This is a genomic window from Pseudomonas sp. SWRI154, assembly GCF_014268645.1.
GTDB classification, from domain to species: domain Bacteria; phylum Pseudomonadota; class Gammaproteobacteria; order Pseudomonadales; family Pseudomonadaceae; genus Aquipseudomonas; species Aquipseudomonas marvdashtae.
The window spans coordinates 115,343-173,013 of the sequence record NZ_JABWQW010000006.1 but is presented as its reverse complement, the minus strand read 5'-3'; the positions used below and the strand labels follow the sequence as shown (position 1 = coordinate 173,013).

Here is a 57,671-nt window from a genome sequence, read left to right as displayed (position 1 = left end):
TTGCCCGGCGTCGCGTCGCTCTGACGGTAATTCAGGAAATTGATGCCAAGGTCAGAGAAATAGGTGTCATGAGCCATCCCAGAAAACGCTGTCACTTCATCGATCAACATTGTCGGGTGCATCAACGGATAGTCCTGAATGCTTTCAAGCGTGCGTGCGACTATTGAAATACCGTTCAGCCATTCGTGTTGCACGATCGGTACGGGTAGTGGAGAGGTGAACGGGCCGATCACATCGTTGAATTCGCTCAGGCCACGTCCGCTGTTGATCGCACTGATCATAAGCTGATTGCATCCGATCACTTCGGCCATCGTCCTGGCATAAACGTACAAAATGGCATTGAACACACTGAATCCGTGTTCTGACGCCATTTTGCCCAAAAGGCGGTTTACATCAGCGGCCTTGACACTGTGGCGCGACGACCGGCACACCGCAGTGGGACTGAATCCCGGATGTCCAGATAACACGGTCGGACTTTCAAAGGCGTTGTAAAGCCCTTTGAAGAAACCTGCATCGGACCTCCACTGCCCATGCAAATAATGCTGCTGACGTCGTGCATAGTCGGCATAAGCGATAGCGTGATTGATGCGGGTCAGTGGCTGCTTATTGGCCAGTTGGTGCAGACATTCACCCAGCCGGTCGAACATCAGCGTCAGGGACTTACCGTCAAACTCCAGATGCTGCACACCTAGCAGTGCGATAAACCAAGGCTCAGCGACATCAATAAAGTGTATAGCCCAGGTCACATTCTCTTGGGGTTTGGGCAATGCCTGCGCCATCGAATTTACAAGGCTCTTTATCTTTTTTGTCTTCTGCTGCTCTGATTGTCCGGCGAGATCCGTATATAACGATGTGAAACCGTCGATCACCTGCGCTGGGGTCTTGACCACAGCTTGGCCCCCAGGGAAAAACGTGCGCAACAATGGATGTTCCTCAAGTACCTGCAACAGGGCCTTACGGCAATGCTCGGGGTCAAAAGGGCAATGAATCCGGTATGGAATGATGCGCAGGCCGTAATTCTGACCGATTAGAGATATCCACCGAGCCTGTTGCAATGACACAAGCGTATCCTGCCCATCAGGTTGCACCGCTTCCTTTCGCTTCTGATTGGCGTCGCGCCAGGCAGGCTGACTGACATGAGCAACCATGTCGGTGAACAACTCGCTCAGTGCCCGAGTAGCATGGAAACGTTTGAGGCTCCACTGTAGGCCAAGTTGCGAACCCAAGGCATTCTTCAATTGCACCAGTGCCAAGGAGTCGAATCCCAACGCTTTGAAAGCGTGTGACTTGATCGATTCGTAACGACCCTGGCTCGCCGTCTCCAACCCAACCAACGTATCGACGATCGAAACCAGCCAAACCTCCAGCACTTTGGCGATTTCGTGCTCATCGTTACAGGCGAGTAAGCGCCTCGTAACATTGTCCGTATGTCTTCTATCACGCTGGTCGGCCGGGGGTGCCAAACGTTCGAGAAACCTTGCGCTGGCTCGGGACCTATCTCCCAGCGCTCTCTCGTCGATGTTCATGTAAGCCAAGCGGCGGGATGAACCGGCCAAAAGTGTACGTACGAATTGAGAGCCTTGTTCGCTGCTGTGGCTGTTCAGGCCGCAGACCTTAAGCACCTGCTGGCGCTGATGCTCATCAAGTAGTTTCCCGGCATCGCCCCACACACCCCAATTAACCGTCAGTACTTTGGACGCCCCTGAGAATAAAACTCCGTGGGCCGCATCCAGGAAGGCACTGGCAGCGCCATAGGCCAACTGTCCGGCATTACCCAGAATTGAAGTCGCTGAAGAGAAATTGAATACGCATTCGATCTTCGTGCCTTGCTCAATCAGCAAGCGATACAAGGCCAGGACACTGTTGCATTTAGCATCAAAGGATCGCTGTAGATCCGTAATTCCGACGTCCCCCCATAGCTTATCGTTGAGATCGACAGCCAGATTAAAGATCGTAGCCCGCTGCACAGACGCCTGATGCAACCATCGTGCACACTCGTTCTGCCCCTGATCGGTTGACAAATCGAAACTGAAATAACGGACGCCAGGGTGACGCACCATCAACTCACGCAATGCGTCATTTGGCTTAGGTGAACGTCCAATGACGAGGACGGAGCGACCCGGTTCGGTACAAAGGTTTTCGATCAGTTTTCGTCCAACACCACCAGCACCACCTAGCAACAGATAGTGCTGTTCGCGCCCCTCCCCAACACTCGGATCGTCACCTGTGAACCGCTCCAATCGAGGCACATATGGCTGTCCTTTCTCTATCGTGACGACGAGTTCCTCAGTGGAAGGCAACAGCAGTATGGGCCCAGCCTCTTCGGTACTTTGAGGAAGACAGGTCCTAAGGAAGTTGAGAACAGTAACCTTACGGTCAGGTTCTTCGAGCAGCAACGAACGCAGCATACCCACGACACTATTCGCCACTGGCCCGGGAGTCTTGTCTCCGTCGCCGCGGACTTGTGCTGCAAACAGCAGGCAAACAGGAGGACAGCGATCGGTCATGCTACTCATCAGACTCAAGGTTTGCATGCAGGCCCCTACTGCTGCCCGAACATCACTTTCCGGCAAATGGCGCAAATCGAGATAAACCCTGTCGAGTCCATCGGGGTACTCCCGCCACAATTCGGCGAAGGTCTGCATGGCGGTGTCCCTCATGGCATCGCTGCACGCGCCCGCCAAACGATCTAGAGTAATTCGATGAACTTGCCTGAAGGCGCCGTCTAGATAGCGAACTTCGTCTCGCGACTGCTCTACCGAACTTAGAAACAGTACTTTGAGATCCGATGCCCGACTGGCCATCGATTTATCCGTGAACGGTTGCCAAACTGTCTGGTAGATGAAGTCGGACCGAGCAACTTCAGATTGCGAGGCATCAATCCAACAGCGAACACGTTTAAAGGGATATCCCGGCAATCCCGAAAGAATTGGTGCTCGGGCTGAAGGCGTCCTAAATCGAACATCTGCACCCGCCTGAAACAACTCACCCAGCACCGCGAGATATTGCCGATGATCCCCTTGTCTCCCTCTGGCCATAGGCAAAACGTTCAGCCGGTCCCCCCAATCACCAAGCACCAAACCCGACAGGGTAGCTTTCGGCCCGAATTCGACGAGATGAGTGCAGCCTTGGTCGAGCGCAGAGGAAACACCTGCACTGAAATTCACGGTTTCACGCAGTTGCCGACACCAGTATTGCGAGGTTGCCACTTCATCTCCCGCTAGGACACCTGTCAGCGTTGAGATGAAGGGGCCGCTCGGCGGATTCATTTCGACGGAGTCCAGGTACGCTTTAAAGCTGTCCAGCAAAGGGTCAAGCAGGCCGGAATGCCCAGGGCGTGAAATGTTCAGTCGTGTCGCATTGACTCCAGCGACTTGCGCGTTGCGCAGGAGCCGTTCGATAGCCTCATGTGTTCCGGAAACAACCGTGTTGATGCTGCCGTTAAGCGCGGCAATAGATAAACCATCTGCTATTTTTTCAATAAGCCCCGAGGCACACGCGCGATCACATCCCAAGACCGCCATAGCACCGATATGACCGAGCGAATCCAGCAATCGACCGCGCTGTACAAGTATCTTGAACCCCTGTTCAGGACTAAACACGCCTGCGATGCACGCCGCAGCGTATTCACCTAGGCTATGCCCGAACAAGGCGACGGGGGTTATGCCATGGCTCAGAAATAACTTTGCCATCGCCACTTGCAGTGCAAACGTCAGCGGCTGCGATAACGCAATATCTTGCTCAATCCGCATGTTGATCCGAGCATCAAATAGCAGATCTGCAGCGTCGGCGCCAAACGCTTCCCGACACATCGGGTTAAACGCATCAAGCTCGAACTTGAACATCGCTTCCTGAACATACAGCTCGCGCCCCATTTCTCGATGTTCTGCGCCTTGACCGCTGAACATCAGCCCCACCCGAGGAGCATGCGGGTCTGGCGAACGATTATCGAAGGACAATGCGGCCAATGCTTCGATGGCTTGCGTCCGATTACTGACACAGATGTAAGCACGATGCTGGAGCGTGGACCTGGAATATCGTAGATTGGAAACGAACCCTAGAAAACAATCATCTGAATGAGTTTCGAGAAACAGCCGGTAGGCATTGCACAGGTCACGCAGGCCGGGAACATCCCTGGCCGAAACAGGAATCAGACATGATTGGTTATCGCCGACTGAAGAGCCGAACGATGGTGTTGTTGGTGCCGTCTCAAGGATCAGGTGCGAATTGTTACCGCCCAGTCCAAAACTACTGACACCAACGATAATGTGAGGCCGGTTGATCGAAACCTGCTGCCGGTTAATTACAAAAGGCGTTTCTTCGATGTACAGCTGTGGGTTGTACTGCCGAAAATTGACAGTCGGAGGGATAACTTTATGCTGGACGATCAGAACCGCTTTGATCAATCCGGCCATCCCAGCCGACCATCCCAGATGCCCGATGTTGCCTTTGACGCTTCCCAGATAACAGGTGTGTCTACAATCGCGATCAGCAAAGGCATTGGCCAACGCTTTGATCTCGATCGGATCACCGATGGGAGTAGCGGTGCCATGTGCTTCAACATAGGTGATGTCGACAGGATCCACACCGGCAAGATCGAGCGCTTCGCAAATGACCCGAGCCTGCCCAGCAACGGAAGGTGCCGACATGCCTGCCCGATGCGCACCATCGTTATTAGTGGCTACCGAACGAATCACCGCGTGGATCTGGTTACCGTCGGCAAGTGCATCACCGAGTCTCTTCAATCCGATTACAGCTGCTCCGGAACCGAACACCGTGCCACTAGCCGAGGCATCAAAAGGACGACAATGCCCGTCGGAGCTGAAGGGCATACCAGGTTCAAAATAGTAGGGAATCGATTGTGGTACAGAGATGCTAGCTGCCCCTACGAGCGCGGCATCGCAATCACCCAGAAGTAAGGCCTGAACTGCAGCGTGCACACCGAATAGTGACGTCGCACAAGCGGCTTGAACGTTGACGGCCGGGCCACAGCAATTGAGTTTGTAGGCGATCCGGCTGGCTAAAAATTCCTTGTCCGTGGCCATGAATTGGGCCAAGGTTTCAGAGGATTGAAAGAGGCCGCAGGCATTGTCTCGGGCATTCAGGCCATGAATATTGTTGATGAAATAGGAGCTTGGACCGGCACCGCAGAACACCCCGATAGACTCGCTTTGCTCATGTAGTGAAGCATCCTCCAGCACCTCCCAAGCGCATTCGAGCAGCACTCTGTGCTGCGGATCAAGCAACTGAGCTTCTTTAAAGCTGAAGCCGAAAAATTCGTAATCGAAGTCTTCGATGCCTGGCAGCCCAGCACGGGCCCGAACCCGACCATCCGAATCCAGCTCCACTTGAATGCTCTCAACGCCGTCCAAGAGGTTTTGCCAATATTGGTTCACCGACCCCGCCCCTGGGAAACGGCAGGACATCCCGACGATTGCGATACTGTTTTCGTTCTGTGTTACCGAATACTCCTCGTGGTTATGCATGTCGGCCCCTCATTCGTCCATGAGTATTGTGGATAGCGGCCGATCTCAACTTGCGCTTAGTGTCAGAGGCGATGGAGTTCTTTGATTCTGGCGCCTCCTTCGAACGCTGAACGTTTCCACACAGCAGTCTTGGGGTCGGGAACTCAAACAAATCGGTCTGGCGAAAACTGTGACCCAGTACGTGACGCAACTCAGCCAGCATGGAGATCAATGTGAAAGAGTTCGCTCCCGCTTCCATGAAATTATCGTTGGCGCCTATCCGGTCTAGCCCAAAACACTCTGCCGCCAGTTCACATACCAGCGTTTCCAACTGCCCTTGCGGCTCTACATAGTTCGACGACAACCGTGGTCTCACGCCGCCGACCTGCGGGAGCTTCGCAGTGTCGATTTTTCCATTTTGGTTCAACGGAATGTCTGCAATTCCCCTGTAGAAGGACGGCAACATGTACTCGGGCAACGTGGCTGCAAGATGCGAGTGCAGACTCAAACTGAAATCTTGGCCGCGCTCCGGCGCCGTAAAATATAGAATTAATGAGGTAGTAAGACCCAATTGCGATGCCACGACAAGGCAATCATCGACCAGTCCGGAAGCCAAGACGGCCACCTCGACTTCCCTCAATTCCACTCGATAACCACGGACTTTATACTGCCGGTCATGCCGTCCCTTGTACTCGTATTGAGCCCGCTCATTGAGTACGCAGATATCACCCGTGTTGTACATCCGCTCCTGAGTCAGTGGGTGAGTAATGAAGCTCTTTGAGGTTAGCTCTGGCATGCCGTAATAACCCAACGCCAGAGAACGACCGGAAATGTATAACTGCCCGGAGCACCCCGTCGCCACGGGTTGCAGTCTCTCATCGAGCAGCCAGGCATCACTGCCTGCGATAAGCTGACCGATCGGGGGCAGATCAGGCCAGTCATCTGGCTCATTATCGAGCTGGCAGGTCATCACCACATGAGTTTCGGATGGCCCGTAATGGTTGATTAGCCGACAGCGGGAATGGGACTTGAACCATCGCCTGACGATCGGAGTGACTTTCAGTTGCTCACCCGCCACGATCACTTCGCTCAAATCAAACAGGGTTACCCCCTCGTAGAGACTGAACGTCACAAACGGGATCAGCATAGAGGTTGGCAGGAACAGTCGCGTCACTCGTTCTTTGGATAACTGTTCGGTCAATGCGTATAAATCTTTCTTTTGCGCATCCGTGACGATCAGCAAGCGGTCGCCGTAACACAACGTGGCATAGATCTCCTGAAATGAAACATCGAAGCCTTGGCTTGCATATAGCAGGGTGGTACCTCTAGGCTCTGTAGCTTTCGCCATCCCGTCGATCAGCGTGTTGAGCGCACGGTAGGGCATCAGAACCGGTTTTGGTTTACCGGTGGTTCCAGACGTGAATACGACATAGGCTGGTGCCTCTTCCTCGACAGAGCGTGTGGACTCAGCATTGTCGTTTGCGTCTTCCTCTCCAATGGCGTCCTCGATATATATCAAGCGGATAGACGCCTGCAGCATGTCTGTTAATTTATCCTCCTGGCAACGGCTGACAAGACACAATGATAAATCGACAGACGTGATCATTTGCTTCAGTCGACTGATTGGACAATGGCTATCCAACGGAACAACTGTACGCCCTAACAAATGAACTGCGAGTACCGAAACAACGTAGTCGGCACTCTTATTCACCGCGACACCTATCATTACCTCTGAACTGATTTTGGCAATAACTCGAGCCGCTCGCCTAGCACGAGAGCACAGTTGCTCATAGGTGATTTCTCGCAGCTGATCAGCAACCGCCGACAGATGAGGTTTTTCATCAACCTGATCTAAAAATCTCTTAATGAACAACATGGGCTAATACCTCGAGCGACTACCGATGCGGATTACAAAATTGCCTAGCAACTCGCGACTCTCGAACATAACTTGATGAGCTTCGGGAAGTTCTTCAAATTCAAATGTTCGGGTCAGACATGGCTTTACCAGGCCTTGATCAATCAAATTATTAAACTCACGACACTGAGATCTATTGGCAAAATGCGAACCTTGCAATCTTTTCTGACGCATCCACTGATAGCGGATATCGAACGTTCCCCTATAACCACTGGTTCCAGCACAGATGACAACCATCCCACCGGGGGCGCAAACAAATGACGAGGTTGGAAAGGTATCCTCGCCCGGATGCTCAATCACGATGCGGGGGCATTTTCGTGCACCGACCAAACGCCAAATTTCCTGTTGGAATCGTCGTGCCTCGCCGAGCCAACGGGCGTATTTATTTGGATCTTCAATATCGTCAAGCCCCCCCAATGGCCGTAATCCTGTCGGTTGATCGTGCCTTTCGCTCCGATTTCACGACAATATGCAGCTTTTTCTTCACTACTAACTACAGCGATAGGGATAGCTCCGGCAGCGTTAACCAACTGAATAGCCATCGACCCCATTCCACCGCTACCACCCCAGATAAGCACTACATCTCCGCGCTTAACTGTATGGGGGGCGAATCCGTGTAACATCCGGTAAGCTGTCGCCCCGCACAGCATGTAAGAGGCCGCTTCTTCCCAGCTCAATCGTGCAGGCTTAGGTAGAATTGCCTGGCACTTGACCCGGCTGTACTCCGCAAATGCACCAAAGTTGATCTCATAACCCCAAATTTTTGCCGACCTATCCATGATCTCATCGGCCACTGCATCGCAATCCCACCAACCACAATGCACGACAACTTCATCGCCTATAGCTACATTAACAACGTCTCGCCCTATAGCAACAATAACTCCCGAGGCATCGGACCCAGCGATGTGAAAGTCATGATGCTCGTTGCGCTTTTTGTGAATGCCTATGACATCGACCGGATGACCGCGTGCAGCCCAAATACCATTATGATTCACACCCGCAGCCATCACTTTGATCAAGCACTCATCGGGCCCCAGCGTAGGCACAAGTACCCTTTCCATGGCGAAAGCATTTTTCGGCTCTCCATACCTATCCGCCCTTATTGTTTGCGCCAACATGGTACGAGGCACATCATATGAAGTACCCCTTGAATCACATGCAATCGGATGCCCGCTCATTGTCAACGCCCTCTTTCTGAGAATCAGAATATTGAAGAACCCCTCCTTAATAAATACGGAAGGTACAATGCGAGCCCTGCAATGTATTACTCTATGCTCTGCTCGCTTAGGTCATTGCTGTCATTACTTATGAAGTATTAATTGAACCTAACCCTTGCGAGCTTGGCTGTCGACAATAAATACTGAGCAACTCAATAAAGCGAACAAAGCCACAAACCAAATAAAAACACCCTACAAACAAATGATTTCCGTTCTTAAAAGCTCTGTTTTGCAAATGAACATACATAACCGCTGCCTGTACGCCATTGAATGACAGGGCGACCCGTCGTGATCATGCAAGCGGCGGTGGGTTCGATGCCGGAACTGGAAGAGCTGATCAACCGCATCGCCAAGTTCGGCTTCAGCAAGACCTCGATCGTGCTGTCCAGCGCGATTGAAAAGCGCGTGCCGTTGGGGCAGTTGGAAGGCAACGGGAAATAAGGATCAAACACTGACCAGCCTGCGGCGTATCTAGAACCCGCGATGGCGCTTGAGATGTTCATTGATCTTCGCCGCCGGCACTTTCTGCAGACTGCATAGCAGATCATGGGACAACGCCTGCAACCCATGCTTGTGTCGCAATTCCAAAGCCAGGTGCGCGATGAGGTTGGCGGCCATTTCGGCGTCGGCCATGGCCCGGTGAGCCTGACCGGTGTGAGGCAGGCCGGCGAAAGCGTTGAGCGTGCCGAGCTTGTGGTTGGGTGCCGCCGGCATCAAGCGCCGGGCCAGCAACAATGAACAGGCGAAATTCTGCAGACGGGTACGTTTTATCCGCCCGAGCTCGAAGTCCCAGAACTTCTGGTCGAACGCGGCGTTATGGGCCAGCAACGGCGTGGTGCCGACGAACTCGTTGACCTCGTTCATCACCCGCTCGGCCGACGGTGCGCTACGCAACATGGCATTGCTGATGCCCGTCAATTGCTCGATAAACGCCGGGACGCGGACGCCGGCATTCATCAGGCTCTGGTAGCGGTCGACGATCCGCCCCTGCTCAAGCATCACCACGGCAATTTCCGTGGCCCGGCAGCTGCTGCTCGGGGTGATGCCGGTGGTTTCAAAGTCGATGACTGCGATGCGTTCCAAACCTGTGGGGCTCCTTGAGGATCAGTTCTTGAGCAGCAATGCGCCTTCGATGGGCACGTAGCGGCTGGCGGCGCGGATCAGCGAGTTGGCGGTCAACCCCGGCACGCCGTAGGCCACCGCCTGCACGCCGTGCTTGCTGATGATGCGCTCGAGCAGCATGTCGAAATCGCCATCGCCGGAGGCCAGCACCACTTCATCGACGTGGTCGGCGGCGTCCATGATGTCGAGGGTGATACCCACGTCCCAGTCGCCCTTGGCCGATCCGTCGCTGCGCTGGATGTAGGGCTTGAGCTTCACGATAAAACCCAGGTTGCGCAGGATCTGCTGGAATTGCTGCTGCTTGCTATCGCCGCGATCGATTGCATAGGCATAGGCTTCGACAATCTGCCCCTGCTTGCTGACATCAGCCCACAACGCCGCATAGTTGAAATGACAGCCGTAGGCTTGGCGCACGGTGTAGTAGAGGTTTTGGACATCGGCGAACACTGCGATTTTTTTCACCGCGTTTCCTCATGAATGCACACGCGCGCAGGCCACCCGGCCCGAAAAGTTGCCCAGTATGCCAGCCTCGAGGAACGTTCCGCGAATAATCGGCCCGAGGCGCCAGGGCGCCCCGGACGAATGGCGGGTCAGACGAACGAATCGTCGTCGCCGAAGAAGGACGAATCGTCGCTGTAGTCCGCGTCGCTGAAACCGCCCGGGGCGTTGTCGACGCTACCGCTGTCGGCCACCCGCTGGTCCTCGCCCCAGCCAGCGTCGCCACTATTGGCGCTGTCGTTGACGGGCTGTGCCGGTTCTTCCTTGAGAATCTCGACGATCTCCTGGGGTTGATTGCTGTGGAACAGGCTACTGATGCCTTGGGCCAGCATTACACCGCCGGCCACGCCCGCTGCGGTTTTCAGCGCGCCGCCCAGGAAACTGCCCGCCGCCGGGGCTTGCTGCTGCGGCGCGCCATAGTTGCCCGGCGCCGCCCCGAAGCCTTGCTGGGCCGGCGAATTGAAAGCAGGCCGTGCCGGCTCGCGCCAGCCACTACCGCTGGAGGCCGGCGCAGTGGCCGGACGCGAATCGCGGCTGCTGCCGCCGAAAATACTTGAGAGAAAACCACCACCGCCGCTGGGTGCAGAAGTCTGGCTACGGGCCTGCTGCAACTCAACCTGCAGTTGCTCGACCTGCTGGGCGAGCTGCTTGTTCTGCTCATCGAGGCGCTTGATCGCGGCCTCCTGCACCAGGATCGCCTGGGCCATGAAATAGCCCGCCGCAGGCTGGTTGGCCAAGTGCTCCTTGATCCGCGCCTCAGCCTGGGCGTCGCGCGGGGCTGAATCCTTTTCGGCCTGTTGCAGCCGTGAAAACAGTCCATCGATCAGGGTTTGTTCTTCGCTGTTCATGGCGACCTCATCAGATTGCCGGATAAAAAACCAGGCCGGTCCTAAACACCGGTCCTCGTCAGTAATGGGGTTCAACAGGAACCTTTCAACGGTCTTTACCTGATGTTTACGTTTGTTTATGCAGCCACCTGATGGGTAAAGTGTCGAACCGCTTTTTCTGAAGTGCGATACCGACTCATGAATCCGTTAGAAGTACTGCGTGACTCCTTGTATTTTTTCAAGCGCCATCTGGGCCGGATCGCCCAGCTTTGCCTGCCGCTGGTGATACTGGAAGCAGTGCTGCAACAAGGGGTGGACAGCGCTTTCGGGGCCGAAGGTTTTTCCGGCTACAGCGTGATCGTCGGTCTCCTTGTGTACCCGCTGTACACCGTCGCGTTGATTCTGTTTCTCGACGCCCGCAGTCGTGGCGAAGCCCCCCGCGCCCGTGACCTGCTGGCGGCCGCTCTGCTCCAGTGGCCACGCTTCGCCTTGCTGACGGCCCTCAACACGCTGCTGATCCTGATCGGCATTTCCCTGTATTTCCTGCCGGGGCTATGGCTGATGGTCGTCCTCGCCTTCGGTGAATACCTGTTGGTGTTAAGGGGCATGGCGCCGCTGGCCGCGATGAAGGAAAGCGCGCGGCTGAGTCGGGGCCATTTCTGGCGAATCCTGTTATGCATCCTGGCCGTGATGATTCCGCTGTGGCTGCTCAAGGGCGCCAGCGTCTCGGTGTACCCTGAGCCCCAGAATCCCTTGATCAGTTTGCTGATCGACAGCGTCCACAGTTTCTTGCAACTGTTCACCACGGTGGTGCTGTTCCGAATGTTCATGTTGATTGCAGAAAAGCCCGCGCCATGACCCGTCTGCTGCGATACACCGTGCTAGGCCTGTTGCTGATCGTCGGCATCGGGGTCTTCGCCATCTATGGCCTGACCTGGCGCCCCGAGGCCCGAGAGGCGTTGCCGGTCAGTTGCGCCGCGAATGCCGCGCCGCTGGTGTCTGGACAGGCATTGAAGGTGATGACCTGGAACGTCCAGTTCCTGGCCGGCAAGCGCTACGTGTTCTGGCACGACCTGGCCCAGGGCGACGATGAAAGCCCGACCCTGGAAGACATGGCCTTCAGCCTCGACGAAGTCGCACGGGTCATTCGCGACGAGCAACCGGACGTGGTGTTGTTCCAGGAACTGGACAACGGCGCCAAGGCCAGCGACTACCAGGATCAGCTCAAGCTGTTGCAGGAGCGCCTGGCCGATCTCTATCCGTGCGCCGCCAGCGCCTTCGACTGGAAGGCCGACTTTATCCCCAACCCGCGCATCTTCGGCAGCGTTGGCCGGCAATTGGCGACGCTGAGCCGCTACCGCATCGACCACGCCGAGCGAGTGCAATTGCCGGTGGCCGACGCGAACTTCATCAGCCGTCAGTTCCAGCCAAAAAATGCTTTGCTGGTGAGTTACCTGCCGGTGAGCGGCGGCGGCCAACTGGCGGTGCTCAATACGCACCTGGAACGCGCCGCACAGCCGGATGACACCGCCCAGGCTCAGGTCGGCGCCGTGTCCAAGGCCCTCGACAAGCTTGAGTCCGCCGGTACGCCGTGGCTGATCGGTGGCGACTTCAATCTGTTGCCCTTGGGCCAATACCGACGCCTGCCCACCGAACAACGCTCACCCTACTCCGCCGACAGCGAGCTGCATCAGTTGTGGGATAAATACCCGATGATCCCCACCAACAACGAAGCCAGCGGCATCGACCGCGCACACTGGCTGACCCACTACCCGAACGACCCCGGCCTCAACGGCCCCGACCGGACCGTCGACTACCTGTTCTACAGCCCGCGCCTCAAGCGGGTCGAAGCCCAGGTCCGACAGGACGACACCTTGCGTATTTCCGATCATTTGCCGGTGATCGCGCGGTTTCTGTTGCCGGCGGCACCCTGAGCAGCGCTACAGCGCTACCGGGGTGACCAGCCTTCCCGTGTCGCTATAAGCGTCCAGGTTGGCGAGCACCAAGTCCGCCATGGCTTGGCGTGTCTCGTGCGTACCGCTGCCGATATGGGGCAACAGCACGACATTCTCCATTTGCAACAACGCAGCGGGGACGTTGGGTTCGTCTTCGAATACATCCAACCCCGCGCCGCCGAGTTCCGATTCGAGCAGCGCCGAGACCAGTGCTGACTCATCGACGACGCTGCCACGGGCCACGTTGATCAGAAAGGACGTCGGCCCCAGTGCCCGCATGACCTGACGGTCAATCAGATGCCTGGTTTTCGGGCCACCGGGCACCACAACGACAAGATGGTCCGCCACCCTGGCAAGTGCCTGAAGGTCTGCAAAATGCTGGTATGGCACATCGTCGTAAGGCCCTCCCGGCCTGTAGTAAGCCACCTTCATACCCAACGCGACGGCCAGCCTGGCGAGGGTCTTGCCGATTTTCCCCAAGCCCACGATGCCGCAGGTTTTCCCATGCAGATCGTGGCCCAGCGCGAATTTCTGCGCCTGCCATCGGCCCGCACGCACGAACCGCTCAGCCTCACAGATTCGCCGCGATACACACAGCATCAGCGCCAACGCCGTCTCAGCCACGCTGTCATTGAGCACGTCCGGCGTATTGCTCAGCTTGATCGAGCGGCGCGCCAGGTATGCCGTGTCGATCGAATCGTAGCCCACGCCAAAACTGGTGATTGCCTCGAGCCGAGGCAGCAATTGCAGCGTCGCATTGTCGGTCCCATAGGCCCCGCTGGTAACCACGGCGCGAATCGCGTCGCCGTGAGACTGGGCCCAGTGATCGAAGTCGACAATCTCCCAACGCTTGTGAACGGTGTAACGGTCTTCAAGCGATTGCATCAACGAGGGCAACATAGGCCCCCACACCAAAACATCACCCTTGGATTGCACCATCGTCGTCAGTCCTCGATAAGGCCATAAAGTGGCCTCGTTAGCGATTTTGTAAACAACACGGCTTTCAGGGACGTGTCCCGACCGTCGCCTCCTGCACCGTCCACGGCTTGACCTGCTCGCTGAGCGTCAGTCCAAGACCTGGCCGAGTGGGCACGAGCATCTGCCCGTCACGGGTTTCCAGACGCTCATTGAACAACGGCTCGAGCCATTCGAAATGCTCGACCCAGGGTTCAGTCGGGTACGTCGCTGCCAGGTGGACGTGCAGCTCCATGGCGAAATGCGGCGCCAGCATCAAGCCGGCCTGCTCGGCCATCGCCGCCACCTTCAGATACGGCGTGATCCCCCCAACGCGTGGCGCGTCGGGCATCAGGAAGTCGGCACCGCGCAGCTTGATGAATTCGGCATGTTCGGCAACGCTGGTCAGCATTTCACCGGTCGCAATCGGCGTATCGAATTGTTGCGCCAATGCGGCGTGGCCCTCGGCGTCATAGCAATCGAGCGGTTCTTCGATCCAGATCAGGTTGTACGCTTCAAATTGACGACACATGCGCTGGGCTGTCGGGCGATCCCATTGTTGATTGGCGTCGACCATCAGCGGGAAGTCGTCACCCAAGTGTCTGCGCACTGTGCTCACCCGCTGGATATCGATGGCGCAGTCCGGCTGTCCGACTTTCAACTTGATGCCGCCGATACCTTTTTCACGAGACAGGTCGGTGTTCTTCATCAGTTGATCCAGCGGCGTGTGCAGGAAGCCGCCCGAGGTGTTGTAGCAGCGCACTGAGTCGCGCTGGGCGCCGAGCAGGCGCGCCAGGGACAAATTCGCCCGCTTGGCTTTCAAATCCCACAACGCCACGTCGAACGCACCGATGGCCTGTGTCGACAGGCCGCTACGCCCCACGGAGGCGCCAGCCCAGCACAACTTGGTCCAGAGCTTGGCGATGTCGCTTGGGTTTTCGCCAATCAATGCCGGTGCTATTTCCTCGGCGTGGGCGAACTGCCCAGGCCCACCGGCGCGTTTCGAATAGCTGAAGCCAAGGCCGCGATGCCCGTCGATGGTTTCAATCTCAGCGAAAAGGATGGCGATTTCGGTCATCGGTTTTTGCCGGCCGGTGAGCACCTTGGCATCGCTGATCGGATTGGCCAGCGGCAAGATCACCGAAGAGACGCGGACCCAGGCGATGCGGTCGTCGTCGGAGGATTTGCTGGTTTTTTCTGCTTCGAGCATGCGGCTACTCCTTGGTCGCTTCGATTCGATATTCGCCGTCTTCACCGTTTTTAACAGCGATGATTGCGCAATCATTGCTACACATGAAAAAGGGCTTTCGCTCCATGGAACGCAAGCCCTCTCGTGGATACTACATTGATTGCGCAATCATTCAACCACAAAACCAACCTGACGACGGTTCCCCACTCAGGTACTGGCGCGGTCGATCAGGGTGAAACCCGTGTCGATTCGCACAGCTTTTTGGCTCAAAGGATTATCGAATCGCTCAAGCAGCGCCTCAGCTACTTTCAAGCCGATTTTCTTGCCATCGACGCTGACGGTGGACAACGCGGGGTAGACCTGGGCTGCGCTGCTTAAATCGCCAAACCCCATGACGGCAAGGTCGCCGGGCACGTTCAAGCCTTGGCTTGCGGCTTCGGCCAGGACGCCTTGAGCCACCGTGTCCGAGCTGCACACAACAATGTCGGGGCGTTTCGACGAGCCCAACAACCGCCGCAATCCTTCCCGTCCAACCTCCAGCGTGGCGGGCGGTGCGAGGACTTCCATCGGCACCTGTTCGATGCCCTGACGCTTGAGTTCGGCGATAAGGCTGTGGCAACGCCGCAGGCCGCGAGGGTCGCTGATGCTCACCACAGAAAAACGCTGGTAACCCTTCTTCACCAGATGGCGAGCGGTCGCCTCCCCAACCTTTTCATGGGAAAAGCCAACCAGCATATCCAAGGGGTCTTCACTCAAGTCCCAGGCTTCAACCACTGGGATACCCGCCTGGGCGAGTCGCAGACGGCTTGATTCGGTGTGAAGCGTACCGGTCAGCACGATGCCATCCGGGCGGCGACCAAGAACAGCCTCCAGCAGTTTTTCTTCCTGCTCCGGGCTATAGCCGGTAAGCCCCACCAGGGTCTGATAGCCCGCCTGGGCCAGGCGGTCCATCAGCGATTGCACAGTGTCGGCAAAAATGGAGTTGGCGATGGTTGGCAGAAAAATCGCCACCAGGCGGCTCTTGCTGCTCGCCAAGCCACCGGCCAGCATATTCGGCACATAGCCCGATTGGCGCACCGCTTCGCGGACCTTGTCCCGAGTGTTCTCGCTCACCAGCTCAGGGCGATGCAATGCCCGGGAGACAGTCATTGGCGACACGCCCGCGATCCTGGCCACGTCGATCAAGGTCAAGCTGGGCCCTGCTGGTTTTTTTGCCATGAACTGTTCCGAAGCAATGAAGGACGCATTGGGGCAATTTCCGAGCGCGTAAATCTAACATCCGCCCCCTGCCCAGGCCCGCGCTGTTTTTATTTGCGCGGTTTGGCACGCGCGGTTGCCTCCGCCACCAGCGGATCGTCCGGCCAATAATGCTTGGGATAACGTCCCTTCAGATCCTTCTTCACCTCGGCGTAAGTGCTGCGCCAGAAGTTCGCCAGGTCCTGCGTCACCTGCACCGGACGCCGCGCGGGAGATAACAGGTGCAGCTTGACCACCTGCCGCCCTCCGGCGATGCGCGGGGTGTCGGCCAGGCCAAACAGCTCCTGCAAGCGCACCGCGAGGACCGGCGGATGCTCGCTGTAATCCAGGCGAATCGATGAGCCCGAGGGCACGCTTAAATGGTGGGGCGCCAGTTCGTCCAAACGTTGCGGCAAAGGCCAGGGCAACAAGTTGCGGACGATGCTCGACAGATCCAGGTTGGCAAAATGACTGAGGCGCGAGACCCGTCCCAGGTAGGGCATCAACCAGTGCTCGAGGCTGTCCAGCAGCGCCGTGTCACTGACGTCCGGCCATTCGCTCTGGCCCTTGGCCTCCAGGTCGAGCCGGCGCAACAGTGCCACCCGCGCTTGCCATTGCCGCAGCTCCGGCGTCCACGGCAGCAGCTCCAGGCCCTTGCGCCGTACCAGGTTAACCAGCGCCTGGTTGCGGGCCGATTCATCCAGGCCAGTCAGCGGTTCGCGGCTGAGTACCAGTTCGCCGACCTTGCGCTGGCGCTCGGCCCTCAGCACGCCTTCACGTTCGTCCCAGTCCAGTTGATCCTCGACACGCACCTGCTCGGCCAGCACTGAATCGAACAGCGCCGGATCGAAGTCCGTCGCCAGATAGATACGCTCTTCGCGCTGGCCCTGGCGACTGCCCAAATCGGCGATCACCAGCCACGCTTGTTTCATCAGGCTGTCAGCTTCGGAGAACAGCGCCGCACGGCCGTTCGCCAGCCGATACTCCGCTCCGCCGGGTCGCCGTTGTTGCGCGATGCGGTCCGGATAGGCCAACGCCAGCAATGCGCCGAGCCAGCGCGGATGATCGGGATCGGTCACGGCCTCTTCGGCCTTGCCTTGCAGGTAGCCGCGATATTGCCGGGCCAACTGCCGGGCCCGTTGCACCCCACCCTGAGCGCCGCGTGCGGCGCGCTCTTCGCCGGAAAGCAAGGCCAGGCGACTGTGCAGGTCCGCGCCGGCACCGCGCAGAATGTCGCGCTCGCCCAACAGCGCGGCGACGTTGCAGGCCATGTCTGCCAGGCCCAGCGCCTGGCCGCGCAACAGCAGATGGGCGATACGCGGGTGGGCAGGCAGTTCGGCCATGGCCTGGCCGTGGCGGGTCAGTTGTCCGCCCTCTAGTGCGCCCAGGCGTTGCAGCAGGTCTTGGGCCTGGGCATAAGCGGCGGTCGGCGGCACATCGAGCCAGACCAATTGTTGCGGCGTCACGCCCCAGCGCCCCAGCTGCAGGGCCAACCCGGCCAGATCCGCCGAAAGAATCTCCGCGCTGCCATAGGCGGCTAGCTGTTCGTGCTGGTCTTCGGACCACAACCGATAACACACACCCGGCTCCAGTCGTCCGGCCCGGCCGGCGCGCTGGGTGGCGCTGGCGCGGGAGATGCGCTGGGTGTCGAGGCGGGTCATGCCACTGCCCGGATCGAAACGCGGTACGCGGGCCAACCCCGCATCCACCACCACCCGCACGCCGTTGATGGTCAGGCTGGTCTCGGCAATGTTAGTGGCGAGGACGACTTTGCGTTGGCCGGGCGGCGCCGGGTCGATGGCGGCGCGCTGGGCGGCAAGGTCCAACTCACCATGCAACGGGCACAGCAACACGGTGCCGCCTTCGCCCAAGGCATCGGCCAGTTGCTGATGGACCCGGCGAATCTCCGCCTGCCCCGGCAAGAAGACCAGCACGCTGCCGGTTTCATCGTGCAGCGCTTCCATGACGGTCTGCACCAGTCGCGGCTCGATGAACTCGCCGGGCTGGAACGGCCGCCCCCAGCGCACCGTCACCGGGAACATGCGCCCTTCACTGCGCAGGATCGGCGCGTCATCCAGCAGTTCCGCCAGACGCTCGCCCTCCAATGTCGCGGACATCAATAGAATCTTCAGCGGCTGGTCGTCACGAAACAACTCGCGGCCGTTGAGGCTCAAGGCCAAGGCGAGGTCGGCATCAAGGCTGCGTTCGTGGAATTCATCGAAAATCAACAGCCCCACGCCTTCCAGCGCCGGATCATCCTGCAAGCGGCGCGTCAGGATGCCTTCGGTGACCACTTCGATGCGGGTCCTGGGGCCGACTTTGCTGTCGAGACGAATCCGGTAGCCGACCGTTTCCCCGACCTTTTCCCCCAGCTCACTGGCCAGCCGCTCGGCCGCCGCCCGTGCCGCCAGGCGCCGGGGTTCGAGCATCAAAATGGTTTGCCCGGCCAGCCACGGTTCGTTCAACAAGGCCAGGGGAACACGGGTGGTTTTACCGGCACCGGGGGGGGCTTCGAGCACCGCTTCGTGGCGCGAGGCCAAGGCTTGGCGCAGCGCGGGTAAAACTTCATCGATTGGCAAAGAAATCATTAAAACTCCCAGGCTGGGAATATCTGTTTCACCTAGATCAGACAGGGATGGTTTGAATGCTCAAGATTCTCGGGACGATAGAAAGCGCTCTTGAGCTTCAACTCAAGAGATGTTTGTATCAAAGAAATATTGGATTTGTTGGCCCATCACTTCGAGGCTGTGGGTTTGGCGGGGTCAATAAACAGCAGAAACAAGGAGGCCCCGCAAGCGGGGCCACAACTTAACCTAGTCTCATCACCGTTTCTGTAGCCCGGGAGTGGAGTCGCTAGGGCAGCGACGTCAATCTACGCGTGCGCAACGATCATTGTCAATCCCCAACCTGGGAACCGGAGCCTGTGATCGAATCCGAATGAGTGCCAAGTAAGCACCTCGGCCATATAACAGCTAGGAGCAACAGGTTGCTATGGTTTGGCAAACGCTGGAGGCGAAGCTCTCCACGCCGAGAATGTCTCGGTATCTGAAAAGCAACAAGGATAAGCAGGCCCGTGCAGCAGAGGCCTATGTCCACAACATGAAGATTGCAGAGTCTTTGGTCTCGGTTTTTCATGTCCTTGAAGTCGCCCTGCGCAACGGCATTCAAAAAGAAATGACTCTGGAGTACGGCCAGTCTGACTGGTATGAAAAATGGAACGGCACCGGCGACGTCGATCTTCAGAGGCTCTATGAGAAGGTTGCGGAAGCCAAGAGAGAGCTTCGTAAACGCAAGGTCACGATTACACCAGACAACATCGTAGCGGAGCTCAGCTTCGGATTCTGGACGTCACTGTTTAACAGGGCGACTATTCACAGCCTGTCAAAGCCCCTGATGAGGGTTTTCTACTCTTGCCCTAAAGGCATGCGCAAGCCCGACAACATTCGGACGCGTCTGAACAAGGGGCGGGATCTTCGAAATCGTTGTTTCCATCACGAGCCATTGTTATGGCAGCCCTTATTTGAACTACATCGAGATATTTCCGAGATCATTAAATGGATCGACCCCGGTCTCCACGCCTGGATAGCAAACCACGACCGAGTACCCGACACGTTGCGCGATTGGGTGAATTGGAAAGAGGCGGCCGAGCCTCCTCAGCCTGACAGGCTCGCAAAAGCGGATGATCAGGCTAAGGCGATGAATATTGCTGAGTCGGATCAAAATGGGGATATAGCAACCAGCCACCGAAAACCAGCCAGCAATGCAGATGGTTGAAAACAATCCGAGAAGATCAGCCAAAGATTTAGCAGTTTTGTAAGTAGCAAATGGCGCCCAAGGAACACGGGTGGTTTTACCGGCACCGGGGGGGGCTTCGAGCACCGCTTCGTGGCGCGAGGCCAAGGCTTGGCGCAGCGCGGGTAAAACTTCATCGATTGGCAAAGAAATCATGCTGGCTCCAAAACAGAGGGCCGAGTATAACGGCGAACTGTTTAGCGTGGTCTGGACTCCAACCAGCAACGCCTCTACCTGCTCAGGAGATTGCTATGCGTATTCCCTTTCGCGTGATCGGTGGCGTCCTGGTCGCCAGCCTGCTAACCCAGATCAGCGCCTGCGGCTCGATCTTCTACCCGGACCGTCGCGGCCAGATCGAGGGCAAGATCGACCCGGCTATTGCCGCGCTCGACGCCGTCGGCCTGCTGTTCTATATCATTCCCGGCCTGATCGCCTTTGCGGTGGACTTCGCCACCGGCGCGATCTACTTCGAGCCGGGCAGAAGCGTGCAGATCGAGCCAGAGAAACTCAAGCCGGCCATCAACCCCGACGGCACGATCAATAACCAAAAGCTGCAAGCCATCCTGGAAAGCGAGCTGGGCCGCAGCTTCCCGCTGGACGATCCGCGCCTGATCCAGCACAAGGGCAACGTGCAACAACTGGCCGCGCTCGGTCTCGTACCCGCCGCATAAAAGGCGCAACCCAAGGAAGACCGCGCCATGACCACCAGCACCGAACACGCTCGCCTGCTACGCCTGGCCACTCGGGCGTCGGTGGCCGTGGCGTTCATCCTGATCGTCGCCAAGGCGCTGGCCTGGTGGCTCAGCGGTTCGGTGAGCATGCTCGCCGGCCTGACCGACTCGGCGCTGGACGGCGTCACCTCGCTGCTCAATCTGCTGGCGGTGCATTACGCGCTGCGGCCCGCCGACGATGATCATCGCTACGGCCATGGCAAGGCTGAGTCCTTGGCCGGCATGGCCCAGGCGCTGTTCATTGGCGGCAGTGCGGTGTTGATCGCCTTGCAGGCCTTCGAGCGCCTGAAAGAGCCGGTGCCAGTCGAGGCGCCGTGGCTCAGCGTTGGCGTGATCGTGTTTTCCCTGGCGCTGACCTTGGCGCTGCTGGCCTTGCAGCATCGGGTCGTGCGCGCCACGGGCTCCAACGCCGTGCGCGCCGACTCGCTGCACTATCGCTCCGACCTGTTGCTCAACGGCAGCATCCTGGTGGCCCTGGTTCTTGCCGGGTTCGGCTGGTATCAACTCGACGCCTGGTTCGGCCTGGGCATCGCCGCCTACATTTTGTGGAGCGCGGTGCAGATCGCTCGGGAAAGCTTCGCGGTATTGATGGATGAAGAACTGCCGCCGGACGTGAGCCAGCACATGCTGGAACTGGCCTGCGCGGTACCTGGCGTAGTCGGTGCCCATGACCTGCGCACGCGGATCTCCGGCAACCACTGGTTCGTGCAGTTGCACCTGGAGTTGCCGGGAGAATTGACCTTGTCAGTCGCCCACGGCATCAGCGACCAGGCTGCCGACGCGATCCATCGCGCCTATCCGAAGGCCGAAGTGCTGGTGCATGCCGATCCGTTGGAGGTGGTGAAGCGCACCAGTGCTTGATGTCCGAACCCGTGGCGAGGGAGCTTGCTCCCGCTCGGTTGCGCAGCGACCGTAAAAATCCTGGGTCTGCTGCGCAGTCCAACGGGAGCAAGCTCCCTCGCCACAAGAGCGGCATCCTGCCTGCCGCCAGAACTCAGTACGTCACCCGATACCCACGACTGCTCAAGCAGCTCCCTTGCGCCTGCCGATAGGTCTGTACCACTTCCGGTGCCGGTGGGTAGGTGTAGTTGCGCGGATCGAAACCGCTCTGCTGCACCGCCCAGCGATAACAGTCGTAGCCATCCTGATTGACCTGCTCGGGCGACTGGCCGTTGGCCGGATAAGCCACCACATCAAAGCTGTTGCCCTGGGGTTGCGGCTGCGGGTTGGCGACCGGCGCCTCGACCACGACGTAATCCCGGGTGTTGGCTTCGTAGATGTAATAGGCGCCAGCGGCGAGGAAGAACAGCGAACTGCCGATCCAGACCTCACGAGCATAATCGGGCAGATAGCGGGTGCGGATGCCCCGTGGCGGCTGCACGACGATGTAACGTGGCCCTTGAGGGCGATACCAGTAGCCACCGGAATAGAAGTAATCGTGACCGCGATAAGGCACGCGGTAATGGCGATCCGGGAATCGGTCGATTACATAGCCCGGACGATACTGCGGCCCAGGCCCCCAGCCGTTGCCATGCCCGCCCGGCCGACCAGGCCAATGCTGCTCGGGACGACCGTCATGACTGGGGCGTGGGTTCGGGTAGCCATCGTTGCGACGGGGAATATCGCGGTAATAGCCCGGTTGCGGTTCCTGGGTCTGAGTCACGCTGTCGGGCCGGCCCTGGATCGGCAGGTTGTCGCCGGGTTGCTGCTGCGGCGGGCGACCGTGGGCGTTAGGGTCCTGCGGTGGCCGATCGTAGTGCTGCCCGCCTGGGTTCTGCGGCTTGACCTCGAACTGACGGCTGTTGTCGCCCCGAATGATCTCATTGCTCTGCGGACGCGGCTGGCCCGAGTAACCCTGGCCGTTGCCGCCGCGCCCGTCCTGCCCGCGACCGCCTTCCGGCCCTCCACGGTTTTGCTGATCGTCGGCCACTCCCTGCGCACTGACACTTGCCCACAACAGACCAACACCTGCCAAACGCCAGATGCGCGACTTCATGAAATTCCTCACAACGGTTCGGGGCCTGATGATGAGACTGGAAAAGCCCAGGCCGGTTCTGCGACAGATTATCAGCCACGGGGTTTATTTCGCAGGCATTAAAAAAGGGAGACCCGTCGGCCTCCCCTTGAGAATCTAGTCCGTGCGCGACGCTTTTGGCATCGGCTCACCTCACGCCGTCTTATGGACAGTGTGCAGCTCGGGGGCCTGCCAGTACCGGTGGGTACTGCGACCGCAGCCGGCCGGATTGGGCGGGCTGCACTGGACTGTTTGTCCGAGCAGTGATCTTGGTGGTAAGCATAGGCCCGAGGAACCGGCAGCGGATTGCGAAGATTGCTTGAATAAACACCACTTGCGCAATTTTTACCCCTGGATAGATAATCTTCCGCAATTAACCGATTAAAGGCCCGCTCGATGAGCAAACTCGACCGTTATGACCTGAGTATTTTGGCGGAATTGCAGCGCGACGCGCGCATCTCGAACCAGGAATTGGCCGAACGCATCGGCCTGTCGCCCTCACCTTGCTCGCGGCGGGTCAAGCAGTTGGAAGATGATGGATACATCACCCGCCAGGTCGCCCTGCTCGATCGCAAGATGCTCGGGCTGAGCCTGACCGCCTATGTATTGATCGGCATGGACCGCCACACGCCCGATCGCTTCGAGACGTTCGAAGCCGCAATCCGCAGCCTGCCGCAAGTGCTGGAATGCAGCCTGGTGACCGGCATCGACGCCGATTACCAGCTCAAGGTAGTCGTGCCGGACATGGATCATTACCAGAAACTGTTGCTGGGGCACCTGACCCGCATCGATGGCGTCACCAGCGTGCGATCGAGTTTTGTGCTGAACCAAGTGCTCAACAGCACCGAACTGCCGCTCACCCACCTGCGCAGCTGACCGCCTTGTGGATTGGCCTGCGACACACCACCGCAGGCCAATCCCCCGCGCGTGCCCATGCCTTATACTCGCCGCGTCTTTTCAACCCCGCCCACGCCGGAGTGCCCCGATGGATCCTGCTGTTTTCGAAGAGTGGATGATGACCGGCCTGGTCAGCATCCTGATCATTTTCATGGGTTTTATCGTCTGGGATCTGGCGAAGAAATCCAAGGCAGGACGTTTTGGCTCGTTCATTCTGTTTTTTGTGCTGGGCCTTGGCGTGGCAGCCTTCATCATCAAGAGCGTGGTGATCGGCCTGATCGAATCCGGCACGTTATAAGCGCGCCGGCACTTCCTTCCACTGGCCCTGATCGAGCCCTTCGATCGTCCAGTCGCCGATCCTTACCCGCACCAGGCGCAACGTCGGCAAGCCGACCGCCGCGGTCATGCGCCGCACCTGGCGGTTGCGTCCCTCACGGATGACCAGCTCCAGCCAACTCGTCGGCACGCTTTTGCGAAAGCGCACCGGCGGGTTGCGCGGCCACAATTGCGGCTCGTCCAGTTGGCGGGCCTGCGCCGGCAACGTCATGCCGTCGTTCAACTCCACGCCGTCGCGCAGGCGCTGCAACTGGTCGGCGCTGGGTTCGCCCTCCACTTGCACCCAATAGGTCTTGGCCAATTTATGCCTAGGGTCGGCAATGCGCGCCTGCAATTGTCCATCGTTGGTCAGTAGCAGCAGGCCTTCGCTGTCACGATCCAGGCGTCCGGCCGGATAGATGCCGGGCACGTCGATAAAATCCTTGAGGGTCGCCCGCCCTTCGCCGTCGCTGAATTGCGTCAGGACATCGAAGGGTTTGTTGAACAGGATCAGCTTCGGCTCGGCCGGCGGGGCCTTGGCCACACGGCGCGGCGCGGCGGCTGGAAGCTTCGCGCCAGGACGACGGGAAGCAGGGCGTGGAGGACGGGGCATGGCGGCAACAACATCTAACGGTCAGGGCCGACCATGCTAGTGGCCCGACCGTTAAATGACCACCGTTCAGAACGGCATCAGCGGAACGGCGGCTCGTCGAAGCTGCGCAGTTTGCGCGAGTGCAACGAGTTGAGCTCGGTACGCAACAGGTCCAGCGCCGCGATCCCGATCTTGAGGTGCTGGTTGACCGCCCGCTCATAGAACGCGTTGGCCGAGCCCGGCAGCTTGATCTCGCTGTGCAGCGGCTTGTCCGAGACGCACAGCAACGTGCCATAAGGCACCCGCAAACGGTAACCCTGGGCGGCGATGGTGCCGCTTTCCATGTCCACCGCCACCGCGCGGGACAGGTTGATCAACGGGCGCTCCTGAGCCCAGCGCAATTCCCAGTTGCGGTCGTCGTAGGTCAGCACAGTGCCGGTGCGCAGACGCTTCTTCAGCTCGTCGCCCTTTTCCCCGGTGACGTTGGCCGCCGCTTGTTGCAAGGCCATCTGCACTTCGGCCAAGGCCGGAATCGGAATATTCGGCGGCACCACGCGGTCGAGAATGCCGTCGCGACGCATGTAGGCGTGGGCCAGCACGTAGTCGCCGATGGTCTGGGACTGCCGCAGCCCGCCGCAGTGACCGATCATCAACCAGCAATGCGGGCGCAGCACGGCCAGGTGGTCAGTGATGTTCTTGGCGTTGGACGGGCCGACGCCGATATTCACCAGGGTCACGCCGTGACCGTCGCTGGCCTGCAGGTGATACGCCGGCATCTGGTAGCGATGCCAGACCACACCCGCGGCGATGGCGGAGGCTTCGCCGTGGTCCATGTTCTTGTCGATGATCACGTTGCCCGGCAAGACCATGCGCACGAAACGCGGGTCGCTGCGCAACTGCTCCAGACCGTGGACGATGAACTGATCCACATAGCGATGATAGTTGGTCAGCAGGATCCACGGCTGCACATGGCGCCAGTCACTGCCGGTGTAATGCACCAGTCGGCGCAGGGAGAAATCCACCCGCGCGGCGTCGAACAGCGCCAGGGGCAACGGGTCGGTGTTTTCCCAATCATACAAGCCATCGGCGATGCCATCGGTGGCGGCCGACAAGTCGGTGCTGGGGAAAACCCGCGCCAGCACGGCGGCGGTCACACCGGAACCGGCCAGCTCATCGCCCTGCTCCACCACGTACGGATAAGGAATGTTCTGCTCGCTGACGCCCACCTCGACGGTGACGGTAAAGTCATGCATCAGCGGAACCAGCTGTTCCAGCAGATATTTGCGGAACGCGGCCGGGTGAGTGACGGTGACGCTGTAGGTGCCGGGCAGCTGGACCTTGGCGTAGGCGCGCGTGGTCTGCGGGACTTCGCCATGGCAATGGTAGGTCAGGCGCAGGGCCGGGTAGCGAAACAACGCCCGTTGCTCGGCGTCCGGCTCGATGCGGTCCTTGAGGTAGCGCTTGAGCGCCTGGTTCAGCGCGCTGGTCGCACGCTCGTGCAGGGCCGCCAGCCGGTCCACGGCTTGCTCGGCGGTTTGAACGACAATAAACGCTTCGGTCACGATCAGCTTCCTGTGTTCTGACTTGCAGGCCTTCATCTTGCCTGCATCGTGGTCCGACGGGAACAGTGGCGTATTGGGCGCTATCACTTCACAGCGTCACCGTTGCTTCTAAAACGCTTGCGGCGTTGACCGGGCGACGATGGCCTCGACATTCAAGCCTCGCGGCAATGCACCGTAGACCCGGCCACCATAACCAAGGCGACTGGCAATGAACGCATCGCTGACGTCACTGTTGCCCGCCTCGAGCAGCAGCCTGGCTTGCAGGCCGACAGCGATGTCCTCGGTCAATTGTCGGGCGCGGTACTGGATGTCGTCGGTGTCCTTGAAGGCCGCGTGCAACTGGTGGATGTGCCCGGCCAGACGCTTGTCGCCGTGGCCGTCGCCCAACTCGCTAAACAGCACTTCGAGCACGCCCGGTTCCTTGGACAGGGCCCGTAGCACGTCCAGGCACTGCACGTTGCCCGAACCTTCCCACGTCGAGTTGACCGGCGCTTCGCGGTAAAGGCGCGGCAGGATGCTGTCTTCGACGTAGCCGGCGCCGCCCATGCATTCGGCGGCTTCGTTGATCATCGCGGGGGCCCGCTTGCAGATCCAATACTTGCCCACCGCCGTCACCAGCCGGGCGAACTTGGCCTCGTGCTCATCGTTCAGATGGTCCAGCGCCCGGCCCATGCGCAAGCTCAAGGCCAACGCCGCCTCGCTTTCCAGCGCCAGGTCGGCGAGCACGTTTTGCATCAGCGGCTGTTCGCTCAACAACTTGCCACCGACCTTGCGGTGCGCGCAGTGATGACTGGCCTGGGTCAACGCCTGGCGCATCAGGGCGCTGGAGCCGACCATGCAATCGAAGCGGGTCATGGCGACCATTTCGATGATGGTCGGCACGCCTCTTCCCTCTTCGCCGATCATCCAGGCCAGTGCGCCACGGAACTCCACTTCGCTGGAAGCATTGGAGCAGTTGCCGAGCTTGTTTTTCAGCCGCTGGATATAGAACTGATTGCGCGTATCGTCCGGGCGATGGCGCGGCAACAGGAAACAGGTCAGGCCCTTGTCGGTCTGGGCCAGGGTCAGGAAGGCATCGCACATCGGCGCCGAACAGAACCATTTGTGGCCCACCAGCTCGTAGGCCTGGCCCGGGCCGCTGGCGCCTACCGGATAGGCCTTGGTGGTGTTGGCTCGCACATCGGTGCCGCCCTGTTTTTCGGTCATGGCCATGCCGAGGGTGACCCCGGCTTTATGGGCCATGCCGACGTTACGCGGGTCGTATTCGGTGGCGAGCACTTTCGGCAGCCAACGCTCGGCCAGATCCGGCTGCAGGCGCAGCGCGGGCACGCTGGCGAAAGTCATGGTCAACGGGCAGCCGGTGCCGGCTTCGGCCTGGCTGTGCAAATAGGTCATCGACGCACGGGCGACATGGGCGCCGGGTTGCGGATGGGCCCAGGGCAAGCTGGGCAGACCGTGTTCGACGGCAGTACGCATCAGTTGATGGTAGGCGGGATGAAACTCCACCAGATCGATGCGATGGCCGTAACGGTCGTGACTGGAAAATACCGGTTTGTTCTGGTTGGCCAGGAAGCCTGCTTCCATCAACGGTCCGCCGGCCAAGGCACCATAGGCATCGATCCGCGCCTGCGCCCAACCGGCGCCGAAACGCTGCGACCACTCTTGCAGCGGCAGATCGATGCGGAACAGGTTGGCGCCATCCAGGGAAGGAGGCTGGTTGGTGACGTCGTGGGTTTCGGCGAACTGATGCAGGTTCATGACGGGGCTCCTCGGTCGGCCAACAGGGGTTCAGTTAAGCACCGCCCCCTGGCCGATCAAAGTGGCATATCCGCCTAAATATCGGCGCTTTCGCCCTGCCTCGGACAAAGTACCCGCCGTTGCAAGATGGCCTGCAGGACCTCGAATTTTACCGGTTTGCTCAAGTAGTCGATCAAGGCACCCGAAGGGCAACGCTCCTGATCAATATTCGGGCTGACCACCAGCACGGGCAAGTCCTCGCAACCGGACAGCGCACGGACTTGACAGCAGAGCGACACGCCGTCCAGCGGTGACCGTTGGCAATCGAGGAGCACCGCGTCAAAGCTGTCGCCCTGCAGCAGGTCCAAGGCTGCGCGACCGCTGTCAGCCGTGCGCACCCGATAGCCCAGCTTGAGCAACATGCCGCGCATGACCAACTGATCGATGTTGTTGTCGTCCGCCAGCAATACCGTGCAGTCCTGAGGCCGGCGAGAATCCTGGCGCCCATTGAACGAGAAAGGCGTCGGGACCGCCGCCGGCAGCGCCATGTCGAATTCCACGTCCAGCTGGAAACGACTGCCGCGGCCCGGTTCCGAGGTATGGGCCAGACGTCCGCCGAGCAACTCGACCAATTGCCGACAGATCGCCAGGCCCACACCGAGGCCGCCGTACTCGCGGGTCATCGAGCCGTCGAGCTGGAAGAAGCGCTGGTACAGGGTTGCCTCGCCAAGGTCGGTAAAACCGATGCCGGTGTCGATCACGGCGAAAGACAGCACCAGCCGATCGAGCTCCGACGGCCGGCCAGTGACTCGCAGCGCGACGCCGCCTGCGCGGGTGAACTTGATGGCATTGTCCAACAGGCATTCCAGGCATTGGGCCAGTTTGCCGCTGTCCCCCAGGAGGCGATCCGCCAGGCCGGGGCTCACGTCCACCCTGAAATCCAGGCCCTTGGCCGCTGCGTTGGCGCCAAACTGGACCTGCAAGGCGTCGATCACCCCACGCAGGCTGAACGGTGCCGGATAAACCTTGAGCTTGCCGGCCTGCAACTCGGTGAGGGTGAGGATGCCGTTGACCATGCGCATCATGTCCCGCGCCGAACCGGCGGCGGTCTGTTGATACTGGGTCAGTTCCTCGTCCATCTCGACGGTCTCCATTAACTCCAGGGAGCCGATTACGCCGTTCATTGGCGTGCGCAACTCATGGGTCAAGGTGGCAAGGAATTCATCCTTGAGTTTGTTGCCCTGGGCCAATTGCTGGTTGAGCACTTCGAGCTTCTGCCCGGCGTCAAACAGCGTCTGGGCCTGTTGCTCGCGCATGGCGTTGATACGGTCCGCCAGCGCCAGGGACAACAGCGCCACTTCGATGGCCGAGCCGATCTGGCTGGCGTACATGGTCAGGAAGATGTTCGGCAGGTAGCCCAGCACCATCAGCGTATTAACGACGCCGCCCAGCAGAAATGCCGACCAGGCAATGATGAAATAACGCGCCACCCGCAGGCCTCGCCACCAAGCGAACAACCCGGCGGCGAAAATCACCACGGTGAACACCAGGGCCAATGCCGTCGCCAAACGCAGCGCCAGCGCATAGCTGGTCATCAGCGACAAGCCCAGCACCACGGCACTATAGGCAATCAGCACCAGCAACAAGCGATCGAGCCAGCGGCTGTGTTCGGCGGTTTGCAGGAAGCTGCGGGCGAACTGGCTGCCAAACAAGCCCGCGCAGCCGATGAAAAACGGCGTCGCGGCGTTGGTCCACCAAGGGTTGTCCGGCCAGAAATATTCGACCGCCGCGCCATTGACCGAGAGCTGATACAGGCCGAACGAGGCGATGTAGAAGATGTAATAAAGGTAGCTGGTGTCGCGCACGCTCAGGTAAATGAACAGGTTGTAGACCAGCATTCCCAGCAGCACGCCATAAATGATCCCCAGCACGTACAAGCGCACCGGCTGCTGTTCCAGATAAGCAGTGCTCGACCACAGCGTCACCGGCGCCTGGATTGAACCCTCGCTTTGCAGGCGCAGGTAGACGGTCTGGCGTTGATCAGGCTGAAAATCCAGGCTGAACAAGTAATTGTTCTGGCGAACCTCACGACTGGCGAACGGTAGCGCGTCGCCTGTCTGGCGCACGAGGCGATACGCTCCAGCGTCATTGGGCAGGTACAGGTCGACGTGATCCAGCGGCGGATATGCCAGTTCCAGCAACCAGGTCCGCTGGGCAGCCGGGTTGCCAGGGCGATAATGCAAGTCGATTTTCAGCCAGAACGCCGACCGTGAGTAGCCTGCGTTCAGCGTGGCTTTGTCATGGGATTTGAAACGACTCGCCGCAGCCTGGGCCAGGACGTCCTCGACGGAGGCCGTGCCGCTGGAGTCTTCAAACACCTGCAGGGCGTGGCCCAAAGGCAGGCTTTGGGTAAATTCATCAAATTCGAGGGCACTTGCCAAGGGGGGCAAGCACAGCAGCAACATCAGCAAATAGCGCATTTAAGCCCCAGCGTGGCCTGTCCGGTTGAGTCAGGAAGCCCCCCATTCCCTGAGTAGACGTAAAACCGGCATTACCTGTTATTGGTTGGATCCATCTGTAGCATAGCCGTTGATGGCCAATTTGCACCACGGAAATTTATCCCACAGGAGGCTCTAGAACGGGTGTTCCAGAGCAAACCATTGAGTTAGAGCTGTTGCTTTGGTCAGGTTGCAATTGCGTAGGCGCCGAGTTCAATTGTGGCGAGGCCTTCATCATCACAGGTAGGCGCAGATCGGAGAGGTTTGGTGATAAGCTCGCGCACCATGAATATCTACAGCTCTCGTCCCGTTGTCCTCTGTCTCTCCGGCCACGACCCCAGTGGTGGCGCCGGCTTGCAGGCAGATATCGAAGCCCTGCTTGCCCAGGGATGCCATGCCGCCCCGGCCGTTACCGCATTGACCGTGCAAGACACCGTCAACGTGACCGATTTCCGCGTGCTCGATCGTGAGTGGGTGCTGGCGCAAGCCAATGCCGTGCTCAACGATTCACCCGTTGCGGCGGTCAAGCTGGGGATGCTCGGCTCACTGGAAATGGTCGACACCGTGGTCGAGCTGCTCCAGGCACACCCGCATTTGCCGATGGTCTGCGACCCGGTGCTGCGCGCGGGCGGTGGCGGACGGCTGGGCAAGGATGAAGTCGGCTACGCCATGCGCGAGCGCCTGCTGCCCTTGGCAATCATTGCCACGCCCAACCTGCCGGAAGCGCGCATCCTCGCCGAACTGCCCGAAGGCAGCGCCGATGAGTGCGCCGAAAAACTGCTGCCCTTCGTCAAGCACCTGCTGATCACTGGCGGTCACGGCGACGAGCATGAAGTCCATAATCGCCTGTACAGCCGCGACGGGCACCGCCAGACGTTTACCTGCCAGCGTTTACCCGGCAGCTATCACGGCTCCGGCTGCACCCTCGCCAGCGCCCTGGCCGGTCGGCTGGCTCAGGGTGAACAGCTTGCCAGTGCGGTAAAGACCGCGCTGGACTACACCTGGCGCACCCTGCGCGATGCCGAACAACTGGGCAAAGGCCAGTTCGTTCCGCGTCGCCTGCCGCTGGATTTCTGCTCGTAGCACAGGAGCTGTGGAATGAAACTACGTGGCCTTTATGCCGTGACCGACAGCCAGTTGCTGGCCGGCAGGTTCCTCGCTTATGTAGAAGCCGCGCTGGAAGGTGGCGTGACGCTGCTGCAATACCGCGACAAAAGCAGCGACGAAGCCCGGCGTCTGCGCGAAGCCGAAGCGCTGCGCAACTTGTGCGAGCGCTACAAGACCCAGCTGATCATCAACGACGACGCCGAACTGGCCGCGCGCCTGGGCGTCGGCGTACACCTGGGCCAGACCGATGGCCCATTGGCGCCGGTGCGGGCGTTGCTCGGGCACAAGGCGATTGTCGGCTCCACCTGCCACGCCAGCCTGGAGCTGGCTGAACAGGCCGTCCGCGAAGGCGCCAGCTACGTTGCGTTCGGGCGTTTCTTCAACTCCAACACCAAGCCCGGGGCGCCTGCCGCAAACCTTGAACTGCTCGAACAGGCCCGCATCAAATTGCATATACCGCTGTGCGCCATCGGCGGCATTACCCTGGAAAATGCCGCCCCGCTGGTGGCTCACGGGGTCGATCTGCTCGCGGTGGTCCATGGCCTGTTCGGCGCCGACAGCACTGCTGAAGTGACACGCCGCGCCCGCGCCTTCAACGCCCTGCTGCAAACCAAATAGTCATTTCCGATTTCGAGAGTCCTACCATGTCCCGTTCCGAAACCTTGTTTGCCAATGCTCAAAAACACATCCCCGGCGGCGTGAATTCCCCGGTTCGTGCATTCAAGAGCGTCGGCGGTACCCCGCTGTTCTTCAAGCACGCCGAAGGCGCGTACGTCACCGACGAAGACGACAAGCGCTACGTGGATTACGTGGGTTCGTGGGGGCCGATGATCCTGGGCCACAGCCATCCGGATGTGCTCGACGCGGTGCGCAAGCAGCTGCAACACGGCCTGTCCTACGGCGCCCCGACCGCGATGGAAACCGAGATGGCCGACCTCGTCTGTTCTATCGTGCCGTCGATGGAAATGGTGCGCATGGTCAGCTCCGGCACCGAGGCGACCATGAGTGCGATCCGCCTGGCGCGCGGCTATACCGGCCGCGACAGCATCATCAAATTCGAAGGCTGCTACCACGGCCATTCCGACAGCTTGCTGGTGAAGGCCGGTTCCGGCGCGCTGACCCAAGGCGTGCCGAGCTCTGCGGGCGTGCCGGCGGCGTTCGCCAAGCACACGCTGACGCTGCCATTCAACGACTTGGAAGAAGTCGAGAAAATGCTTGGCGAAGTCGGCCAGGAAGTGGCTTGCATTATCGTCGAACCGGTGGCCGGAAACATGAACTGCGTACCGCCGGCGCCAGGTTTCCTCGAAGGCCTGCGCAGCCTGTGCGACCAGCACGGCGTGGTGTTGATTTTCGACGAAGTGATGACCGGCTTCCGCGTTGCCCTCGGCGGCGCCCAGGCCCATTACGGCGTCACGCCGGACTTGAGCACCTTCGGCAAAATCATCGGCGGCGGCATGCCAGTGGGCTGCTTCGGCGGCAAGCGCGCGATCATGGAATGCATCGCCCCGCTGGGGCCGGTGTACCAGGCCGGCACGCTGTCGGGCAATCCGCTGGCTATGGCCGCCGGCCTGACCACCTTGCGCCTGATCAGCCGCCCGGGCTTCCACGCCGAGCTGACCGACTTCACCACTCGCCTGCTCGATGGCTTGCAAGTACGCGCCGATGCGGCAGGGATTCCGTTCGTCACCACCCAGGCCGGCGGCATGTTCGGCCTGTATTTCAGCGGCGCCGATGACATCGTCACCTTTGAAGACGTCATGGCCAGCGATGCCGACCGGTTCAAGCGCTTCTTCCACTTGATGCTCGAAGGCGGCGTCTATCTGGCGCCAAGCGCGTTCGAAGCTGGCTTCACCTCCATCGCCCATGGTGACGCGGAGTTGAAGATCACCCTTGATGCGGCCGAACGGGCCTTTGCTGTGCTGAAGTAAAGCTGTGGATAACTGACGCTGACTGACACCAGCGTCAGTGATTGCCGATAGCTCTAGCGCTTTTTCCTACGTATTTATCCGAGAAGTGGCCGCCGCCGTTCCCCCGCAGCAGAAAAACGAGTAAAGACTTTGTAAGGATGGCCCTGCTTATTTCATAATGCGCGCTTATTGGATCCCCCGGTGGGTCCACGCGCCCCTCAGAGGTAAGTCGATTCTCATGAACCGCACCGGCCGCACCCTTGCCTTGGGCTGCCTGTTGGTCCTTCAGCCCCTGCTCGCTCACTCACAGGCAGGCGGTAACTCGTTGTTGATCCCGGCAATGGGCCGTTGCACGCTCAACACCCAGCCACAAGATCTCGCACCGGCACTCGACGCCTGTCGAAAAGCGGCCGATGACGGTGATGCACAAGCGCAATACGAGTTGGGTGAGTTCTACTATGATGGCAAGGCCGCGCCGCGCGACCTCAAGCTGGCCCTCAGCTATTTCGAAAAAGCCTCCCTGCAAGGCCATCCCCAGGCGCAATACAAGCTCGGCGGCATGTTCTTTCATGGTGAAGGCGTGCCGGCCAACAACGTCCAAGCTTACATCGTCCTGAAGATGGCGGCGGTCAACGGCGCCGAAGAAGCCTTGGACACCGCCGACGAAGTTGCCGAGCAAATGCCCCGTGACGAGCTGGAGGTGGCGACCCAGGTACTGGGCCAGATCTTTCGCAAATACCTGATGGAATTGCAAAACGCCGACGGACGCACGCCGTTCTCACCGCTGCCCTGATTCCACCGCAGGCCCCTGTGGTTGGGAGCTTTATTGTGGCGAGGGAGCTTGCTCCCGCTCGGTTGCGCAGCGACCGCAAGATATTAGGGCCGCTGCGCCCGAGGCGTCGGACCGGCCCAGCGGGAGCAAGCTCCCTCGCCACAAGGGCTGTGCTCGACTTTAAATCTCTGAATAAACCTGGCTTCAACCACCAGGCTATTTCCTACTTCTCAGGCATCGGCATCGGAAACGGCATCACATTGCCGACCGCGCCGCGGGCTTCGCTGATTTTCGGCGTGCCCAGGCGCTCGACTTCGTCGATGCGCACGATCGAATGCATCGGCACGAAGCTGCGCACCACACCTTCGAACTGCGCCTTGAGCTTCTCTTCGCTCGGATCGACGACCACTTGCGTGCGCTCGCCAAAGACGAATTCCTCGACTTCCAGGAAGCCCCACAGATCACTTTGATAGATCTGCTTGGCGTACATTTCGAACACCTGGCCCTGGTTGAGGAAAATCACCTTGTAGATTGGAGCTTCACGTTTGGTCATGGCTGGCGAAACACATCGGCGGGTAAAAATGAGGGCGCGAACTATAGCATAGCCATTGCTCGCACAACGGTAGGAACCGGGGGACTTGTTGCCTATAATGCGCGGTTCTTTGAATCACGTGATGAACCCCTCCATGGCCAAGAAGCTTTACATCGAAACCCACGGTTGCCAGATGAACGAGTACGACAGCTCGCGCATGGTCGATCTGCTGGGTGAACACCAGGCCCTGGAAGTCACCGCACGCGCCGAAGACGCGGACGTGATCCTGCTCAACACCTGCTCGATCCGCGAACGCGCCCAGGACCGGGTGTATTCCCAACTGGGCCGCTGGCGCGAACTGAAACTGGCCAACCCGGAAATGGTCATTGCCGTGGGCGGTTGCGTGGCCAGCCAGGAAGGCGCAGCCATTCGTGATCGCGCCCCCTATGTAGACGTGGTTTTCGGCCCGCAGACCCTGCATCGCCTGCCGGAGATGATCGACGCCGCGCGCGCAACCAAATTGCCGCAGGTGGACGTTTCGTTTCCGGAAATCGAAAAATTCGACCACCTGCCCGAACCGCGCATCGACGGCCCGAGTGCCTATGTATCGGTGATGGAAGGCTGCAGTAAATATTGCACTTTCTGCGTCGTGCCCTATACGCGGGGCGAAGAGGTCAGCCGGCCGTTTGACGACGTGATTGCCGAGATCATCCACCTGGCCGAAAACGGCGTGCGCGAAGTGACGCTGCTGGGGCAGAACGTCAATGGTTATCGCGGCCTGACCCACGATGGCCGCCTGGCGGACCTCGCCGAACTGATCCGAGTCGTGGCAGCCGTGGATGGTATTGACCGCATCCGCTACACCACGTCGCATCCGCTGGAGTTCTCCGACAGCCTGATCCAGGCCCATGCCGAGGTTCCCGAGCTGGTCAAGCACCTGCACTTGCCGGTGCAATCGGGTTCCGACCGGATCCTCGCGGCCATGAAGCGCAACCACACGGCGCTGGAGTACAAATCCAAGCTGCGCAAGTTACGCGCGGCAGTGCCGGGCATCTGCATCAGTTCGGACTTTATCGTTGGCTTCCCGGGCGAAACCGAGAAAGATTTCCAGCAGACCATGAAGCTGATCGAAGACGTCGGCTTCGACTTCTCCTACTCCTTTGTGTACAGCCAGCGCCCCGGCACGCCGGCGGCTGACCTGGTGGACGAGACGCCGGAAGAGATCAAGAAAGAACGGCTCAACGCCTTGCAGCATCGATTGAATCAGCAGGGCTTCGAAATCAGCCGACAAATGGTCGGGTCGATCCAGAGGATCCTGGTCACCGACTACTCGAAAAAAGACCCGGGCGAATTGCAGGGCCGGACCGAGAACAACCGGATCGTCAACTTCCGCTGCGATACTCCGGCGCTGATAGGCCAGTTCGCCGACGTGCACATCGACGCCGCACAACCGCACTCCCTGCGCGGCTCGCTGGTCCAATAGCTTGAGTCCACGATGAATTGTCAGCCCCTGTTATCGGATTGCGCCGTTTAAGAGCTTTCGTACCCAGCCTACTGGCGCTATCCTTGATTTCACCTTAATTGCCCCTGGGCGGCTAAAAACGACCTTGAACGCACCCATCGAACCACATCGCTTTATTCTCGAGCCCTTTGAGGCTCGCCGCTTCGCCAATCTGTGCGGGCAATTCGACGAGCATCTGCGCTTGATCGAACAGCGCCTGGCCATCGAGATCCGCAACCGCGGAAACCAGTTCGAACTGATCGGCGAACCCAAGCACACCTCCTCCGCGGAAAACCTCCTGCGCCGTCTCTACCGGGAAACCAAGGGGAGCGAGCTGTCGCCGGACATGGTCCACCTGTTCCTGCAGGAATCGGCTGTCGAAGAACTCGACAACCACGCCCCCGCGGAACCTGCGGTGGCCCTGCGCACGAAAAAAGGCATGATTCGCCCCCGCGGCTTGAATCAGCAGCGCTACGTGAAGGAAATCCTCGGCAACGATATCAACTTCGGCATCGGCCCGGCCGGTACCGGCAAGACCTACCTGGCCGTGGCCTGCGCAGTCGATGCGCTAGAGCGTGAACAGGTGCGACGCATCCTGCTGGTGCGTCCGGCGGTCGAAGCGGGCGAAAAGCTTGGCTTCCTGCCTGGCGACCTGAGCCAGAAAATCGACCCTTACCTGCGACCTCTCTATGACGCGCTGTACGAAATGCTCGGTTTCGAATACGTCGCCAAGCTGATCGAACGCCAGGTCATCGAGGTCGCGCCACTGGCCTATATGCGCGGTCGCACGCTGAACAACAGCTTCATCATCCTCGACGAAAGCCAGAACACCACCGTCGAACAGATGAAAATGTTCCTGACCCGGATCGGCTTCGGCTCCACCGCCGTCATCACCGGGGACATCACCCAGGTCGACCTGCCGCGCGGCACCAAGTCCGGCTTGAACCACGTGATCCAGGTGCTCAAGGACGTCCCGGGCATCAGCTTCACGCATTTCCTGCCCAAGGATGTCGTGCGTCATCCGCTGGTGCAGCGCATCGTCGAAGCCTACGAGCGCTTCGAGAACCGCGAGGACGAGGCCCTGCCCGCCGACAAGGGCAAGCGCCACGATGCTTGAACTCGACTTGCAACTGGCCAGCGAGCAACCCTCTCCCAGCGAAGCCCAGTTTCGCCAATGGTGCGAACTGGCCCTGCGCCAGCGCAGCGCCGATTCGGAACTGACGATCCGCTTGGTGGACGAACCTGAAGGCCGCGAGCTGAACCATACCTGGCGGCAGAAAGACTATGCCACCAACGTGCTGTCGTTCCCCGCCGACGTGCCCGACGAGTTGCTCGATATCCCATTGCTGGGCGATCTGGTGATCTGCGTCCCGGTGGTGGAGCGCGAAGCGGCCGAACAAGGCAAGACTTGCGAAGCCCATTGGGCTCATCTGGTGATACACGGCTGCTTGCATTTGCTCGGTTACGACCACATGGAAGATGAGGAAGCCGAGGAAATGGAAGCACTGGAACGGACGTTGCTTGCAGAGCTGGGTCATCCCGACCCTTATGCCGGCGACGAACACTGATACATCAACCTGTAACGACAAAGGATTCAGAGTAATCGCTATGAGCGAAGATCGATCGACCAACGGGCAGAAGTCATGGCTGGGCAAGCTCACCCAGGCTTTTGCCCATGAGCCGAAAAACCGCCAGGAGCTGCTGGAGCTGCTGCGCGACGCACACCAGAACAAACTGTTGGACAGCGAAGCGCTGGCCATCGTCGAAGGCGCTATCCAGGTCGCTGACCTGCAGGTGCGGGACATCATGGTCCCCCGCTCGCAGATGGTCAGCATCAAGGCGACCCAGACACCCCGCGAATTCCTGCCCGCCGTGGTCGACTCCGCTCACTCGCGCTACCCGGTCGTCGGCGAGAGCCATGACGATGTCATGGGCGTGCTGCTGGCCAAGGACCTGCTGCCGCTGATCCTCCAGGAGAACGGCGACAGCTTCAACATCAAGGACCTGCTGCGCCCGGCCACCTTCGTGCCCGAGTCCAAGCGCCTGAACGTTTTGCTGCGTGAATTTCGCGCCAATCACAACCACATGGCCATCGTCATCGACGAATACGGCGGCGTGGCCGGCCTGGTCACCATCGAAGACGTACTCGAGCAGATCGTCGGCGACATCGAGGACGAACACGATGTCGAGGAAGACAGCTACATCAAGCCGCTGCCCAGCGGTGATTTCCTGATCAAGGCCCTGACGCCCATCGAGAACTTCAACGAGTTCTTCGACAGCGAGTTTTCCGACGATGAGTTCGATACCGTCGGCGGCCTGGTGATGAGTGCTTTCGGACACCTGCCCAAGCGCAACGAAACCACCGAGATCGGCTCTTGGCGCTTTCGCATCCTGAATGCCGACAGTCGTCGGATTCATCTGCTGCGCCTGTCGCCCATTGCCCGTTAAACCCCGCGAGCCCCGCTAAGGACACACATGCGTTGGATAACCCGCCCCGGCTGGCCCGGTAACCTGCTGGCCGTGGCGGCCGGCGCGATCACCACCCTGGCTTTGGCGCCCTTCGACATCTGGCCGCTGGCGTTGCTGGCGGTCGGGTTGTTCTATGCCGGCTTGAAGGAACTCTCGCCGCGCCAGGCCCTGGGCCGTGGCTGGTGCTTCGGATTTGGCTTGTTTGGCGCCGGCACCAGCTGGATCTACGTCAGCATCCATAACTTCGGTGGTGCCTCGGTGCTGCTTGCCGGGCTGTTGATGCTGCTGTTCATCGCCGCGATCGCCTGGTTCTTCGCGCTACCGGCCTGGCTTTGGGCGCGGTGGTTGCGGCGCAACGAGGCGCCGCTGGCCGACGCCCTGGCCTTCGCCGCGCTGTGGCTGGGCCAGGAAGCGTTTCGTGGCTGGTTTTTGACCGGTTTCCCCTGGCTCTACTCCGGCTACAGCCAACTCGACGGCCCCCTGGCCGGCCTCGCGCCGCTGGGCGGGATGTGGCTGATTTCCTTCACCCTGGCCTTGACCGCCGCGCTGCTGTACAACGCGCCCGGCTTGGTTCGTAGCGGCCGCAAAGGCTTTATTGCGGCAGGCGTCGCACTGCTGATCGGCCCTTGGATTGTCGGCATGGCACTCAAGGGCCACGCCTGGACCAGCCCATCGGGCGACCCGCTGAGCGTCGCGGCGATCCAGGGCAACATCGAACAGAGCATGAAGTGGGACCCCGAGCAGCTCAACGCGCAACTGGCGCTGTACCGCGACATGAGTTTTGCTTCCAAGCGCGTCGACCTGCTGATCTGGCCGGAAACCGCGGTGCCAGTGCTCAAGGATTCCGCCCAGGGCTACCTGGACATGATGGGCAACTTCGCCGCCGAGCGGAATTCGGCGCTGATCACCGGCGTGCCGATTCGCCAGTTGGTCCGCCATGAGAAGCGCTACTTCAACGGCATCACCGTGACCGGCGAAGGTGACGGCACCTACCTCAAGCAAAAACTCGTACCGTTCGGCGAATACGTGCCGTTGCAGGATCTGCTGCGGGGGCTCATCGCGTTTTTTGATTTGCCCATGTCGGATTTCGCTCGCGGGCCGGCCGACCAGCCATTGTTGCAAGCCAAGGGTTACCAGATCGCGCCCTTCATCTGCTATGAAGTGGTCTATCCAGAGTTCGCCGCCAGCCTTTCCGCACGCAGCGACTTGTTGCTGACCATCAGCAACGACACGTGGTTCGGCACCTCGATCGGCCCGTTGCAGCACCTGCAAATGGCCCAGATGCGCGCCTTGGAAGCCGGCCGCTGGATGATCCGCGCCACCAACAACGGCGTGACCGGCCTGATCGACCCTTTCGGCCAGATTACCGTCAGCATCCCGCAATTCGAACGCGGCATCCTCTACGGCGAAGTGGTGCCTATGCACGACCTGACGCCGTATCTGCAATGGCGCTCGTGGCCGTTGATCGTCTTGTGCGTGTTGCTGCTGGGCTGGGCGTTGATGGCGGGACGGATGGCCAAGACGGTTTAACTCGGTCCCCCATGTGAATGAAAAACCCTGTGGCGAGGGAGCTTGCTCCCGCTGGCCTGCGCAGCAGGCCCTTTTTTAGGGCCGCTTCGCGCTGGAGCGCCAGCCCGGCCCAGCGGGAGCAAGCTCCCTCGCCACAACAGCGATCACCTCACTCCACGCGGTGTTTCATCGGTAGAACAACCAATACCCCACCAGCCCCACCGCCTCGTTCATCAGTTGCCCGGACTGCCAGATCGCCTTGAACTCCGGCATCCAGCCACCCAGCGGCCGGGCGTTGTCCTGGCCCAGGAACCCGACAGGCGCCGGCACCACTTCAAATCCCGAGCGTTCGAAACTCCAGGCCGCCCGCGACATGTGCCAGGCCTGGGTGACCACCACGACTCGCTTGACGCCGGCGGGCAGCAGGATTTCGGCGCTCATTTGGGCGTTTTCCCAGGTCGTGCGGCTGCGCTCCTCCTGCCAGCGCACGGTCACGCCAAAATCCTCGCGCATCGAGTCGGCCATCAGCCTGGCCTCGCTGGGCGGGGTGCCGTAATGCAGGCCGCCGGTTGTCAGCACCGGCAAGCCTGAAGCCTTGGCCAACCGTGCCGCATAACGCTGGCGCTCCAGCCCTATGCCGGTGGGCTGGTCGGCGCCCCAGGCCAGATCGCCGCGCTCGCGGCCCGAGCCCAGCACCACAATGGCGTCGGCGCGCTGGGCCAAGGTCGCCCATTCGCTACGTATTAACGGCGGTTCACGCTCCAAGGCCTTGGCGCTCCATTGCACCGCAACTGGCAGGCTCATCAGCCAGAAACCACCCAGGCCCACGGCGAAACACACACGGGCCAGGCGCGGCCGGGAGTCGCGCCACCACCAGGCGAGCGCCAGCAGCAGCAAAAGAATGCCGGGCGGCAGCAAGAGTTGTTTGATGAAATAGCGAAACGGCATCGGGCATCTCCATAGATGCCCGAAGCCTAGGTGGGTTGTCGCAAAGCGACAATAGATTCCAAAAATCTCGAATCAAAAAAAGCGACACGCGTGAATCCGGCGCTACTTGAACTGCAGAGACCGGACCTTTACAGCACCCTTGTCGGGCGTCCGATCCTTGAGCCAGACAACCTTGGCCGAACGGGGCGCATCAAGACGCTTGTTTGCCTGGGCCTCGCAGGTGGAGGCCTGGTGACCGACCTGCTCAAGGTACGCCTTGACCAGTTCGAACTCTGCGGGGCTCAAGCCGCGCAGTTCCAGCTCTGCCGGGCGCTCATCACGCAAACGACCGGCGGTTCTAGCAGCGTCCAGGGCCACCCCGAGACGATCGATCAGTTTTCCATACAACTCAGGTGTAGCGACTTTTCGTTGTGATTCAACCATCCCTCACCTCATTGAAGATAAGACTCACTCCCCATTGAGAAGCTTAGCTTCGCTGGGCAAACCGGCAGGACACCGCGACCAACGGCCCTGTACGCGGGCGATTGGCCGTGGCCGTCAATGGCTGACACGCAATCAGGGTTTCCCTCGGTAGAGCGCGGTCATGTATGCTACGGCGCTTCCTGTAACTCCACTTCCAGCTTGGCTGGGCATCGAAAACGCCGCATTCGGCGTCGTCTGCGTCCAGCATGGCAACGAAGAGGATTGGGCCACCCCATTCAGTACAAAAGTAGCCATGCACGAACACTACCAGCCCCGTGAAATCGAAGCCGCCGCCCAGTCGTTCTGGGACGAGCAAAAGTCCTTTGAAGTCAGTGAACAGCCAGGCAAGGAGACTTACTACTGCCTGTCGATGTTCCCTTACCCCAGCGGCAAGCTACACATGGGGCATGTGCGCAACTACACCATCGGCGACGTGATCTCCCGCTATCAGCGCATGCAAGGCAAGAACGTCCTGCAACCCATGGGTTGGGACGCCTTCGGCATGCCGGCGGAAAACGCCGCAATGAAGAACAACGTGGCCCCCGCCAAGTGGACCTACGAAAACATCGCCTACATGAAGACCCAGCTGCGCAGCCTGGGCCTGGCGGTGGATTGGTCCCGCGAAGTGACCACCTGCAAGCCGGACTACTACCGCTGGGAACAATGGCTGTTCACCCGCCTGTTCGAAAAAGGCGTGATCTACCGCAAGAACGGTACCGTGAACTGGGACCCGGTGGACCAGACCGTACTGGCCAACGAGCAAGTGATCGACGGTCGCGGCTGGCGATCCGGCGCGCTGATCGAAAAGCGCGAGATCCCGATGTACTACTTCAAGATCACCGCCTACGCGGATGAACTCCTGGAGAGTCTCGACGAACTGACCGGCTGGCCCGAGCAGGTCAAGACCATGCAACGCAACTGGATCGGCAAGTCCCGGGGCATGGAAGTGCAGTTCCCGTACGACGTCGCGTCCATTGGCGAAGCCGGCACCCTGAAAGTCTTCACCACCCGCCCCGACACCCTGATGGGCGCCACTTATGTGGCCGTGGCCGCAGAGCATCCGCTGGCGACCCTGGCGGCCCGGAACAACCCCGAGCTGCAGGCATTCATCGCCGAGTGCAAGGGCGGCAGCGTTGCCGAAGCCGACGTTGCCACGCAGGAAAAGAAAGGCCTGCCGACTTCGCTGTTCGTCGAACACCCGCTCACTGGCGAAAAACTGCCGGTATGGGTCGCCAACTACGTACTGATGCACTACGGCGACGGCGCCGTGATGGCCGTGCCGGCTCACGACGAGCGCGATTTCGAATTCGCCCACAAGTACAACCTGCCGGTCAAACCGGTCGTGCGCACCAGCGTCGGCGACCAGACCCCGGCACCTTGGCAAGACGCCTATGGCGAACACGGCGAGCTGATCAACTCCGGCGAGTTCGACGGCCTGGATTTCGCCGGCGCGTTCGACGCCATCGAAGTCGCCCTGATCAAGAGGAACCTCGGCGCCTCGCGTACCCAGTTCCGCCTTCGCGACTGGGGCATCAGCCGCCAGCGCTACTGGGGCTGTCCGATTCCGATCGTGCATTGCGACACCTGCGGCGACGTACCGGTGCCAGAAGACCAACTGCCCGTGGTCCTGCCGGAAGACGTCGTACCCGACGGCGCCGGTTCGCCCCTGGCGCGCATGCCTGAATTCTACGAATGCAGTTGCCCGAAATGCGGTGCACCGGCCAAGCGTGAAACCGACACCATGGACACCTTCGTCGAGTCCTCCTGGTACTACGCCCGCTACGCCTCGCCGCACTATGAGGGTGGCCTGGTGGAAAAATCCGCGGCTGACCACTGGTTGCCAGTGGACCAGTACATTGGCGGCATCGAACACGCCATTCTCCACCTGCTCTATGCGCGCTTCTTCCACAAGCTGATGCGTGACGAAGGCCTGGTGAGCTCCAACGAGCCGTTCAAGAACCTGCTGACCCAAGGCATGGTGATCGCCGAGACTTACTATCGTCGCGAAGCCAACGGTGCCTACACCTGGTACAACCCAAGCGATGTCGAACTCGAACGCGACAGCAAGGCCAAGGTCATCAGCGCCAAGCTGATCGCCGACGGCTTGCCGGTGGAAATCGGCGGCACCGAGAAAATGGCCAAGTCGAAGAACAACGGCGTCGACCCACAGTCGATGATCGACCAGTTCGGCGCGGACACCTGCCGCCTGTTCATGATGTTCGCCTCGCCACCCGACATGAGCGCGGAATGGTCCGACTCGGGCGTCGAGGGCTCGCACCGCTTCCTCAAGCGCGTCTGGCGCCTGGCGCAAGCCCACGTCACCCAGGGCCTGCCGGGCAAACTGGTCGTCGCCAACCTGAACGACGAGCAAAAAAACGTTCGTCGCTCGATTCACCTGGCGATCAAGCAGGCGAGCCACGACGTTGGCCAGAACCACAAGTTCAACACCGCCATCGCCCAGGTGATGACGCTGATGAATGTGTTGGAAAAAGCTGCGCAGGGCACCGAACAGGATCGCGCGCTGGTTCACGAAGGCCTGGAAGCCGTGACGCTGCTGCTGGCGCCGATCACACCGCACATCAGCCACGAGCTGTGGAGTCAACTGGGTCACGCCGACCCGGTGATTGACGCCCGCTGGCCGGTGGTGGACGAAACCGCGTTGGTGCAGGACAGCCTGACACTGGTCATCCAGGTCAATGGCAAACTGCGCGGCCAGATTGAAATGCCGGCCGCCGCCACTCGCGAAGAAGTCGAAGCCGCCGCGCGGGCCAACGAGAACGTGCTGCGCTTTGTCGATGGCCTGACGATCCGCAAGGTGATCGTGGTGCCCGGCAAACTGGTCAATATCGTCGCAAGCTAATTGGATCGGGCGTCCGGCCACAGGCCGGACGCCGAATATGACCTGCAGGGCCGCACGCTCGGCCCATGGGTTTCAAGGGGAGCAACAAGATGATCAAACGTAATTTGCTGGTTATGGGCCTGGCGGTCCTGTTGAGCGCCTGCGGCTTCCAGCTGCGTGGCACCGGCACCACCGAACTGGCAATCACCGAGCTGGACCTGAGCGCGCGTGACGCCTATGGCGAAACCGTGAAAGCGCTGCGCGATACGCTCGAAGACAGCGGTGTGAAGGTCTACAGCGGTGCACCATACAAACTGGTATTGACCCGTGAACAGCAAAGCCAGCGTAGCCTGAGCTATGCCGGTGCCGGTCGTTCCGCCGAATATGAACTGAACAATGTGCTGAGCTACGAAATCCGTGGCCAAAACAACCTGGTGTTGCTGGACGACAAGCTGCAAGTGCAGAAGGTCTACCTGCATGACGGTAACAACATCACCGGTTCCGACCAGGAGTCCAGTGAAGTGCGCGAGGAAATGCGCCGTGACCTGGTACAGCGCATGATGCTGCGCCTGCAACAGCTGAACCCGGGCCAGTTGGACCAACTGCAACAGACCGCCAATGCCAAGGCCAAGGCCGAAGCCGAAGCACTCGAAGCGGCACGCAAGGCTGAAGCGGAAACCCCGCAGCAGTCGCCGATGCAAATCCCGGCTGAATAAGCCTTGCGGGGCGCTTCGGCGCCCCGCTTGCATGCGCCTATGAACTGTCCTTTATGAAACTGGCTCCCGCCCAACTCGGTAAACACCTGCAAGGTGCCCTGGCGCCCGTCTACATCATCAGCGGCGATGACCCGCTGTTGTGCCAGGAAGCCGCCGACGCCATCCGCTCCGCCGCCCGCCAGCAAGGTTTCGACGAACGCCAGGTGTTCGCCGCCGACGCCAGTTTCGACTGGGGTACGCTGCTGCAGGCTGGGGCGAGCATGTCGTTGTTCGCCGAGAAACGTCTGTTGGAACTGCGCTTGCCCTCCGGCAAGCCTGGTGACAAGGGCGCCGCTGCGCTGATCGAATACTGCTCGCGACCGGCCGAAGACACGGTGCTGCTCATCAGCCTGCCGAAACTCGATGGCAGCGCGCAGAAAACCAAATGGGGCAAGGCCCTGGTCGAAGGCCAGCAGACCCAGTTCGTGCAGATCTGGCCAGTGGATGCCAGCCAGTTGCCGAGCTGGATCCGCCAGCGCCTCTCCCAGGCCGGCCTGTCGGCCAGCCAGGACGCGGTGGAGCTGATAGCCGCCCGGGTCGAAGGCAACCTGCTGGCCGCCGCCCAGGAAATCGAAAAGCTCAAGCTGATGGCCGAAGGTGGGCAGATCACCGTGGAAACGGTCCAGGCCGCCGTGGCCGACAGCGCCCGCTTCGATGTCTTCGGGCTGACCGATGCGATCCTCAACGGCGAAGCAGCCCATGCCCTGCGCATGCTTGAAGGCCTGCGAGGCGAAGGCGTCGAGCCTCCCGTGATCCTCTGGGCCCTGGCTCGGGAACTGCGGCTGCTGGCCAACCTGTCGCTGCAATACAGCCAGGGCGTGCCGCTGGACAAAGCCTTCAGCCAGGCCCGCCCGCCCGTCTGGGACAAGCGCAAGCCCCTGATGAGCAAGGCCCTGCAACGTTATTCGGCGCCGCGCTGGGCGCAATTGCTGCTTGAGGCCCAGCGCATCGATGCGCAGATCAAGGGCCAGGCCGCCGGGTCGCCATGGATGAGCCTGAGTCGGTTGTCGTTGTTGATGGCGGGCCAGCGACTCCCTTTACCCGCTGAATAACACAGTACCTGTGGCGAGGGAGCTTGCTCCCGCTGGACTGCGCAGCAGTCCTAAAATCATTTGACTTGGTGTGTCAGACAAAATGCATTCAGCTCTCTTGGGGCTGCTGCGCAGCCCAGCGGGAGCAAGCTCCCTCGCCACAACAACTCTCCAGCCACAACGCCGTCGGCCATCCTTGAAATTTCCTACGCAATGCAGGGACTGGACAAAGCGCCAGCCCTGTCCCATGATTTGCCCCGCAAAACCACCCCACGAGAGATCCCCTCATGAGCAAAAAGCCATCCAAGCATGGCCCCAACAAGGCCAAATCCATCATCGCCCAGCCGCTGTTCCGCAGCCGCCAGGAACGACCCGCCAAGGGCAAAGGCAGCTACCGCCGCGAAGCCTTCCAGTCTGACAACTGGGAGGCTTCTTGCTTTCTGGCAGCTTGAAACACCAGGACAAGCCCTACGCCCCTTTCGCATGTTAAGGTCAGCACCTGATCTGAATTTCTGGACCCGTGCATGCCCTTTTGTCTTCCCCGTCGTTGGCCGTTGCGCCAACTGATCGCCGTCACAAGCGTCGTCCTGCTTGTTGCCTGCGCAGAGAAACCCACCGCCGCCGATGCCCAACCGCTCCAGACCGCTCCTGCCATGACCGCGCCGGCGATCGTGCCGCCTGTCGTGCCCTCCGGAGAAAACCTGGCCATAGCGCCCACCCAGACCTTTGCCGAATGGCAGGCCGGGTTTCGCAAGGAGGCCCTGGCCGCCGGGATCCGTGCCGATTTGTTCGACCGTGCATTCATCGGCGTCAGTCCGGACATGAGCGTGATCAAGGCTGATCGCAGCCAACCTGAATTCACCCGACCGGTGTGGGAATATCTCGACGGCGCACTGTCGCCCTTGCGCATACGCAAAGGCCAGGCCCTGATCCAGCAGCAGGCGCAGATCCTGCAAAGCATCGAGCAACGCTATGGTGTCGATCGCGAGGCGCTGGTTGCGGTGTGGGGCATGGAAAGCAACTTCGGCCAGTTCCAGGGCAACAAATCGGTGATCAACTCCCTGGCGACCCTGGCCTACGAAGGACGGCGTCCCGGCTTTGCCCATGCGCAACTGATCGCCGCGCTGCAGATCCTGCAACAGGGCGATATCTCGCCGGAAAAAATGCTCGGTTCCTGGGCCGGCGCCATGGGCCAGACCCAGTTCATTCCCACCACCTACAATACCCATGCGGTTGATTTTGACGGCGACGGCCGCCGTGACATCTGGGGCAGCGCCACCGATGCCCTGGCCTCGACCGCACATTATCTGCAGAGCTCCGGTTGGCAGCGCGGCCAGCCATGGGGGTTCGAGGTCGATCTCGCGGAGGGCTTCGACTACACCCTGGCCGATGGCACGATCCGCAAGCCTGTTTCCGAATGGATACGGCTGGGCGTCTCGGAATACGGCGGCCTACCGATAGCCCCAGAGGATAAACAACTGTCGGCGTCCCTGCTCCTGCCCGCCGGCCATCGCGGCCCGGCGTTCCTGATCTTCGATAACTTCCGCGCCATCCTCAAATACAACAACTCATCGTCCTATGCCCTGGCGGTAGGACTGTTGTCACAACGCTTCACCGGTGCGGGGTTAGTCTATGGACAATGGCCAAAAGAGGATCTGCCCCTGAGCCGCAGCGAACGCATCGAGCTGCAGACCCTACTCGGCAAGCACAACTACGACGCGGGCAATCCCGACGGCATCATTGGCGCCAACACCCGCAAGGCCATCCGCAGCGCCCAACAGTCGCTTGGCTGGCCGGCGGATGGATATCCGACGCATAAGCTGCTGGACGCGCTACGTAACCGCTGAATTGGCCTGATGCGTCCTACCGCTAAACTGCTCGCTACACCCCCGGGGTTGGCGAGCAGTTCTCGATGTTTGATGAACAGGTAACGGGGGCCTAGCCGCCGAGCACCACATCCTGCTCCAACGTCAGCCTCTTCTCCCCCGCATCCAATTCCACCAGCGCGCCCATGGGCAACGTCAGGTTCGGATCACAATGCCCGCTGCGCCAACCGGACAACACCGGAATGCGCAATGGCGCGAAGGTCTGCTTGAACAAGCGGTTCAAATCCTCGACGTCCACACCCGCGACATCTCCCAGCAGCACGCCCCGCAACTTCGCCAGGGTGCCCGCCAGCCGCAGCTGGGTCAGCAAGCGGTCGATGCGATAGAGCGGTTCATTGACGTCTTCCACCAGCAGGATCACGCCTTGCGCATCGATTTCGTAAGGCGTAGCCATGGTCGCGGCTATCATCGACAGATTGCCTCCGAGCAGCCGCCCGTGAGCGACGCCTGGCTCGACAATCGTCAATGGATAAGCCGCCGGATGGCTCAGTACGTCGCCTGCCCTCAATTGCCCACGCAGCAGGCTGAAGAACGAAGTGACAGTCGGCGGTGCCTTGCCGCCCAGCAGGTCGGCATTGAGCAATGGCCCATGGAAGGTCACGAACCCAGCATGGCGGCTGATCGCCAGGTGCAGCGCGGTGATGTCGCTGTAGCCGACAAAGGGCTTGGCGTTACGCCGCAACAGCTCGAAATCGATGCGATCCAATAGTCGCGGCGTGCCGTAGCCCCCGCGCAGACAAATAATGGCCTTCACCTGCGGGTCGGCGAAAGCTGCGTGTAGATCGTTGAGCCGCACCTCGTCACTGCCGGCCAGGTATCCGTCCTTTTCATGGACACCCGCAAATATCCGCAGCTCATGACCGTGGGCGCGCATCCATTGCACGGCTTTGTCGGTGTCCAGCGGCGCCGGACCGGCAGGCGCGATCACTCCGATCAGCCCTCCGGCCGGGAGCGCCGGTACCGGCTGATGCGGATACAGGGTGTGCTTGGGTCGAACGGTCATCCATGAATCTCCCTGCATAAAGTCGTGCATACACCCCGCCGTGAAAGGCCTGGCCGATCAGGAGGACAGGTAGGAAGAGCGCGTCAACCCAAGGCGCAGCGCATCCAGGAACTGGGTGCGCTCGGCTGCGGTGATGCGAGCGCTGGCGCACTTGTCACGGTAATGCGTCATCAATTCCTCCGGCGACAGGTGCACGTAGCGCAGCATGTCTTCGATGGTGTCATGGGTCTCGATGCCGGCGTGGTACACACTGCCGTCGGCGTTCTGGTAGATGTTCACCGAATCGGTGTCACCGAACAGGTTATGCATGTCGCCGAGAATTTCCTGATAGGCACCCACCAGGAAAATGCCCAGCAGGTAGTCTTCGCCTGGATTCAGCGAGTGGACCGGCAGGCTGGTCTCGATGCTCTGCTCGTCGACGTATTGCTTGATCTTGCCGTCGGAGTCGCAGGTCAGGTCTTGCAGCACGGCGCGGCGCAGCGGTTCTTCGTCGAGGCGATGCAACGGCAGGATTGGCAACACCTGGCCGATCGCCCAGGTGTCCGGCAGGCTCTGGAACACCGAGAAGTTGCAGATGTACTTATCGGCCAACTTGTCGTTGAGTTCGTCCAGCACCTGGCGGTGCGAGCGCTGGCGGGCCTTCAGCGAGTTGTGCAGGCGACGGCAGACGGCGAAGTAGCATTGCTCGGCCAGGGCTTTTTCCGCCAGGGTCAGCTTGCCGTCGGCGTATTGGGCGGCCACGTCGCTCATGTAGTGGGTGGCGCGCCAGTAAGTCTCGGTAACCATCTCGATATCGGTTGGGCCCAGCAGGTCCACCAGCCATTGCACGGTTTCCGGCAGGCTTTCCTTGTTCTCGATCACCGGCACATCGTCGTGGTGTTTCTCGACGTCGGTCACCTGCACCACCAGCATCGCGTGGTGAGCTGTCAGCGAGCGGCCGCTTTCGGAAAAGATGTGCGGATGCGGCAGGCTTTGGGCGTCGCAGAATTCCTTGAGCATGCCCACCACGACACCGGCGTAATCGTCCATGTCGTAGTTGATCGAACTGGCGTTGCGCGAGTGCGTACCGTCGTAGTCCACGCCCAGGCCACCGCCGACGTCGATGTGATCCACCGGCAGGCCGAGATTGCGCAGCTCGCCGTAGTAACGGATCGCTTCCTTGAAACCATGCTGGTAGTCCGCCAGGTTGGCGATTTGCGAACCCATGTGGAAGTGCAACAGACGGATGCCCTGATCCAGGCCGGCGCCGCGGAAGCGCTCGACCACGGACAACAGCTGCGCGGCCGACAGACCGAACTTGGATTTCTCGCCACCGGTGTCGGCCCACTTGCTCGACGCCAGGGACGACAGGCGCACCCGCAAGCCTACCTGAGGCTTGACCTTGAGCGACGCGGCTTCTTCGATCACCAGGCCGACTTCGGATTCTTTCTCGATCACGATGAAGACGTTGTGACCGAGCTTCTGGCCCATCAGCGCCAGGCGAATGAACTCGCGATCCTTGTAGCCGTTGCAGACAATCGTCCCGCCCTTTGGCGCCAGGGCCAGCACCGCCAGCAGCTCAGGCTTGGAACCGGCTTCCAGGCCGATGGAAACGTTCTGGGTGGCGATGATGTTTTCGATCACCGCTTCCTGCTGGTTGACCTTGATCGGATAGAGCGCGGTGTATTGGCTCTGGTACTCCAGGCGTGCGATGTTGCTGTCGAACGCACCGGTGAGCTGGCGCACACGGTCTTGCAGGATGTCGGGGAAGCGCACCAGCAGGGGCAACGAAAGGCCACTCTGGCGCAACTGGTCGACTTGCTCGTACAAATCGATGGGCGAGCTGTCGGGACCGTTCGGACGGACTTCGACGCGACCGGCGTCATTGATCGCGAAATACCCGGCCCCCCAATGGCGGATCCCGTAAACGCTGCGGCTGTCCGCAACTGTCCATTGGCTGCCATCGTCTTTGCGTGTGCGTCGTACGGACATCGAAGTCCCCTATAAAGAAGTCAAAATGCACCATCCGGTCGGAGGCTGGCGCAGTCTAGAGAATGGAAATGACGATTTGCCTGTAAGCAAGGTAGACCCTGCCCGCAGCGCTGAGTTTAAAACCCGTTCCGAACAGGTTCTGTGAAAACCCTGCGGACGATCCGGAACCCGGGGTTCGGATCAAGCCGAGGTGGCTTTGACAGAAGCTGCTAGCCGCCGGATTTTTTTGCCTTGAAACCGTGTTTGGTGAGTTCCGCCAGCAGCAGCTCGACGTGATCGCCCTGGATTTCGATGATGCCGTCCTTCAACGCGCCACCGGTGCCACAGCGTTTTTTCAACGTTGTCGCCAGCTCCTTGAGCGCGTCTTCGGCCAGCGGCACGCCGGTGATCGTGGTCACCGTCTTGCCACCGCGGCCTTTACTTTCGCGGCGCACGCGAGCGATACCGTCCCCGGCGGGAATGGCGGTCTGTTTGCAGATGCAGGCATCCACCGGCTGGCGGCAATCAGGACAATGACGACCGGCGTCGGTAGAAAATACCAGGCCACCCAGGGCGGCGAAGGATGCGGCTTTTTTGGCCACCGGCAATCCTCTTCGGAGGACAATGACTGGTCGGGGAGCGAAAGTGCCCCGACCGCGAAGCCCCACTCAGGCAGGGGCAGCGCAACTGGACCGAACGATGTCGGCCAAGCTTGAAAAGTCGCGCAGTGTAACGACAAAAAGCCGACTTGCTAAGGGCCAATCGGCGCCAATTTACAGCTTCTTTGCGACACCCTGTTCGCGGGCTTTCAAATAGCGCCCGAGCGCCGCCAGAGAGTCCGGACAATAAGGCTTGTAGCGGATTTCATCGAGCACCTGCTCGACCGGCAGGAAACGCGCTTCCAGCACTTCCTCCGGTTGCAGGATCAACGGACCGTCCCACACCGCGGAGAATGCCGCACACCACAGGCGACTGCCGGCGTCCTCGAAATAGAAATGGTCATGGGCAATCAGCTCGACGCCGCTTACTCCCAATTCTTCGGCCAGCTCGCGGGCCGCCGACTCGGCGTAGGTCTCGTGCGCCTGCACCATGCCCCCCGCCGCAACGTCCCAGAAACCCGGGTAGATCGCCTTGCTCAAGGTTCTTCGGTGGACGCACAACTCGCCGGCCGAGTTGAACAGCATGATGTAGGTGCCGCGCCCGATCAGGCCGCGCTCGCGCAGCTGCGAGCGCACCAGGCTGCCAAGCAGGTTGTCGTGTTCGTCGACCCAAGCGATCTGCTCGGCATCCGAGGCCACTCGGTGAGCAACCTCACGGGCGCTTTCGTCCATTGATCAGCCCTGGTTCAGCAACTGTCGCAAGTCGATCACCGCCGCATTGGCGCGGGAAATATAGTTGGCCATGACCAGCGAGTGGTTCGCCAATACACCGAAGCCGCTGCCGTTGAGGATCATTGGGCTCCAGACCGGTTCCTGCGAAGCTTCCAGTTCGCGAATGATCTGCCGCACGCTGACCGTGGCGTTCTTCTTCGCCAGCACATCGGCGAAGTCAACCTCGATGGCGCGCAACAGATGCGACAACGCCCAAGCCTGACCGCGGGCTTCATAGAACACGTTATCGATTTGCAGCCACGGCGTTTCCACCACTTCCTCATCCACCTGCGGCACCTGACCCGGCGCCGGGACTTCGGTTTTCAACGCAGTGTTGAGCTTGACCCGGCCGACGCTGGCGGACAGCCGCTGGGACAACGACCCCAGGCGAGTGCCGACATCACCCAGCCAGTTGTTGAGGTTGTCGGCGCGAGCGTAGAACAGTGCGCTTTTTTGCGCCGGGTCGGACAGGCGCGCCTGATAGCGGCTCAACGAATTGATGCCTTCCTGGTATTCCGACTCGCTGGAGGGCAGCACCCAGCTACGGTTGTCGAAGTTGAACCGTGGCTCAGCCTTGGCGAGATCGGCGTCTTCGGCAGATTGCGACTGGGAACGGGCGAAGTCCTTACGCAACGCGCGGCTAAGGTCGCGTACCTGTACCAGCACGCCGTATTCCCAGCTCGGCATGTTGTCCATCCACAGGCCCGGCGGGAAACGATCATTGGAAATGTAACCGCCCTGCTTGGTCAACAAAGTGCCGGCCACGGTCTTGAGGGTTTCAACGGTGGTGTAGCCGACCACCATTTGCCTGCCGTCCTTCTCGGCCGCCGCCTGGGCGTTCTGCTGCACGGGGAACAACGCTGGTTCCTGGCTCCAATACCAGCCGACCGCAATGGTCACCAGCAGATAAAGACCGATGAGCGTGGCCAGTGCCCGGCTGAAAAACACCCCGCCCAGGTAACTGCGGGTGTCCGATTTCGGCTCGGCGGCGCGTTCAGGCGCGCTGCCCGCGCGGTTCTTCCAGTCCAGCATGGCGATGTCCCTTCAATCACTTGAGTTCACGGTTCGACCACAACCTTACATCAACGTGCCTCAGCCGGCATCCGTCGTTGGGCTTATCGGAGTTTTACTGTCGCGAAGCCGAAAGGCTTATAAGGGATTCCCTTAACCGTGCAAGCCATCAATCCAAGGCAAAGAGCATCGATAGAAACCTGAGCCTGTATTGGATCGCACCACGAAGTACCGCGCAGATACTCCTTGAAGAAGCACTGAACCCCTTGTTTCCCGGGGCTTTCCCCTACCCCGTACGGCGCATTCCAGACTGTTCGGTCAGAAACTGAATGACCCCTCTTGGCAGATTATTGACGTACGACACTCATGTAAGGGAAAAGAGGTGCTAGCATAGAGCCACCAGTCGACCTCAGCATGCCCCCTAACTAGTAGTCAGGATATGACCGAGTCAGAAGACCCCAGCCGTGAGCGCCTCAAGCACCACTTTGCCCAGCGGGTAATTCATCAGGCTCGCCAGATCCTTGAGATATGGCAGCGCCTGCAACGCAGCGAGTGGTCGAGCGCCGACCTCTCTGAGCTCAGCGAAGCCAATCTGCGTCTGCTGCGTTTTGCCGAGCGCTTTGAACAACCTGAGCATTACCAGCTTGCCCAAGATATCAGCCAGTCGCTGCAAGCGGTGGACGCCAATCGTGGCCGCCTGAGCAGCCAGTTGATTACCGAAATCAATCGCTTGATGCAACGCCTGTCCCGCACTGGCCTGCGCCACGGCGACCAGCTCGAGCAAACGTTCCTGCCGCCGCTGCGCAAGCCCGTCTATGTGGCGTTGCAAGACCATGACCGCGCCGAGCGGCTGGCCAGGCAGTTGGAGTTCTTCGGCCTCAGTGCCCAGGCGCTGGACAGCGTCGCAACGTTCAAGGCCTCGATGATCGAGCGCCTGCCTGCGGCCATTGTCATGGATGTGGATTTCAACGGCCCTGGTGTTGGCCTGAAGCTCGCAGCCCAAGCCCAGGAAGGACTCGACCAAGCCATTCCGCTGTTATTTTTCAGCTTGCTCGAAACAGATACGCCAACTCGCTTGGCGGCGGTGCGCGCCGGTGGCCAGGAGTTTCTCACCGGCACGCTCGAAGCCTCGAGCCTGCTGGAGAAAATCGAGGTGCTGACCTGTGTCGCCCAATACGACCCCTATAAAGTGCTGATCATCGACGACTCCCGGGCCCAGGCCCTGCACACCGAGCGCCTGCTCAACAGCGCCGGGATCGTCACCCGGACCTTGATCGAGCCGATCCAGGCCATGGCCGAACTGGCGGATTTCCAGCCCGACCTGATCATCCTCGACATGTACATGCCCGCCTGCACCGGCACGGAGTTGGCCAAGGTAATCCGCCACAACGACCGCTACGTCAGCGTGCCGATCATTTACTTGTCCGCCGAAGACGACCTGGACAAACAGCTCGACGCCATGAGCGAAGGCGGCGACGACTTCCTGACCAAACCGATCAAACCCCGGCACCTGATCACCACCGTGCGCAACCGCGCGGCCCGGGCCCGCAATCTCAAGGCGCGAATGGTGCGCGACAGCCTCACCGGCCTCTACAACCACACCCACATCCTGCAATTGCTCGAAGACTGCAGTTTCCGCGCTCGTCGGGAAGGCAAGCCACTGAGCTTTGCGATGCTGGACATCGACCACTTCAAACGGGTCAACGACAGCCATGGCCATCCCATGGGTGACAGGGTGATCAAGAGCCTGGCGCTGTTTCTCAAGCAACGACTGCGCAAGACGGACTTCATCGGACGGTACGGCGGTGAAGAGTTCGCGATCGTCATGCCCGACACCGACATCGACGCCGCCTACAAGGTGCTGGATGAAATCCGCCAGCGTTTTGCCGAGATCCATTACCCGGCCCAACCTCAAGACCTGTGGTGCACCTTCAGCGCCGGCGTGGTCGAAATGAGCGACGAATCCGACAGCCTGGTGATGGCAAGCCAGGCGGACGAAGCGCTGTACCGCGCCAAGCACGCTGGGCGCAACAGGGTACAAAGCGCGCGGCAATCAAAGCAAAGTGCCACCTTTTCATCGGAATCAACCGATTCGGTCATAAACGTGTAACGTAAACGCAATAACTTCAGGCACTTACGATTCTGCCCCCGGTAGACCCTTGATGCGCCTGAAGCTGCTGACCAATCTCAATACCCTTCTTTTAGTTGCCGTGTGCCTTGGCCTCGGCGCCACGCTTTGGTGGTCGCAAATCGCCCTGGAGCGTCCTTATCTGCTGATGGAGCGCTACCTGGGCCTGTCGCGGCAGTTCCAGGGCGAAGTGGCGCGCAACATCGAGGATTATCTGGCCAGCGGTGACGCCCTGCGCCTCAGCGCGGCCACTCAAGCCCTGGAAACTTCGCAGAAAGAGCTGGATCAATTCCCTCCCGAGCTGGCCAATACCCTGCGCCCGAGCCTGTCGAACCTCGACGGTTTCAGCAAGACCGATCTGTTGGCTGCCGGCAAATTGGCCGGTGACCCGCAGGCCTTGTTGCTGCAGGCCGAACGTGAGCTGAGCGCCAGCCTGGATCAACTCGCACAGTACGCCAATGGTGCACCCGCTTATTTGCCACCGCTCTTCGCCGCCTCGCAGCACTTGGGCCGGCTTTCCCTCGCGCGGGATAAATTCGTCAGCAGCGGCCGCAGCGAACTGGCCGCCGATGTCGAGCGAGAATTGGCAAGCATCCGCACGCAAGCCCAGCTACTGGAGAGCCTGCCGTTGCTCGGTGTCACCGCCAGCAGCGAATCGGGCAGTGATGACTTCGCCGCACTGATGGGCCTGCAAACCCAGGAAAAAACCGCCGCCGAAGATGCCGGCATCGCGCTCAAGCGTGAGCTCAACAGCCTGCTCGGCCGCTATCCCGCAGAACTGGCGCGCACCCGCGAGCTGATCCAGAAACGCGCCGAGCTGAGCAATGCCACGCACCTGAAGACCGCAGAAGTGCAAAAAGCAATCGATGCCATGGAGCCGGCGGTGCGCGCACTGCATGGGCAGATCCAGGGCGAAGTGCGGTTGATCCAAGGGGTGATGATTGGGTTGATCCTCTTGATCGCCCTTCTGATCGATACCCTGCAACGGCACCTGGCCCGTACCCTGACCCGTCTGGCCCCAGCCCTGTCGACATGGGCCGAAGGCGACTTCAGCAATGACATCCACGTCGGCGCGAATAACCGCGAGCTGCGCGATATCGAAGCGTCCCTCAATCGCTTGCGCGCGTATCTGGTGGATCTGGTGGGCACCATTCGCCTGAACGCCGAGCAAGTAGCGAACAGCAGCCGGACCCTGGCGGAGTTGAGCGGCGAACTGCACAGCGGCGCCCAATACCAGGCCGGCGACACGGCATTGATCCGCGATTCCCTCAGCGAACTCGAGGCGACCATCCAGCAGGTGGCCGGCGATGCCAGCCAGGCCGCAGCGGCCAGCCGCAGTGCCGGAGACGCGGTGGAACATGGCCAGAAAGTCATTGGCCTGAGCCTCGCCGGCCTTCACGGGCTGGTCGGAGAAGTGCAAGGCAACGCGCAAATGATCGAACAACTGGCCGAGGAGTCGGCGACCATTGGCGGCGTACTGACCGTCATCCGCTCGATTGCCGACCAGACCAACCTGCTGGCCCTCAACGCGGCCATCGAAGCCGCCCGCGCCGGAGAAATGGGTCGAGGCTTTGCGGTGGTGGCCGAGGAAGTCCGTTCCCTGGCCCAACGCACGGCGGGCGCAACCGCCGAGATCCAGGCGCTGATCGCTCGCTTGCAACTGGCGGCGCGACAGTCGGTGGACGGCATGCGCGCCCAGGTCGAACACGCCGAAGCCACCGCCAGCCAGGCACAGGCAGCCGACGGCGCGCTGGATGAAATCGTCGGCGCCATCCAGACCATCGCCGATACGGCGGTACGCATCGCCGATGTCACGGCCCAGCAAAGCGGCGCCGTCAGCGAGATCCGCGATCATAGCGAGCGCATACATCAACTGGGCGGGGATAACCTGATGCGCATCGGCCAGGGGCGGGAACAGGGCGACCATCTCCTGGTGCTGGGCGGGCGTTTGCATACGGCAGTGCGGGCGTTTCGG

At 60.3% G+C, this 57,671-nt stretch carries 47 protein-coding genes and 2 pseudogenes (2 of these 49 running past the window's edge); 24 read left to right on the top strand and 25 right to left on the bottom strand.

Annotated elements, in window-relative coordinates:
- The 4 genes in view from HU806_RS07880 to HU806_RS26375 are tightly spaced (at most 3 nt apart) and all read right to left on the bottom strand, a layout consistent with a single transcriptional unit that may run on beyond the window.
- On the bottom strand, positions 1-5,486 hold the 5' portion of the coding sequence (locus HU806_RS07880) for a type I polyketide synthase (protein WP_186610850.1). Its footprint begins 247 nt before the window's first position; the window shows 5,486 of its 5,733 coding nt (coding positions 1-5,486); its start codon is at positions 5,484-5,486; its stop codon lies off the left edge, out of view.
- A complete protein-coding gene (locus HU806_RS07875) occupies positions 5,479-7,341 on the bottom strand; it encodes a non-ribosomal peptide synthetase (RefSeq protein ID WP_186610849.1) in 1,863 nt (620 codons plus the stop codon). The genes HU806_RS07880 and HU806_RS07875 overlap by 8 nt, the downstream gene beginning before the upstream one ends.
- Before the next feature lie 3 nt (positions 7,342-7,344).
- A complete protein-coding gene (locus tag HU806_RS26810; protein WP_202884429.1) occupies positions 7,345-7,680 on the bottom strand; it encodes a zinc-binding dehydrogenase in 336 nt (111 codons plus the stop codon).
- Positions 7,677-8,441: an alcohol dehydrogenase catalytic domain-containing protein gene (locus HU806_RS26375; RefSeq protein WP_527251137.1), complete on the bottom strand. Its 765-nt coding sequence runs from the start codon at positions 8,439-8,441 to the stop codon at positions 7,677-7,679. The genes HU806_RS26810 and HU806_RS26375 overlap by 4 nt, the downstream gene beginning before the upstream one ends.
- Positions 8,442-8,867: 426 nt before the next feature.
- Here HU806_RS26375 and HU806_RS07865 point away from each other — a divergent pair.
- Positions 8,868-9,038 (top strand): annotated as a pseudogene (locus HU806_RS07865) (Lrp/AsnC family transcriptional regulator); the annotation flags it as partial.
- 30 nt (positions 9,039-9,068) lie between these two features.
- On the opposite strand, the gene HU806_RS07860 reads toward HU806_RS07865, so the two are convergent.
- The 3 genes from HU806_RS07860 to HU806_RS07850 all read right to left on the bottom strand — a co-directional run bounded on the left by HU806_RS07860 (position 9,069) and on the right by HU806_RS07850 (position 11,065).
- Complete coding sequence (locus HU806_RS07860) at positions 9,069-9,680, bottom strand: 3'-5' exonuclease (protein WP_186610848.1); 612 nt, start codon at positions 9,678-9,680, stop codon at positions 9,069-9,071.
- Between the two features lie 21 nt (positions 9,681-9,701).
- Positions 9,702-10,181, bottom strand: coding sequence for a LabA-like NYN domain-containing protein (locus HU806_RS07855; RefSeq protein ID WP_008012653.1), 480 nt, complete (start codon positions 10,179-10,181; stop codon positions 9,702-9,704).
- Positions 10,182-10,309: 128 nt separating this feature from the next.
- Positions 10,310-11,065, bottom strand: coding sequence for a DUF2076 domain-containing protein (locus tag HU806_RS07850; RefSeq protein ID WP_186610847.1), 756 nt, complete (start codon positions 11,063-11,065; stop codon positions 10,310-10,312).
- 177 nt (positions 11,066-11,242) lie between these two features.
- Here HU806_RS07850 and HU806_RS07845 point away from each other — a divergent pair, with 177 nt between their 5' ends.
- On the top strand, positions 11,243-11,902 hold the full coding sequence (locus HU806_RS07845; protein ID WP_186610846.1) for a YciC family protein: 660 nt from the start codon (positions 11,243-11,245) through the stop codon (positions 11,900-11,902).
- Positions 11,899-12,978 carry an endonuclease/exonuclease/phosphatase family protein gene (locus HU806_RS07840; protein ID WP_186610845.1) on the top strand — a complete coding sequence of 360 codons (1,080 nt, stop codon included), beginning with the start codon at positions 11,899-11,901 and terminating at the stop codon, positions 12,976-12,978. Before HU806_RS07845 ends, HU806_RS07840 begins: the two co-directional genes overlap by 4 nt.
- A gap of 6 nt (positions 12,979-12,984) precedes the next feature.
- On the opposite strand, the gene HU806_RS07835 is transcribed toward HU806_RS07840, so the two are convergent.
- The 4 genes from HU806_RS07835 to hrpB all read right to left on the bottom strand — a co-directional run bounded on the left by HU806_RS07835 (position 12,985) and on the right by hrpB (position 18,966).
- Positions 12,985-13,899 (bottom strand): 2-hydroxyacid dehydrogenase, encoded by a 915-nt coding sequence (locus tag HU806_RS07835; protein ID WP_238350136.1) that lies wholly within the window; start codon positions 13,897-13,899, stop codon positions 12,985-12,987.
- A 103-nt stretch (positions 13,900-14,002) separates the two neighbouring features.
- Positions 14,003-15,163 carry an L-talarate/galactarate dehydratase gene (locus HU806_RS07830; RefSeq protein WP_186610843.1) on the bottom strand — a complete coding sequence of 387 codons (1,161 nt, stop codon included), beginning with the start codon at positions 15,161-15,163 and terminating at the stop codon, positions 14,003-14,005.
- A gap of 186 nt (positions 15,164-15,349) precedes the next feature.
- Entirely contained in the window at positions 15,350-16,360 is a 1,011-nt protein-coding gene (locus HU806_RS07825) for a LacI family DNA-binding transcriptional regulator (protein WP_186610842.1), read from the bottom strand.
- Positions 16,361-16,449: 89 nt separating this feature from the next.
- Positions 16,450-18,966, bottom strand: coding sequence for an ATP-dependent helicase HrpB (hrpB, locus tag HU806_RS07820; RefSeq protein WP_186610841.1), 2,517 nt, complete (start codon positions 18,964-18,966; stop codon positions 16,450-16,452).
- A gap of 403 nt (positions 18,967-19,369) precedes the next feature.
- Between hrpB and HU806_RS07815 the strand changes: the two genes are divergently transcribed.
- On the top strand, positions 19,370-20,152 hold the full coding sequence (locus HU806_RS07815; protein ID WP_186610840.1) for an Abi family protein: 783 nt from the start codon (positions 19,370-19,372) through the stop codon (positions 20,150-20,152).
- A 54-nt stretch (positions 20,153-20,206) separates the two neighbouring features.
- On the opposite strand, the pseudogene HU806_RS26805 reads toward HU806_RS07815, so the two are convergent.
- Positions 20,207-20,326 (bottom strand): annotated as a pseudogene (locus HU806_RS26805) (DEAD/DEAH box helicase); the annotation flags it as partial.
- A 95-nt stretch (positions 20,327-20,421) separates the two neighbouring features.
- Here HU806_RS26805 and pmcY point away from each other — a divergent pair.
- Together pmcY and HU806_RS07805 are read left to right on the top strand one after the other, a co-directional pair.
- The gene (gene pmcY / locus HU806_RS07810) at positions 20,422-20,841 is read left to right on the top strand and encodes a periplasmic Zn2+ metallochaperone PmcY (protein WP_186610839.1); all 420 of its coding nucleotides are present in this window, start codon (positions 20,422-20,424) and stop codon (positions 20,839-20,841) included.
- A gap of 27 nt (positions 20,842-20,868) precedes the next feature.
- Entirely contained in the window at positions 20,869-21,762 is an 894-nt protein-coding gene (locus HU806_RS07805; RefSeq protein ID WP_186610838.1) for a cation diffusion facilitator family transporter, read from the top strand.
- A 133-nt stretch (positions 21,763-21,895) separates the two neighbouring features.
- On the opposite strand, the gene HU806_RS07800 is transcribed toward HU806_RS07805, so the two are convergent.
- Positions 21,896-22,897, bottom strand: coding sequence for a DUF6515 family protein (locus HU806_RS07800; protein ID WP_186610837.1), 1,002 nt, complete (start codon positions 22,895-22,897; stop codon positions 21,896-21,898).
- A 414-nt stretch (positions 22,898-23,311) separates the two neighbouring features.
- Here HU806_RS07800 and HU806_RS07795 point away from each other — a divergent pair, with 414 nt between their 5' ends.
- Entirely contained in the window at positions 23,312-23,791 is a 480-nt protein-coding gene (locus tag HU806_RS07795) for an Lrp/AsnC family transcriptional regulator (RefSeq protein ID WP_186610836.1), read from the top strand.
- 109 nt (positions 23,792-23,900) lie between these two features.
- The gene (locus tag HU806_RS07790; RefSeq protein ID WP_039594082.1) at positions 23,901-24,110 is read left to right on the top strand and encodes a DUF2788 domain-containing protein; all 210 of its coding nucleotides are present in this window, start codon (positions 23,901-23,903) and stop codon (positions 24,108-24,110) included.
- Here HU806_RS07790 and HU806_RS07785 read toward each other — a convergent pair.
- From HU806_RS07785 to HU806_RS07770, 4 genes are all read right to left on the bottom strand, one after another.
- Positions 24,105-24,671: a pseudouridine synthase gene (locus HU806_RS07785; protein WP_186610903.1), complete on the bottom strand. Its 567-nt coding sequence runs from the start codon at positions 24,669-24,671 to the stop codon at positions 24,105-24,107. The two genes, HU806_RS07790 and HU806_RS07785, sit on opposite strands and share 6 nt — an antisense overlap.
- 146 nt (positions 24,672-24,817) lie before the next feature.
- Positions 24,818-26,317 carry an AMP nucleosidase gene (amn, locus tag HU806_RS07780; protein WP_186610902.1) on the bottom strand — a complete coding sequence of 500 codons (1,500 nt, stop codon included), beginning with the start codon at positions 26,315-26,317 and terminating at the stop codon, positions 24,818-24,820.
- Positions 26,318-26,389: 72 nt separating this feature from the next.
- The gene (locus HU806_RS07775; RefSeq protein WP_186610835.1) at positions 26,390-28,039 is read right to left on the bottom strand and encodes an acyl-CoA dehydrogenase family protein; all 1,650 of its coding nucleotides are present in this window, start codon (positions 28,037-28,039) and stop codon (positions 26,390-26,392) included.
- A 74-nt stretch (positions 28,040-28,113) separates the two neighbouring features.
- The gene (locus HU806_RS07770) at positions 28,114-30,498 is read right to left on the bottom strand and encodes a hybrid sensor histidine kinase/response regulator (protein WP_186610834.1); all 2,385 of its coding nucleotides are present in this window, start codon (positions 30,496-30,498) and stop codon (positions 28,114-28,116) included.
- A gap of 303 nt (positions 30,499-30,801) precedes the next feature.
- Between HU806_RS07770 and thiD the strand changes: the two genes are divergently transcribed.
- From thiD to HU806_RS07750, 4 genes are all read left to right on the top strand, one after another.
- Positions 30,802-31,599, top strand: a complete 798-nt coding sequence (thiD, locus tag HU806_RS07765) for a hydroxymethylpyrimidine/phosphomethylpyrimidine kinase (protein WP_186610833.1) — start codon at positions 30,802-30,804, stop codon at positions 31,597-31,599.
- 15 nt (positions 31,600-31,614) lie between these two features.
- Positions 31,615-32,241 (top strand): thiamine phosphate synthase, encoded by a 627-nt coding sequence (gene thiE, locus HU806_RS07760; protein WP_186610832.1) that lies wholly within the window; start codon positions 31,615-31,617, stop codon positions 32,239-32,241.
- Between the two features lie 26 nt (positions 32,242-32,267).
- Positions 32,268-33,551 carry a glutamate-1-semialdehyde 2,1-aminomutase gene (gene hemL, locus HU806_RS07755; RefSeq protein ID WP_186610831.1) on the top strand — a complete coding sequence of 428 codons (1,284 nt, stop codon included), beginning with the start codon at positions 32,268-32,270 and terminating at the stop codon, positions 33,549-33,551.
- A gap of 217 nt (positions 33,552-33,768) precedes the next feature.
- Positions 33,769-34,323 carry a tetratricopeptide repeat protein gene (locus tag HU806_RS07750; protein WP_186610830.1) on the top strand — a complete coding sequence of 185 codons (555 nt, stop codon included), beginning with the start codon at positions 33,769-33,771 and terminating at the stop codon, positions 34,321-34,323.
- Positions 34,324-34,525: 202 nt separating this feature from the next.
- Here HU806_RS07750 and HU806_RS07745 read toward each other — a convergent pair whose 3' ends face one another.
- On the bottom strand, positions 34,526-34,855 hold the full coding sequence (locus HU806_RS07745; RefSeq protein WP_003185742.1) for a DUF1820 family protein: 330 nt from the start codon (positions 34,853-34,855) through the stop codon (positions 34,526-34,528).
- 133 nt (positions 34,856-34,988) lie between these two features.
- On the opposite strand from HU806_RS07745, the gene miaB reads away from it, so the two are divergent.
- The 5 genes from miaB to lnt all read left to right on the top strand — a co-directional run bounded on the left by miaB (position 34,989) and on the right by lnt (position 40,334).
- The gene (miaB, locus tag HU806_RS07740; protein WP_186610829.1) at positions 34,989-36,317 is read left to right on the top strand and encodes a tRNA (N6-isopentenyl adenosine(37)-C2)-methylthiotransferase MiaB; all 1,329 of its coding nucleotides are present in this window, start codon (positions 34,989-34,991) and stop codon (positions 36,315-36,317) included.
- A 124-nt stretch (positions 36,318-36,441) separates the two neighbouring features.
- Positions 36,442-37,452 carry a PhoH family protein gene (locus HU806_RS07735; RefSeq protein ID WP_186610828.1) on the top strand — a complete coding sequence of 337 codons (1,011 nt, stop codon included), beginning with the start codon at positions 36,442-36,444 and terminating at the stop codon, positions 37,450-37,452.
- The gene (gene ybeY / locus HU806_RS07730; protein WP_186610827.1) at positions 37,445-37,903 is read left to right on the top strand and encodes an rRNA maturation RNase YbeY; all 459 of its coding nucleotides are present in this window, start codon (positions 37,445-37,447) and stop codon (positions 37,901-37,903) included. The genes HU806_RS07735 and ybeY overlap by 8 nt, the downstream gene beginning before the upstream one ends.
- A gap of 40 nt (positions 37,904-37,943) precedes the next feature.
- Positions 37,944-38,783, top strand: coding sequence for a CorC family transporter (locus HU806_RS07725; protein ID WP_186610826.1), 840 nt, complete (start codon positions 37,944-37,946; stop codon positions 38,781-38,783).
- 27 nt (positions 38,784-38,810) lie between these two features.
- Positions 38,811-40,334, top strand: coding sequence for an apolipoprotein N-acyltransferase (gene lnt, locus HU806_RS07720; RefSeq protein ID WP_186610825.1), 1,524 nt, complete (start codon positions 38,811-38,813; stop codon positions 40,332-40,334).
- 165 nt (positions 40,335-40,499) lie between these two features.
- Here the strand turns inward: lnt and HU806_RS07715 are convergent, their stop codons facing one another.
- Together HU806_RS07715 and HU806_RS07710 are read right to left on the bottom strand one after the other, a co-directional pair.
- Entirely contained in the window at positions 40,500-41,261 is a 762-nt protein-coding gene (locus HU806_RS07715; protein ID WP_186610824.1) for a YdcF family protein, read from the bottom strand.
- A 102-nt stretch (positions 41,262-41,363) separates the two neighbouring features.
- On the bottom strand, positions 41,364-41,684 hold the full coding sequence (locus HU806_RS07710) for a hypothetical protein (protein WP_186610823.1): 321 nt from the start codon (positions 41,682-41,684) through the stop codon (positions 41,364-41,366).
- A gap of 292 nt (positions 41,685-41,976) precedes the next feature.
- On the opposite strand from HU806_RS07710, the gene leuS reads away from it, so the two are divergent.
- From leuS to HU806_RS07685, 5 genes are all read left to right on the top strand, one after another.
- A complete protein-coding gene (gene leuS, locus HU806_RS07705; protein ID WP_186610822.1) occupies positions 41,977-44,583 on the top strand; it encodes a leucine--tRNA ligase in 2,607 nt (868 codons plus the stop codon).
- Positions 44,584-44,672: 89 nt separating this feature from the next.
- Entirely contained in the window at positions 44,673-45,278 is a 606-nt protein-coding gene (locus HU806_RS07700) for an LPS-assembly lipoprotein LptE (protein WP_186610821.1), read from the top strand.
- Between the two features lie 53 nt (positions 45,279-45,331).
- Complete coding sequence (gene holA / locus HU806_RS07695; RefSeq protein ID WP_186610820.1) at positions 45,332-46,369, top strand: DNA polymerase III subunit delta; 1,038 nt, start codon at positions 45,332-45,334, stop codon at positions 46,367-46,369.
- A 266-nt stretch (positions 46,370-46,635) separates the two neighbouring features.
- The gene (gene arfA / locus HU806_RS07690; RefSeq protein WP_047702691.1) at positions 46,636-46,800 is read left to right on the top strand and encodes an alternative ribosome rescue factor ArfA; all 165 of its coding nucleotides are present in this window, start codon (positions 46,636-46,638) and stop codon (positions 46,798-46,800) included.
- 72 nt (positions 46,801-46,872) lie between these two features.
- The gene (locus HU806_RS07685) at positions 46,873-48,195 is read left to right on the top strand and encodes a lytic murein transglycosylase (protein WP_186610819.1); all 1,323 of its coding nucleotides are present in this window, start codon (positions 46,873-46,875) and stop codon (positions 48,193-48,195) included.
- 91 nt (positions 48,196-48,286) lie between these two features.
- Here the strand turns inward: HU806_RS07685 and HU806_RS07680 are convergent, their stop codons facing one another.
- From HU806_RS07680 to HU806_RS07660, 5 genes are all read right to left on the bottom strand, one after another.
- On the bottom strand, positions 48,287-49,237 hold the full coding sequence (locus HU806_RS07680; protein ID WP_186610818.1) for a S66 peptidase family protein: 951 nt from the start codon (positions 49,235-49,237) through the stop codon (positions 48,287-48,289).
- Positions 49,238-49,294: 57 nt separating this feature from the next.
- Complete coding sequence (gene speA / locus HU806_RS07675) at positions 49,295-51,208, bottom strand: arginine decarboxylase (RefSeq protein WP_186610817.1); 1,914 nt, start codon at positions 51,206-51,208, stop codon at positions 49,295-49,297.
- Between the two features lie 209 nt (positions 51,209-51,417).
- A complete protein-coding gene (locus HU806_RS07670; RefSeq protein ID WP_186610816.1) occupies positions 51,418-51,789 on the bottom strand; it encodes a translation initiation factor Sui1 in 372 nt (123 codons plus the stop codon).
- A 171-nt stretch (positions 51,790-51,960) separates the two neighbouring features.
- Positions 51,961-52,518, bottom strand: coding sequence for an NUDIX hydrolase (locus HU806_RS07665; RefSeq protein ID WP_186610815.1), 558 nt, complete (start codon positions 52,516-52,518; stop codon positions 51,961-51,963).
- 3 nt (positions 52,519-52,521) lie between these two features.
- Complete coding sequence (locus HU806_RS07660; protein ID WP_186610814.1) at positions 52,522-53,589, bottom strand: DUF2333 family protein; 1,068 nt, start codon at positions 53,587-53,589, stop codon at positions 52,522-52,524.
- Between the two features lie 418 nt (positions 53,590-54,007).
- Between HU806_RS07660 and HU806_RS07655 the strand changes: the two genes are divergently transcribed.
- Positions 54,008-55,678, top strand: a complete 1,671-nt coding sequence (locus tag HU806_RS07655) for a response regulator (protein ID WP_186610813.1) — start codon at positions 54,008-54,010, stop codon at positions 55,676-55,678.
- A gap of 52 nt (positions 55,679-55,730) precedes the next feature.
- Positions 55,731-57,671, top strand: the 5' portion of a protein-coding gene (locus tag HU806_RS07650) for a methyl-accepting chemotaxis protein (RefSeq protein ID WP_186610812.1). 6 nt of this gene lie beyond the right edge of the window; the window shows 1,941 of its 1,947 coding nt (coding positions 1-1,941); the start codon lies at positions 55,731-55,733; its stop codon lies beyond the right edge, outside the window.

Bases quoted from the DNA above. Each gene is read 5' to 3' on its own strand.
- HU806_RS07795 (WP_186610836.1), top strand. From the start codon at position 23,312: ATGAGCAAACTCGACCGTTATGACCTGAGTATTTTGGCGGAATTGCAG.
- HU806_RS07725 (WP_186610826.1), top strand. From the start codon at position 37,944: ATGAGCGAAGATCGATCGACCAACGGGCAGAAGTCATGGCTGGGCAAG.
- HU806_RS07745 (WP_003185742.1), bottom strand. From the start codon at position 34,855: ATGACCAAACGTGAAGCTCCAATCTACAAGGTGATTTTCCTCAACCAG.
- HU806_RS07685 (WP_186610819.1), top strand. From the start codon at position 46,873: ATGCCCTTTTGTCTTCCCCGTCGTTGGCCGTTGCGCCAACTGATCGCC.
- HU806_RS07815 (WP_186610840.1), top strand. From the start codon at position 19,370: ATGGTTTGGCAAACGCTGGAGGCGAAGCTCTCCACGCCGAGAATGTCT.
- holA (WP_186610820.1), top strand. From the start codon at position 45,332: ATGAAACTGGCTCCCGCCCAACTCGGTAAACACCTGCAAGGTGCCCTG.
- HU806_RS07710 (WP_186610823.1), bottom strand. From the start codon at position 41,684: ATGGTTGAATCACAACGAAAAGTCGCTACACCTGAGTTGTATGGAAAA.
- HU806_RS07700 (WP_186610821.1), top strand. From the start codon at position 44,673: ATGATCAAACGTAATTTGCTGGTTATGGGCCTGGCGGTCCTGTTGAGC.
- HU806_RS07850 (WP_186610847.1), bottom strand. From the start codon at position 11,065: ATGAACAGCGAAGAACAAACCCTGATCGATGGACTGTTTTCACGGCTG.
- HU806_RS07845 (WP_186610846.1), top strand. From the start codon at position 11,243: ATGAATCCGTTAGAAGTACTGCGTGACTCCTTGTATTTTTTCAAGCGC.
- miaB (WP_186610829.1), top strand. From the start codon at position 34,989: ATGGCCAAGAAGCTTTACATCGAAACCCACGGTTGCCAGATGAACGAG.
- hemL (WP_186610831.1), top strand. From the start codon at position 32,268: ATGTCCCGTTCCGAAACCTTGTTTGCCAATGCTCAAAAACACATCCCC.
- hrpB (WP_186610841.1), bottom strand. From the start codon at position 18,966: ATGATTTCTTTGCCAATCGATGAAGTTTTACCCGCGCTGCGCCAAGCC.
- HU806_RS07840 (WP_186610845.1), top strand. From the start codon at position 11,899: ATGACCCGTCTGCTGCGATACACCGTGCTAGGCCTGTTGCTGATCGTC.
- HU806_RS07665 (WP_186610815.1), bottom strand. From the start codon at position 52,518: ATGGACGAAAGCGCCCGTGAGGTTGCTCACCGAGTGGCCTCGGATGCC.
- leuS (WP_186610822.1), top strand. From the start codon at position 41,977: ATGCACGAACACTACCAGCCCCGTGAAATCGAAGCCGCCGCCCAGTCG.
- HU806_RS07655 (WP_186610813.1), top strand. From the start codon at position 54,008: ATGACCGAGTCAGAAGACCCCAGCCGTGAGCGCCTCAAGCACCACTTT.
- HU806_RS07835 (WP_238350136.1), bottom strand. From the start codon at position 13,899: ATGTTGCCCTCGTTGATGCAATCGCTTGAAGACCGTTACACCGTTCAC.
- HU806_RS07830 (WP_186610843.1), bottom strand. From the start codon at position 15,163: ATGCTCGAAGCAGAAAAAACCAGCAAATCCTCCGACGACGACCGCATC.
- HU806_RS07800 (WP_186610837.1), bottom strand. From the start codon at position 22,897: ATGAAGTCGCGCATCTGGCGTTTGGCAGGTGTTGGTCTGTTGTGGGCA.
- HU806_RS07805 (WP_186610838.1), top strand. From the start codon at position 20,869: ATGACCACCAGCACCGAACACGCTCGCCTGCTACGCCTGGCCACTCGG.
- HU806_RS07680 (WP_186610818.1), bottom strand. From the start codon at position 49,237: ATGACCGTTCGACCCAAGCACACCCTGTATCCGCATCAGCCGGTACCG.
- amn (WP_186610902.1), bottom strand. From the start codon at position 26,317: ATGAAGGCCTGCAAGTCAGAACACAGGAAGCTGATCGTGACCGAAGCG.
- thiE (WP_186610832.1), top strand. From the start codon at position 31,615: ATGAAACTACGTGGCCTTTATGCCGTGACCGACAGCCAGTTGCTGGCC.
- pmcY (WP_186610839.1), top strand. From the start codon at position 20,422: ATGCGTATTCCCTTTCGCGTGATCGGTGGCGTCCTGGTCGCCAGCCTG.
- HU806_RS07825 (WP_186610842.1), bottom strand. From the start codon at position 16,360: ATGGCAAAAAAACCAGCAGGGCCCAGCTTGACCTTGATCGACGTGGCC.
- lnt (WP_186610825.1), top strand. From the start codon at position 38,811: ATGCGTTGGATAACCCGCCCCGGCTGGCCCGGTAACCTGCTGGCCGTG.
- HU806_RS07750 (WP_186610830.1), top strand. From the start codon at position 33,769: ATGAACCGCACCGGCCGCACCCTTGCCTTGGGCTGCCTGTTGGTCCTT.
- ybeY (WP_186610827.1), top strand. From the start codon at position 37,445: ATGCTTGAACTCGACTTGCAACTGGCCAGCGAGCAACCCTCTCCCAGC.
- HU806_RS07875 (WP_186610849.1), bottom strand. From the start codon at position 7,341: ATGTTGTTCATTAAGAGATTTTTAGATCAGGTTGATGAAAAACCTCAT.
- speA (WP_186610817.1), bottom strand. From the start codon at position 51,208: ATGTCCGTACGACGCACACGCAAAGACGATGGCAGCCAATGGACAGTT.
- arfA (WP_047702691.1), top strand. From the start codon at position 46,636: ATGAGCAAAAAGCCATCCAAGCATGGCCCCAACAAGGCCAAATCCATC.
- HU806_RS26375 (WP_527251137.1), bottom strand. From the start codon at position 8,441: ATGGAAAGGGTACTTGTGCCTACGCTGGGGCCCGATGAGTGCTTGATC.
- HU806_RS07770 (WP_186610834.1), bottom strand. From the start codon at position 30,498: ATGCGCTATTTGCTGATGTTGCTGCTGTGCTTGCCCCCCTTGGCAAGT.
- HU806_RS07715 (WP_186610824.1), bottom strand. From the start codon at position 41,261: ATGCCGTTTCGCTATTTCATCAAACAACTCTTGCTGCCGCCCGGCATT.
- HU806_RS07790 (WP_039594082.1), top strand. From the start codon at position 23,901: ATGGATCCTGCTGTTTTCGAAGAGTGGATGATGACCGGCCTGGTCAGC.
- HU806_RS07775 (WP_186610835.1), bottom strand. From the start codon at position 28,039: ATGAACCTGCATCAGTTCGCCGAAACCCACGACGTCACCAACCAGCCT.
- HU806_RS07660 (WP_186610814.1), bottom strand. From the start codon at position 53,589: ATGCTGGACTGGAAGAACCGCGCGGGCAGCGCGCCTGAACGCGCCGCC.
- thiD (WP_186610833.1), top strand. From the start codon at position 30,802: ATGAATATCTACAGCTCTCGTCCCGTTGTCCTCTGTCTCTCCGGCCAC.